Annotated in this window: 54 protein-coding genes and 1 riboswitch (2 of these 55 running past the window's edge); of the genes, 31 read left to right on the top strand and 23 right to left on the bottom strand. The window is 62.4% G+C overall.

The window, feature by feature from the left end:
• Positions 1-247, bottom strand: the 5' end (the start) of a protein-coding gene (locus tag ACR0MM_RS05270; RefSeq protein WP_480694824.1) for a hypothetical protein. 1,508 nt of this gene lie to the left of the window's left edge; 247 of the gene's 1,755 nt are visible here — the first part of the coding sequence; the start codon lies at positions 245-247; its stop codon lies off the left edge, out of view.
• Positions 248-371: 124 nt separating this feature from the next.
• Between ACR0MM_RS05270 and ACR0MM_RS05265 the strand changes: the two genes are divergently transcribed.
• Complete coding sequence (locus ACR0MM_RS05265) at positions 372-1,079, top strand: thiamine diphosphokinase (RefSeq protein WP_170363119.1); 708 nt, start codon at positions 372-374, stop codon at positions 1,077-1,079.
• Here ACR0MM_RS05265 and ACR0MM_RS05260 read toward each other — a convergent pair.
• From ACR0MM_RS05260 to ACR0MM_RS05250, 3 genes are read right to left on the bottom strand one after another with little or no spacing between them, the layout of a single operon-like run.
• Complete coding sequence (locus tag ACR0MM_RS05260) at positions 1,024-1,938, bottom strand: DMT family transporter (RefSeq protein WP_480694822.1); 915 nt, start codon at positions 1,936-1,938, stop codon at positions 1,024-1,026. The two genes, ACR0MM_RS05265 and ACR0MM_RS05260, sit on opposite strands and share 56 nt — an antisense overlap.
• 45 nt (positions 1,939-1,983) lie before the next feature.
• Positions 1,984-2,400: a GFA family protein gene (locus tag ACR0MM_RS05255; protein ID WP_480694820.1), complete on the bottom strand. Its 417-nt coding sequence runs from the start codon at positions 2,398-2,400 to the stop codon at positions 1,984-1,986.
• A gap of 25 nt (positions 2,401-2,425) precedes the next feature.
• The gene (locus ACR0MM_RS05250; protein WP_480694818.1) at positions 2,426-3,799 is read right to left on the bottom strand and encodes an L-serine ammonia-lyase; all 1,374 of its coding nucleotides are present in this window, start codon (positions 3,797-3,799) and stop codon (positions 2,426-2,428) included.
• Between the two features lie 242 nt (positions 3,800-4,041).
• Here ACR0MM_RS05250 and rpiA point away from each other — a divergent pair, with 242 nt between their 5' ends.
• The 6 genes from rpiA to ACR0MM_RS05220 all read left to right on the top strand — a co-directional run bounded on the left by rpiA (position 4,042) and on the right by ACR0MM_RS05220 (position 10,244).
• Positions 4,042-4,827, top strand: coding sequence for a ribose-5-phosphate isomerase RpiA (gene rpiA, locus ACR0MM_RS05245; protein ID WP_170438000.1), 786 nt, complete (start codon positions 4,042-4,044; stop codon positions 4,825-4,827).
• 119 nt (positions 4,828-4,946) lie between these two features.
• A complete protein-coding gene (gene gor, locus ACR0MM_RS05240) occupies positions 4,947-6,305 on the top strand; it encodes a glutathione-disulfide reductase (protein WP_480694816.1) in 1,359 nt (452 codons plus the stop codon).
• A 72-nt stretch (positions 6,306-6,377) separates the two neighbouring features.
• Entirely contained in the window at positions 6,378-7,526 is a 1,149-nt protein-coding gene (gene hflK, locus ACR0MM_RS05235; RefSeq protein ID WP_170338334.1) for an FtsH protease activity modulator HflK, read from the top strand.
• A 3-nt stretch (positions 7,527-7,529) separates the two neighbouring features.
• Positions 7,530-8,426, top strand: a complete 897-nt coding sequence (hflC, locus tag ACR0MM_RS05230) for a protease modulator HflC (protein ID WP_170338336.1) — start codon at positions 7,530-7,532, stop codon at positions 8,424-8,426.
• A complete protein-coding gene (locus tag ACR0MM_RS05225) occupies positions 8,426-8,620 on the top strand; it encodes a DUF2065 domain-containing protein (protein ID WP_093962522.1) in 195 nt (64 codons plus the stop codon). Before hflC ends, ACR0MM_RS05225 begins: the two co-directional genes overlap by 1 nt.
• Before the next feature lie 130 nt (positions 8,621-8,750).
• On the top strand, positions 8,751-10,244 hold the full coding sequence (locus tag ACR0MM_RS05220) for a Do family serine endopeptidase (protein WP_480694815.1): 1,494 nt from the start codon (positions 8,751-8,753) through the stop codon (positions 10,242-10,244).
• 241 nt (positions 10,245-10,485) lie between these two features.
• Here the strand turns inward: ACR0MM_RS05220 and ACR0MM_RS05215 are convergent, their stop codons facing one another.
• From ACR0MM_RS05215 to ACR0MM_RS05195, 5 genes are all read right to left on the bottom strand, one after another.
• Positions 10,486-11,154, bottom strand: coding sequence for a Crp/Fnr family transcriptional regulator (locus ACR0MM_RS05215; protein ID WP_170337872.1), 669 nt, complete (start codon positions 11,152-11,154; stop codon positions 10,486-10,488).
• Between the two features lie 131 nt (positions 11,155-11,285).
• Positions 11,286-11,891, bottom strand: coding sequence for an inner membrane-spanning protein YciB (locus ACR0MM_RS05210; protein ID WP_170449451.1), 606 nt, complete (start codon positions 11,889-11,891; stop codon positions 11,286-11,288).
• 17 nt (positions 11,892-11,908) lie between these two features.
• Positions 11,909-12,811, bottom strand: a complete 903-nt coding sequence (locus ACR0MM_RS05205; protein ID WP_093963009.1) for an EamA family transporter — start codon at positions 12,809-12,811, stop codon at positions 11,909-11,911.
• 79 nt (positions 12,812-12,890) lie between these two features.
• A complete protein-coding gene (gene ftsY, locus ACR0MM_RS05200; RefSeq protein WP_480694812.1) occupies positions 12,891-14,045 on the bottom strand; it encodes a signal recognition particle-docking protein FtsY in 1,155 nt (384 codons plus the stop codon).
• A gap of 57 nt (positions 14,046-14,102) precedes the next feature.
• On the bottom strand, positions 14,103-14,738 hold the full coding sequence (locus tag ACR0MM_RS05195) for a lysoplasmalogenase (RefSeq protein WP_170437992.1): 636 nt from the start codon (positions 14,736-14,738) through the stop codon (positions 14,103-14,105).
• A 127-nt stretch (positions 14,739-14,865) separates the two neighbouring features.
• On the opposite strand from ACR0MM_RS05195, the gene ACR0MM_RS05190 reads away from it, so the two are divergent.
• Positions 14,866-15,258 (top strand): hypothetical protein, encoded by a 393-nt coding sequence (locus ACR0MM_RS05190; RefSeq protein ID WP_480694810.1) that lies wholly within the window; start codon positions 14,866-14,868, stop codon positions 15,256-15,258.
• 13 nt (positions 15,259-15,271) lie between these two features.
• On the opposite strand, the gene xseA is transcribed toward ACR0MM_RS05190, so the two are convergent.
• Positions 15,272-16,765, bottom strand: a complete 1,494-nt coding sequence (gene xseA / locus ACR0MM_RS05185; protein ID WP_480694808.1) for an exodeoxyribonuclease VII large subunit — start codon at positions 16,763-16,765, stop codon at positions 15,272-15,274.
• Between the two features lie 74 nt (positions 16,766-16,839).
• On the opposite strand from xseA, the gene purD reads away from it, so the two are divergent.
• On the top strand, positions 16,840-18,102 hold the full coding sequence (gene purD / locus ACR0MM_RS05180) for a phosphoribosylamine--glycine ligase (RefSeq protein WP_480694806.1): 1,263 nt from the start codon (positions 16,840-16,842) through the stop codon (positions 18,100-18,102).
• Positions 18,103-18,180: 78 nt separating this feature from the next.
• Here purD and ACR0MM_RS05175 read toward each other — a convergent pair whose 3' ends face one another.
• On the bottom strand, positions 18,181-18,927 hold the full coding sequence (locus ACR0MM_RS05175) for an FG-GAP repeat domain-containing protein (protein ID WP_480695332.1): 747 nt from the start codon (positions 18,925-18,927) through the stop codon (positions 18,181-18,183).
• A 32-nt stretch (positions 18,928-18,959) separates the two neighbouring features.
• Positions 18,960-19,283 (bottom strand): 2Fe-2S iron-sulfur cluster-binding protein, encoded by a 324-nt coding sequence (locus ACR0MM_RS05170; protein ID WP_170338356.1) that lies wholly within the window; start codon positions 19,281-19,283, stop codon positions 18,960-18,962.
• 262 nt (positions 19,284-19,545) lie between these two features.
• Here ACR0MM_RS05170 and ACR0MM_RS05165 point away from each other — a divergent pair, with 262 nt between their 5' ends.
• The 3 genes from ACR0MM_RS05165 to ACR0MM_RS05155 all read left to right on the top strand — a co-directional run bounded on the left by ACR0MM_RS05165 (position 19,546) and on the right by ACR0MM_RS05155 (position 21,249).
• A complete protein-coding gene (locus ACR0MM_RS05165) occupies positions 19,546-19,860 on the top strand; it encodes a hypothetical protein (RefSeq protein WP_170523111.1) in 315 nt (104 codons plus the stop codon).
• 102 nt (positions 19,861-19,962) lie between these two features.
• On the top strand, positions 19,963-20,400 hold the full coding sequence (locus ACR0MM_RS05160; RefSeq protein WP_480694803.1) for an OB-fold nucleic acid binding domain-containing protein: 438 nt from the start codon (positions 19,963-19,965) through the stop codon (positions 20,398-20,400).
• A gap of 36 nt (positions 20,401-20,436) precedes the next feature.
• Positions 20,437-21,249: a class I SAM-dependent methyltransferase gene (locus ACR0MM_RS05155; protein WP_480694801.1), complete on the top strand. Its 813-nt coding sequence runs from the start codon at positions 20,437-20,439 to the stop codon at positions 21,247-21,249.
• A gap of 49 nt (positions 21,250-21,298) precedes the next feature.
• Here the strand turns inward: ACR0MM_RS05155 and ACR0MM_RS05150 are convergent, their stop codons facing one another.
• Both ACR0MM_RS05150 and ACR0MM_RS05145 read right to left on the bottom strand, forming a co-directional pair.
• Positions 21,299-22,366 carry a Hint domain-containing protein gene (locus tag ACR0MM_RS05150; protein ID WP_480694799.1) on the bottom strand — a complete coding sequence of 356 codons (1,068 nt, stop codon included), beginning with the start codon at positions 22,364-22,366 and terminating at the stop codon, positions 21,299-21,301.
• 129 nt (positions 22,367-22,495) lie between these two features.
• Entirely contained in the window at positions 22,496-23,194 is a 699-nt protein-coding gene (locus ACR0MM_RS05145) for a glutathione S-transferase N-terminal domain-containing protein (RefSeq protein WP_480694797.1), read from the bottom strand.
• 105 nt (positions 23,195-23,299) lie between these two features.
• Positions 23,300-23,377, top strand: a riboswitch (SAM riboswitch).
• A 67-nt stretch (positions 23,378-23,444) separates the two neighbouring features.
• Here ACR0MM_RS05145 and metZ point away from each other — a divergent pair.
• The 5 genes from metZ to ACR0MM_RS05120 all read left to right on the top strand — a co-directional run bounded on the left by metZ (position 23,445) and on the right by ACR0MM_RS05120 (position 29,898).
• Positions 23,445-24,635: an O-succinylhomoserine sulfhydrylase gene (gene metZ, locus ACR0MM_RS05140; protein ID WP_480694795.1), complete on the top strand. Its 1,191-nt coding sequence runs from the start codon at positions 23,445-23,447 to the stop codon at positions 24,633-24,635.
• 192 nt (positions 24,636-24,827) lie between these two features.
• Positions 24,828-25,931 (top strand): GTP cyclohydrolase FolE2, encoded by a 1,104-nt coding sequence (gene folE2 / locus ACR0MM_RS05135; protein WP_170358571.1) that lies wholly within the window; start codon positions 24,828-24,830, stop codon positions 25,929-25,931.
• Positions 25,932-26,208: 277 nt separating this feature from the next.
• Positions 26,209-26,817: a hypothetical protein gene (locus ACR0MM_RS05130; protein WP_480694793.1), complete on the top strand. Its 609-nt coding sequence runs from the start codon at positions 26,209-26,211 to the stop codon at positions 26,815-26,817.
• A gap of 52 nt (positions 26,818-26,869) precedes the next feature.
• Positions 26,870-28,318 (top strand): TrkH family potassium uptake protein, encoded by a 1,449-nt coding sequence (locus tag ACR0MM_RS05125; RefSeq protein ID WP_170418083.1) that lies wholly within the window; start codon positions 26,870-26,872, stop codon positions 28,316-28,318.
• Complete coding sequence (locus ACR0MM_RS05120) at positions 28,318-29,898, top strand: thiamine pyrophosphate-binding protein (protein WP_480694791.1); 1,581 nt, start codon at positions 28,318-28,320, stop codon at positions 29,896-29,898. Before ACR0MM_RS05125 ends, ACR0MM_RS05120 begins: the two co-directional genes overlap by 1 nt.
• A 52-nt stretch (positions 29,899-29,950) precedes the next feature.
• Here the strand turns inward: ACR0MM_RS05120 and ACR0MM_RS05115 are convergent, their stop codons facing one another.
• Positions 29,951-31,696 (bottom strand): serine protease, encoded by a 1,746-nt coding sequence (locus tag ACR0MM_RS05115; RefSeq protein WP_480694789.1) that lies wholly within the window; start codon positions 31,694-31,696, stop codon positions 29,951-29,953.
• Between the two features lie 206 nt (positions 31,697-31,902).
• On the opposite strand from ACR0MM_RS05115, the gene ACR0MM_RS05110 reads away from it, so the two are divergent.
• The 10 genes from ACR0MM_RS05110 (at position 31,903) to glmM (ending at position 45,195) form a co-directional block, all read left to right on the top strand.
• A complete protein-coding gene (locus ACR0MM_RS05110; RefSeq protein ID WP_480694787.1) occupies positions 31,903-32,832 on the top strand; it encodes a glycine--tRNA ligase subunit alpha in 930 nt (309 codons plus the stop codon).
• Between the two features lie 31 nt (positions 32,833-32,863).
• Complete coding sequence (locus ACR0MM_RS05105) at positions 32,864-33,388, top strand: DUF6446 family protein (protein ID WP_480694785.1); 525 nt, start codon at positions 32,864-32,866, stop codon at positions 33,386-33,388.
• Positions 33,389-33,397: 9 nt separating this feature from the next.
• Positions 33,398-34,609, top strand: coding sequence for a sodium/glutamate symporter (gltS, locus tag ACR0MM_RS05100; RefSeq protein ID WP_170509198.1), 1,212 nt, complete (start codon positions 33,398-33,400; stop codon positions 34,607-34,609).
• 9 nt (positions 34,610-34,618) lie between these two features.
• Positions 34,619-36,883, top strand: coding sequence for a glycine--tRNA ligase subunit beta (gene glyS, locus ACR0MM_RS05095; RefSeq protein WP_480694783.1), 2,265 nt, complete (start codon positions 34,619-34,621; stop codon positions 36,881-36,883).
• A gap of 66 nt (positions 36,884-36,949) precedes the next feature.
• Complete coding sequence (locus ACR0MM_RS05090) at positions 36,950-39,511, top strand: putative PEP-binding protein (protein ID WP_480694781.1); 2,562 nt, start codon at positions 36,950-36,952, stop codon at positions 39,509-39,511.
• A gap of 186 nt (positions 39,512-39,697) precedes the next feature.
• Complete coding sequence (locus ACR0MM_RS05085) at positions 39,698-40,339, top strand: cell wall hydrolase (RefSeq protein ID WP_170337909.1); 642 nt, start codon at positions 39,698-39,700, stop codon at positions 40,337-40,339.
• A 79-nt stretch (positions 40,340-40,418) separates the two neighbouring features.
• Positions 40,419-41,795 carry a multicopper oxidase family protein gene (locus ACR0MM_RS05080; protein WP_480694779.1) on the top strand — a complete coding sequence of 459 codons (1,377 nt, stop codon included), beginning with the start codon at positions 40,419-40,421 and terminating at the stop codon, positions 41,793-41,795.
• Between the two features lie 102 nt (positions 41,796-41,897).
• The gene (locus ACR0MM_RS05075) at positions 41,898-42,818 is read left to right on the top strand and encodes a dihydroneopterin aldolase (protein WP_480694777.1); all 921 of its coding nucleotides are present in this window, start codon (positions 41,898-41,900) and stop codon (positions 42,816-42,818) included.
• Positions 42,815-43,813, top strand: coding sequence for a dihydropteroate synthase (gene folP, locus ACR0MM_RS05070; RefSeq protein ID WP_480694775.1), 999 nt, complete (start codon positions 42,815-42,817; stop codon positions 43,811-43,813). The genes ACR0MM_RS05075 and folP overlap by 4 nt, the downstream gene beginning before the upstream one ends.
• Before the next feature lie 35 nt (positions 43,814-43,848).
• A complete protein-coding gene (gene glmM, locus ACR0MM_RS05065) occupies positions 43,849-45,195 on the top strand; it encodes a phosphoglucosamine mutase (protein ID WP_475144400.1) in 1,347 nt (448 codons plus the stop codon).
• Here glmM and ACR0MM_RS05060 read toward each other — a convergent pair.
• On the bottom strand, positions 45,189-46,091 hold the full coding sequence (locus ACR0MM_RS05060) for a DMT family transporter (protein WP_170372248.1): 903 nt from the start codon (positions 46,089-46,091) through the stop codon (positions 45,189-45,191). The two genes, glmM and ACR0MM_RS05060, sit on opposite strands and share 7 nt — an antisense overlap.
• A 72-nt stretch (positions 46,092-46,163) precedes the next feature.
• Positions 46,164-47,186, bottom strand: a complete 1,023-nt coding sequence (gene ilvC / locus ACR0MM_RS05055) for a ketol-acid reductoisomerase (protein ID WP_093962496.1) — start codon at positions 47,184-47,186, stop codon at positions 46,164-46,166.
• A 131-nt stretch (positions 47,187-47,317) separates the two neighbouring features.
• Here ilvC and ACR0MM_RS05050 point away from each other — a divergent pair, with 131 nt between their 5' ends.
• Together ACR0MM_RS05050 and ACR0MM_RS05045 are read left to right on the top strand one after the other, a co-directional pair.
• Positions 47,318-47,773: an Lrp/AsnC family transcriptional regulator gene (locus ACR0MM_RS05050; protein ID WP_170366436.1), complete on the top strand. Its 456-nt coding sequence runs from the start codon at positions 47,318-47,320 to the stop codon at positions 47,771-47,773.
• A complete protein-coding gene (locus ACR0MM_RS05045; protein WP_170363151.1) occupies positions 47,770-48,228 on the top strand; it encodes an Lrp/AsnC family transcriptional regulator in 459 nt (152 codons plus the stop codon). Before ACR0MM_RS05050 ends, ACR0MM_RS05045 begins: the two co-directional genes overlap by 4 nt.
• A 3-nt stretch (positions 48,229-48,231) precedes the next feature.
• Here ACR0MM_RS05045 and ACR0MM_RS05040 read toward each other — a convergent pair whose 3' ends face one another.
• Complete coding sequence (locus ACR0MM_RS05040) at positions 48,232-48,933, bottom strand: GntR family transcriptional regulator (protein ID WP_170363152.1); 702 nt, start codon at positions 48,931-48,933, stop codon at positions 48,232-48,234.
• 231 nt (positions 48,934-49,164) lie between these two features.
• Here ACR0MM_RS05040 and ACR0MM_RS05035 point away from each other — a divergent pair, with 231 nt between their 5' ends.
• Positions 49,165-50,292 carry an aminotransferase class V-fold PLP-dependent enzyme gene (locus ACR0MM_RS05035; protein ID WP_480694773.1) on the top strand — a complete coding sequence of 376 codons (1,128 nt, stop codon included), beginning with the start codon at positions 49,165-49,167 and terminating at the stop codon, positions 50,290-50,292.
• Positions 50,293-50,304: 12 nt separating this feature from the next.
• Here the strand turns inward: ACR0MM_RS05035 and ACR0MM_RS05030 are convergent, their stop codons facing one another.
• The 3 genes from ACR0MM_RS05030 to ACR0MM_RS05020 form a co-directional block, all read right to left on the bottom strand.
• Entirely contained in the window at positions 50,305-51,501 is a 1,197-nt protein-coding gene (locus ACR0MM_RS05030; protein WP_480694771.1) for a UbiH/UbiF family hydroxylase, read from the bottom strand.
• Between the two features lie 74 nt (positions 51,502-51,575).
• Positions 51,576-51,824 carry a hypothetical protein gene (locus tag ACR0MM_RS05025; RefSeq protein ID WP_093962490.1) on the bottom strand — a complete coding sequence of 83 codons (249 nt, stop codon included), beginning with the start codon at positions 51,822-51,824 and terminating at the stop codon, positions 51,576-51,578.
• Between the two features lie 122 nt (positions 51,825-51,946).
• Complete coding sequence (locus tag ACR0MM_RS05020) at positions 51,947-52,591, bottom strand: pyrimidine 5'-nucleotidase (protein WP_480694769.1); 645 nt, start codon at positions 52,589-52,591, stop codon at positions 51,947-51,949.
• Between the two features lie 101 nt (positions 52,592-52,692).
• On the opposite strand from ACR0MM_RS05020, the gene ACR0MM_RS05015 reads away from it, so the two are divergent.
• Positions 52,693-53,340, top strand: coding sequence for a GntR family transcriptional regulator (locus ACR0MM_RS05015; RefSeq protein ID WP_093962488.1), 648 nt, complete (start codon positions 52,693-52,695; stop codon positions 53,338-53,340).
• Here ACR0MM_RS05015 and ACR0MM_RS05010 read toward each other — a convergent pair.
• On the bottom strand, positions 53,297-55,216 hold the full coding sequence (locus tag ACR0MM_RS05010) for a glycosyltransferase family 2 protein (RefSeq protein ID WP_480694767.1): 1,920 nt from the start codon (positions 55,214-55,216) through the stop codon (positions 53,297-53,299). The two genes, ACR0MM_RS05015 and ACR0MM_RS05010, sit on opposite strands and share 44 nt — an antisense overlap.
• Positions 55,217-55,305: 89 nt before the next feature.
• Positions 55,306-56,322: the 3' portion of a glutamine-hydrolyzing carbamoyl-phosphate synthase small subunit gene (gene carA, locus ACR0MM_RS05005; RefSeq protein ID WP_170358610.1), read on the bottom strand. It continues 150 nt past the right edge of the window; only the last 1,017 of its 1,167 coding nucleotides appear in the window; the start codon falls outside the window, past its right edge; the stop codon is at positions 55,306-55,308.

Genomic DNA, 56,322 nt, shown 5'->3' with positions numbered 1-56,322 from the left:
CGCGCAGCAGCAGTCCGGTGTCGTTCTGCTTGGCTTCCACACGGCGCGAAGCGTCACGCTGAGCGATGCGGGTCAACATTTCTGCGTCTGGTTGAGGAGGCTCGGAGCCGAAATACCTGTCATCCGCGGCAAGATCGCGGAAGTATTCGGCAATCGCCTTCATCGTCTCAAAGGAATCGTCAAAGCCTTCCAAAGTGCATGAGAAGGTTCCGTAGGAAACGGTCAATACCTTGTTGTTCTGTACCATCAGACGCACGTCCTCTACAAACTACACAGAGCCAACCCGCGCGACGCTGGGCGCGTCTGTCAGCTCGAACCTGTTCTAAAGAACCTATCATTTTGTGGTCTCAATGTGTCCAAAAGCGGGAAAAATGGTCAATCTTGGAAAAAACGGCGAAATTGTTCATTCCAAAAGACCAATTGCCCTGTTCGGAGGAGGGGAAACCGGCCCCGATGACCTGAATCTGGCGCTGAATCGCGTCAATGGCGCTGTAGCCGCGGATGGCGGGGCCGCCGCATTGATCGATTCGGGGCGCGTTCCGGATGCGGTGATCGGCGACTTCGATTCGTTGGCACACGCCTATCTTGCACGGATACCAGAGGACCGTTTGTTTCCAATCCGGGAACAGGACAGCACTGATTTCGACAAGGCCCTACGCAATATCCGCGCGCCGCTGGTCTTGGGTGTCGGGTTTCTCGGAGGTCGGCTGGACCACCAACTGGCGGTGCTCAATACGCTGGTTTGCCACAAAGACAGGCCGTGCGTCCTTCTGGGAGCACGCGAAGTGGTCTTTCACGCCCCGCCTAGGATATCACTGTCGCTCACGCCGGGCGACACAGTGTCATTGTTTCCATTTCAGCGGGTAACCGGACGCAGTTCGGGGTTGGAGTGGCCAATCGACGGACTGGTGCTTGAGCCGGACGGGCGAGTCGGAACATCGAACCGTGCGCTGGCTCAGGTTACCCTCGAGGTTGACGGACCCGGGTTGCTGGTCATGGTGCCGCGCGATGCTCTTGATGCTGTCATGCGGGCGTTTGCGTCGGAGCAGACCGTGCGCTGGCCCGCTCGCGCAGGATGACATAAAGCCCGGCCGCGATCGTGATGGCGATCCCCAGGGCCGCCAGACCGTTTGGCAGATCGTGAAAGATGAGCCGGCCGATCAACGTCGCCACCGGAATCTCCAGATACTGCATCGGCGCCAGCGTTGCCGAAGGCGCGAACCGCAGCGCCCATGTCATCAGCAGATGTGCCACGGTTCCCAGAACACCGATCGCCAACAGCAACCAATGGGCGTTGCCTTGCGGCAGGGTCAGTGCCAGATCTGGAAGACCTGTCAGGGCCCCGATCGCGAGCAATGGAGCCAGGACCGCGGTGGCCAGCAGCCCGGACACGGCCTGCAGTGCAATTGGATCGGTTTCTTTGGCAATCTGCCGGGTCACCAGCATGAACAGGGCAAAGACGACGGCCACGATCAGCGGCAAAAGGGCCGGAGCACCAACCTCGGCAAAGCTGGGCTGGATGACCAGCAACGTGCCAGCAAAGCCGACAATGCAGGCGATCAGACGACGATGCCCGACTTCTTCACCCAGCACATACTTGCCCAGCAGCAGCATGATGAACGGCATGACAAAGGCGATGGCGACGGCATCGGCCAAAGGCAGATACTGCAGCGCACTGAACATCGCGGCTATTCCGACAATGTGCAGCAGAGTGCGCAGCACGGTCAGCCGCAGCACGCGCCCGCGCATCCGCCAGGTCCGACCCGTCAGCGCCACCAGCGGGATCAGGATGGCCGCCTGCACCGCAAAACGCACCAGCACAAGAACGCCAAGCGGAGTGGTTTCTCCCAACAGCTTGGCCAAGGCATCGCCCAGCGGTGCAAGCACGCAGAAACCAAGCATCAAAACGATGCCGAAGACGGGACGATCCTGTGTCATGGGCGCGACGCTAGACGTTTCCCGCAGAATGGGAAAGGCCCGTCGTCAGTCCTCGGGCAAGGGCTGAACCTTTGTGTAGTCCGGACCGATGCAAGTGGGCAGCTCGTCACCCAGTTCGAGCCACGTCAGTTTCTCTTCATAGGCGACATGCAGCGTTGGCCGCAGGGCTTCGGGGTTCTCCAGTGTCGCTACATAAAGGTGCAAAACGTCGGACATCGTAGTGGATCGGAACGAGATCGGCGTTCCGCAATGCGGGCAAAAGCTGCGCTCGACACCGGGGGACGAGTTGAACCGCTTCGGTTCCTCTCCGGTCCAACGCCACTGACCGTCGCGCACCCCAAAATATGTGGTCATCGGCGCGGCACACTGGCGGCGGCAGCTGTCACAATGGCAGGAAACACAAGGCAGGACCGGAGGGTCGACCTCGAACCCGATTCTGCCGCACAGGCAATGTCCGCGCATTGAGCTGCCCTCCCGGTTTGATCCCTCAGCAGTTTGGCACGTTGACGGCCAGACCGCCCAGCGAGGTTTCCTTATACTTCTCGTGCATGTCATGACCGGTCTGGCGCATGGTCTCGATCACCGCGTCCAGTGGCACGAAATGCTGCCCGTCCCCGCGCAGGGCCAGCGACGCCGCCGAAACCGCCTTGATCGCGCCCAGCCCGTTGCGCTCGATGCAGGGAACCTGCACCAGCCCGGCGACCGGGTCGCAGGTCATGCCCAAATGATGTTCCAGCGCGATCTCGGCGGCGTTTTCCACTTGTTCCGGTGTGCCGCCCATCACTGCGCAAAGACCCGCCGCGGCCATTGCGGCGGCGCTGCCGACCTCGGCCTGACAGCCGGCTTCGGCGCCTGAGATCGAGGCGTTGTACTTCACCAACCCACCAATCGCGGCGGCGGTCAGCAGGAAATCCTCGATATGGCTTTCCGATGCGCCGGGAACGTGGTCGAGGTAATAGCGCAGCACCGCCGGCAGTACGCCCGCAGCGCCGTTGGTGGGGGCGGTGACGACCTGACCGCCGGCGGCGTTTTCCTCGTTCACCGCCATCGCATAGACGCTCATCCAGTCGTTGATCGTGTGCGGCGCGTTCAGGTTCATGCCGCGCTCGGCCATCAGTGCATCGTGGATCGCCTTGGCCCGGCGCCGCACCTTGAGGCCGCCGGGCAGGATGCCTTCGGTGGTCAGCCCGCGCTCGATACAGGCGTTCATCACCTCCCACAGGCGGGCGGTGCCTTTTGCGAAACTGTCCGCGCAGCCCCGCGCGATCTCGTTGGCGCGTTTCATCTCGGCGATGGTCTTGCCGCTGCTGCGCGCCATTTCCAGCATTTCGGCGGCGGTCTTGAACGGGAAGGGCACGGGCGGGCCGTCAATGGTGTCCTTGCCTTCGGCCAGCTCCTCTTCGGTCAGGACAAAGCCGCCGCCGACCGAGTAATAGACCTGCCGCAAGATCACGTCGCCCTGTGCGTCGGTGGCCATCAGGATCATGCCGTTGGCATGGCCGGGCAGGGTGTTGTCGTAGTCGAAGACCAGATCGGCCTTTGGGTCGAACCGCAGGGTCGGCAAACCCTCGGGTGTGACAGTTCCGGTTTCGGCAATTGCAGCCAGTGCCGCTTCGGCACGGTCGTGGTCATAGCTGTCGGGGACAAACCCAGCCAGCCCAAGGATCGTGGCGCGGTCCGTGGCGTGGCCGACGCCGGTGAAAGCCAAAGATCCATGCAGCGAAGCGCGCAAGCCAGCAAATTCGAACGGCGAGGCGCGCATCAGATCAAGGAACCGCGCGGCCGCTACCATCGGCCCCATCGTGTGGGACGAGGATGGGCCAACACCCACTTTGAACATATCGAAGACGGATAGAAACATGTCTGGTCGTTGAGCCTTGTGGCGAGTTGGCGGCCGGGCCGGCTTGAGCCGCCCGAACCGGTGGGAAACTGTATGCGCTTTATTTACACAACCGAGCCGAGCACTGAAGATTTGATTGCGACGTTTCCGATGGGAAACGCGTATTCGTGTATCGATTATTGCGCCGGTCCCGCGGATTTTGGGCCTCGCAGTCGGGCAGGGCTTTCCGTATAAGTTCCGCAAAGAACTGAGGGGAAGCCGCAATGACAGCAGAGTTGTCACCCATCGACCGGGCCAAGAGTGTCGCCGCCTATCGCGCGGCCGAGATGGTCGAAGACGGGATGCGCGTGGGTCTGGGTACCGGATCGACCGCGGCATGGTTGGTGCGTCGTCTGGGAGAGCGGGTGCGGGACGAAGGTCTGCGGATCAAAGGCGTCCCGACGTCGACGGCTACGGCACAGTTGGCGCGCGAGGTCGGGATCGAGGTTGTTTCGCTGGATCAGGCGGGTTGGCTGGACGTGACGATCGATGGCGCCGACGAGTTCGACGGTGAATTGAACCTGATCAAGGGCGGCGGCGCGGCGTTGCTGCAGGAAAAGATCGTGGCCACGGCCAGCGACCAGATGATCGTGATCGCCGATGCGGGCAAAGAGGTAGAGGCGCTGGGCGCGTTCCCGCTGCCGGTCGAGGTCATTCCCTTTGGCTGGCAGACCACGCGTACGCTGATCGAGGAGTTGCTGGACACGATGGACGTGCTGGGCACGTCGGCGACCCTGCGGATGAACAGCGAGGCGCCGACCGTGACGGATGAGGGCAATCACATACTCGACCTGCACCTGCAACGCATCGGCAACCCGAGGCAACTTGCACTGGTGCTGAACCAGATACCGGGTGTGGTCGAAAACGGGCTGTTCATCGACATCTGCGACAAGGTCGTGATCGGCCACGGCGACGGCCGGGTCGAGCTGCGCGATTTCAACAGCGGTACGATCGAGCTGGATCGGTTGGGCGACGAACACGACAACCTGTTTTCGGACCTGGCCGACTGAGCCAACCGCGCACCCGCCTTCACAGCGGTGTGCGATTTCCGGGCCAAGGGGTTGGCACGATCATTCACGCCCCCAAATACTCAGGGCAATTTCAGGCAGGCTGACAAAAGGAACGCGGCATGAGCTTTGACTATGATCTTTTCGTCATTGGAGGCGGCTCGGGCGGTGTCCGCGCGGCGCGTGTGGCGGCGGGCGAAAACGGCGCCAAGGTCGCGCTGGCCGAAGAGGACCGCTATGGCGGAACCTGCGTGATCCGTGGCTGCGTTCCCAAAAAGCTGATGGTGTTTGCCAGCGAATACGCGGGAATGGTCGAGGACGCTCGTGCCTATGGTTGGGATATTCAGCCGGGCGCTTTCGACTGGCAGCAGTTCCGCGGCAAGCTGCATGCCGAACTCGACCGGTTGGAAGGCATCTATCGCAATATCCTCAAGAACAACGGTGTCGAAACTTTTGACCAGCGCGCGAAACTGGTCGATCCGCATACGGTTGAACTGGCCGACGGCACTCGCAAAACGGCCAAGCACATCCTGATCGCCACCGGCGGGCGACCGGTGGTGCCGGAATTCCCCGGTTCAGATCTGGCCATCACATCGAATGAAATCTTCCACCTTGAGAAGCTGCCCGAGACCATGCTGATCGTGGGCGGCGGCTATATCGCCTGTGAATTCGCCGGGATCATGAACGGCCTGGGCGTCAAGACCACGCAGTTCTATCGCGGCGCGCAAATCCTGCGGGGGTTCGACGACGAGGCGCGCGGGCTGATCTGCGAAGAGATGTGCCAAAACGGGGTCGACGTGCATCTGGGCACCAATGTGCTCGAGATGAAAAAGCAGGGCGACAAGATCTGGGTCAAGGCGACCAACGGGTCTGAACAGCTGTTCGATGTGGTGATGTATGCCACGGGCCGGGCGCCAAATGCGGATGATCTGGGCCTTGAGGCGCTGGGCGTCGAACGTGGCCGCAAAGGGCAGATTGTCGTGGACGAATACAGCCAGACCGCGGTGCCTTCGATCTATGCCATCGGGGACGTGACCGACCGGGTAAACCTGACGCCGGTCGCCATCCGCGAGGGCATGGCTTTTGTCGAGACCGTATTCAAGGGCAACCCCACCCCGGTGGATCATGAGCTGATCCCGACCGCGATCTTCACCCAGCCCGAGATGGGAACCGTGGGCCTGAGCGAGGAGCAGGCCGCCGAGCAGGAGCCGATCGAGGTCTACGCGACCTCGTTCAAACCGATGCAGAAGGCGTTCGCGGGCGGCACGCAACGGGTGTTGATGAAGCTGATCGTCAGCCAGGCCACCCGCAAGGTGCTGGGCTGTCACATTGTCGCCCCCGGCGCGGGCGAAATGATCCAGTTGGCGGGCATCGCGGTCAAAATGGGCGCGACAAAGGAAGATTTCGATCGCACGGTTGCGGTTCATCCGGTGATGGCCGAAGAACTGGTAACCATGCGGCAACCCGTGCGTACCGCTTGATTTGCAAGCGCGCGCACACAGGTTACAAGTGATCCCGTAAGCACACGGGCCAAAACAAGGGAAATGAAACACATGGCGGGCAACAGCGGAGGCCCCTGGGGGGGCGGAGGCTCATCCGGTGGCGGAGGAAACCGGGGAAACAATGGGGACGGGCGACGCCCGCCCGAAGGCGACGGGCCGCAGATCCCCGAAATCGACGAGTTGATGAAAAAAGGCCAGGAGCAGCTGCGCGTGCTGATGGGCGGGCGCGGCGGCGGTGGCCGAGGCGGCAACGGATCCGGCCAGGGCGGCGGTGGCGGCCCGGCGATTACCAAGGGCACCATCCTGCTGGGCGGGGTTGCCGCTCTGGTTCTGTGGGGCTTTGCCAGCGCCTATACGGTCAAGCCCGAAGAGCAGTCGGTTGAGCTGCTGTTCGGTCGCTTTACCGGAATCGGCACCGAAGGTCTGAACTTTGCACCGTGGCCTGTCGTCACGGCCGAAGTCATCCCGGTGAAGGTCGAACAGACCGAAACCATCGGATCGGGCGGGCGCGGTTCGGACGCCGGTCTGATGCTGACGGGAGACGAAAATATCGTCGATATCGATTTCCAGGTGGTCTGGAATATCTCGAATCCTGCGGACTACCTGTTCAACCTGCGCGACCCGAAACAAACTATCCAGGCCGTGTCTGAGTCGGCCATGCGCGAGATCATCGCGCAGTCGGACCTCGCGCCGATCCTGAACCGCGACCGTGCTATCATCGCCGAACGGCTTGAGGAACTGATCCAGTCGACTCTGGACAGCTACAACTCGGGTATCAACATCGTCCGTGTGAACTTTGACGGCGCCGACCCACCGGAACCGGTAAAGGATGCCTTCCGCGAGGTTCAGTCGGCTGGACAGGAACGCGACCGGCTGGAGAAGCAGGCCGATGCCTATGCGAACCGGGTTTTGGCCGGCGCGCGTGGTGAAGCCGCGCAGGTGCTGGAAGAGGCCGAAGGCTATCGGGCACAGGTCGTGAACGAAGCTCAGGGTGAGGCCAGCCGGTTTGGCGCGGTTCTCGAAGAATACTCGAAAGCTCCGGATGTGACCCGCAAACGTCTGTACCTTGAACGGATGGAGCAGGTTCTGGGCGACGTGGACAAGATCATCTTGGATGACAGCGCAACAGGCCAGGGGCAGGGCGTCGTGCCTTATCTGCCGCTGAACGAACTGCGCCGCAACTCGGGTGAGGGGAACTAAGACATGCGTAAATCAACCTTTCTCCTACCTGCCATTTTCGTGGTTATTGTGATCGCCCTCTCAGCGATCTTCATCGTGGACGAGCGTGAAAAAGCGCTGGTTCTGCAATTCGGTCGCGTGATCGACGTCAAGGAAGACCCGGGCCTGGCCTTCAAGATTCCGGTCATTCAGGAGGTCGTGCGCTACGATGACCGTATTCTAAGCCGCGAGGTCGGGCCGCTGGAAGTCACGCCGCTGGATGACCGCCGCCTGGTGGTCGACGCCTTCGCGCGCTATCGGATCACCGATGTGCGGCAGTTCCGTGAGGCCGTGGGTGCCGGTGGCATCGACACAGCGGAGCAGCGTCTGGATTCGATCCTGCGCGCCAAAACCCGCGAGGTTCTGGGTTCGGTAAGCTCGAATGACATTCTCAGCTCGGACCGGGCGGCGCTGATGCTGCGCATTCGCAACGGCGCGATCGCCGAGGCCCGCGATCTGGGCCTTGAGGTGATCGACGTTCGCCTGAAACGTACCGACCTGCCGCAGGCCAACCTCGAAGCGACCTTTGCCCGGATGCGCGCCGAGCGCGAACGTGAGGCGGCCGACGAAGTGGCGCGCGGTGAAGAAGCTGCACAGCGGATCCGTGCCCAGGCTGACCGGACCGTGGTCGAACTGGTCTCCGAGGCCCGCCGTGAGGCGGAGATCGTTCGCGGTGAGGCTGATGCCGAACGGAACGCGATCTTTGCGGAAGCTTATGGCAAGGACCCGGAGTTCTTCGAGTTCTACCGCTCGCTTTCGGCCTATGAGAACGCTCTGAAAGGCGGCAACAGCTCGCTGGTGCTCAGCCCGGATTCCGAGTTCTTCAACTACCTCGGATCTCCACAAGGCCGTTCGGCGCCCGCCGCGCCGGCCTCCCAGTAATGGGTATGATCCTGCTGGCCTTCGGGCTGGTGTTGATTGTCGAGGGGCTGGCCTATGCGCTGGCCCCTTCGCTTGTCGAGCGGATGCTTGAGGCGTTGCGCAGCATCCCCGAACCGGCCCGCAGACTGGTCGGACTTCTGTGTGTGGTCAGTGGCTTCGTCCTGTTGTGGACGGCCAATCGGCTGGGGTTTTGATCGGTTGAAGTAAACTGGCAGTGAATTCCTCAACTTCCCGAGTTGCGGGCGGTCACAAACTGACTACATTGTTTCCCAGCAAGCTGCTCAGGCAGCCACCAACAGAACAATGTCGACAAGGAGAGACCAAGTGCAGGCAGTAGCACGCAGTGTATCCGTCCGCCGGGACGATGTGGTGACGATGGCGCGGCTTTTGTGGCTGGCCTTTGCCGCGGTTTCCCTTTTGTTGCTCCAGACGCTGGCTGCGCAGGCCCGTCAGGAAAGCCTGGCGCCGCTGGTCAACCGGATCAGCCCGGCCGTGGTCAACATCACCACGACGACCCTGATCGAGGGGCAGTCGGGCGCGCAGGGGATCGTTCCCGAGGGTTCCCCGTTCGAGGACTTTTTCCGCGAGTTCCAGGACCGCAATGGCGACCAGGACAATCGCCCGCGCCGCAGCAATGCCTTGGGATCGGGGTTCGTGATTTCCGAGGATGGCTACATCGTCACCAACAATCACGTCATCGCAGAGGCGGATGAAATTCTGATCGAGTTCTTCCCCGGCGATGGTCAGCCGGTAAAAGAGCTGCCGGCCAAGGTCATCGGAACGGATGAGAAAACGGACATTGCGTTGCTCAAGGTCGAGGCGTCGGGTCCGCTGAAATACGTCACTTTCGGCGACAGCGACACAGCGCTTGTAGGGGACTGGGTGGTTGCCATGGGCAACCCGCTGGGCCAGGGGTTCTCGGTATCTGCCGGGATCGTGTCGGCGCGCAATCGCGAGCTCAGCGGTTCCTATGACGACTATATCCAGACGGATGCGGCCATCAACCGGGGCAACTCGGGCGGTCCTCTGTTCAACATGGACGGTCAGGTCATCGGTGTGAACACCGCGATCTTGTCGCCGAATGGCGGGTCGATCGGTATCGGGTTCTCGATGGCGTCGAACGTGGTGTCCAAGGTTGTCGATCAGTTGCGGGAATTCGGCGAAACCCGCCGCGGCTGGCTGGGTGTCCGCATTCAGGACGTGACCGAGGATATGGCCGAGGCGATGGGCCTGGACAAGCCGGGCGGTGCTCTGATCAGCGATGTGCCGGACGGCCCTGCCAAAGAGGCGGGTCTGCTCGCAGGCGATGTGATTCTCAGCTTTGATGGTGTTGAGGTGAAGGACACGCGCGGATTGGTGCGGCAGGTCGGTGAGACGCCGGTCGGCAAGTCCGTGCGCGTGGTCGTTCAGCGGGACGGCAGCACTCAGACCGTGCTTGTCACTCTGGGGCGTCGCGAGGATGCCGAGCGTGCGGAAACCGGCGATGATGATGGTGCGGAAGAGGCGCCGCTGGACGAGAATGCCGACATCCTTGGCCTGACGATTTCGCCTCTGACCGACGCGTTGCGCGAGGATCTGGGTCTGGACGCGGACGCGGATGGTCTGGTTGTGACGGATGTGGATGAAGCCTCCGAAGCCTACGCCAAGGGCCTGCGGGCAGGCGACCTGATAACCGAGGCTGGTCAGCAGAAAGTGTCGTCGATCTCCGATCTCGAGGATCGTATGGACGAGGCTCGGGAGGCGGGGCGCAAGTCGCTGCTGCTGCTGGTGCGCCGTGGTGGCGATCCGCGCTTCGTTGCGCTGAGCCTTGAAGAGTAGGACAGCCAGTTTGGTCAAAATGATCGGCCGGGGCAGATGCTCCGGCCGATTTTCGTTTTGGCTGCAGAAATCAAAAGAGCCACACGCCGGGGAGGCGCGTGGCTCTGGTGCAGGGAGATGCCAGTGGACAGATATCGGGGATGATACTCTGGCACCCTACGGTAACAATTCATTACCTAATGGAAGCGAATCCCGTTGTATGTGAAGCGGATCACATCCGGGCCATTTTCCGGGCAGCAGGTCAGATCAGATCGGATTCGGCGAGTTGGCGCAGGGCGTCAAAGTCGTGGATCTGCAACCCACCGCGCGAAGCCTCGACCACGTTCGAGCGTTTCCACGTCGAGATCGTCTTGGATACCGCCTCGCGCGTCGCGCCGACGAATTCCGCTAGCTCGCTCTGCGACAGGGCTATGCGTTCGGATGGCGCGTCCTGCTGGTTGGCCAGAAGCAGAAGCTTTCGCGCAAGTCGCACAGGCATCGGCAGGAAAACCTGCTCGTTCAACTGCGCCCCCATCCAGCGCATGCGCAGTCCGGCCAGCCGGATCATGTCCTCGGCCAGTTCGGGGTGCTTGCGGATTTGTTCCATCAGATCCTTGCGGCGCACGCGCAGTACACGCGACGGCTCGGCTGCGGTGATCGTGGCGGTGCGCGGGCCGCTGTCGAAGAGGGCGATTTCGCCGAACACTTCGCCCGGGCGCATCAGGCTGAGCGCCAACTTGCGCCCGCTCATGGCTAGGAAGGACACCTCCAAAGCGCCTTCCAGCAAGGCATAGAGGGCGTCCCCCTCGTCGCCTTGTTCGAACAAGACCTCGCCGCGGTCCAGCGAGACAGAAGTGGCTAGCGCAGAGAGCATATCACGAAGCCGGTCTGAAGCTTCGGACAGGAACCCGCTGTTCGGAAAGGCGGTCATGGAAGACACGGTTCTCCGGATGAGTGGTGTGGGTGGTTTCTCAGCTTTCCACAGCTTTGGAGCTAAGCCAAGGATTTTATCCGGTTTTCCGAAGGTTTCCCCAAGGTTCGCCGGCCCGTGTCAGGGACGCATTACTGTTTGTCCGGATCGTCCATATAGCTTTGCAGGATGCTGAATTGCAGCATCAGGAACCCCATCAAAGCGATCGGAAAGCCAAAGGTTTCGATCTTGACCCACAGATCAGTGGACAGGGTGCGCCAGACCAGTTCATTGGCCACGGCCAGCACGGCGAAACAGGCGCACAGGCGGCGCGTCAGGATCATCCAGCCCTCGTGGCGCATGGGCAGCATCTCGTCCAGCACATAGGCGAGGTAGGACTTGCCCTGCAGCAGACCGATGCCCAGCATCAGCGAGAAGAACCCGTAGACCAGCGTGGTCTTCATCTTGAAGAACCGCTCGTCGTTGAACCAGGCGGTCAGGCCACCGAAGAAGATGACCATGATGGCCGTGAAGATCTGCATCCGGCTGAGTTTGCCGGTCAGGACCCACAGGATGCCCATCGCCCCCAGCATCAGCGGAACGAAAATGATGGTGGCCACGATGAAGCCGGAATACTCGGTGCCGCCGATCAGAAAGCTGTCGTCGCGCAGGCGCAGGTAGATGAAGAAGAAGGCCAGCGGTGGTCCCAGTTCCAGCACCTGTTTCAGAAACGGATTGATCTCTTTCTTGTCTGCCATGCCTGTCGTCCTGCTGTTCACCCGCCCATTTCAACTATTACCGCGCCCAATGCAATCAATGCCATCAGGATTATGCGCCGAGGCCCCACGGTCTCTTTCAGGGCCAGCCAGCCGATCAGGGCGGCAAAGACGGTCGAGGTTTCGCGCAGCACCGCGGCTTCGCCGACCTTGTCCAGCCGGGTGGCCAGCATGATCGCTCCGAAAGACATGGGGGCGATCAGCCCGCCTGCAAGCCCCCGCAGCATCAACGGCCCGATTGCCGGACGGTGAACCATCGCCCGCCAGCGCAGGAAGGCGTAGATCGGCATTGTCGCCCCGTCGATCATGAAGAACCAGGCCAGAAAGGTGAACGGATCGGCCGTGGCGCGGATGCCGTAGGCGTCATACGTGGTGTAGAGCGCCACGAAGAGGCCGGTTGCAACCGCAAGGGCCAATGCGATGCCTAAAGTCTCGCGGTTGGTTTCCAGGAAGCGGAAATTGTAGGCGGCCAGCCCGAAGATGCCGGTCAGCAGCACGGCAACGCCCAGCCATTGGGTGGGCGAGAAGGTTTCGTTGAACAGAAGATAGGCGCCGATGACGGTGAACAGCGGGCCGGTGCCACGCACCACCGGGTAGACCACGGTGTAGGACCCCTTGGTATAGGCCATCGCCTGCAGCGTCTTGTAGGCGACATGGATCAGCCAGACCACGGCGAATATCGGCCACATGAAAGGTTCGGGCCAGGGCACGACGAAGAACGCAAAGGGTGCGGCCATCAGGCAATAGCAGGCGTCGATCGCGCCGCGCGACAGCCAGGGGTCGTGCCGACCCTTCTGCAGCGCGCCGAACACCGCATGCAGAAAGGCCGCCATCAGGGCGAGGCCAAGGGCCAGCCTGTGCCCGGCCTCGGTGCCTTCGAGGGAGATCAGCCAGTCGCTCACGCTGCGGGTCTTTCGCTGGTGGAGAAGCTGGGGGTTTTCCACCCCCAGACCCCTGAGGATATTTGGGGCCCGATGAAGGTCAGTTGCTGTCGAGCCCGGTCAGGGCGGCGGCGAATTCCTCGGGGTCGAAGGGGGCCAGATCGTCGATCTGTTCGCCGACGCCGATGGCGTGGATCGGCAGGCCGAACTTGTCGGCCAGCGCCACAAGCACGCCGCCCTTGGCCGTGCCGTCGAGCTTGGTCATCACCAGGCCCGAGACATCGGCCAGCTTGCGGAAGGTTTCCACTTGGCTGAGCGCGTTCTGGCCGGTGGTGGCGTCGAGCACCAGCAGGGTGTTGTGCGGGGCGGTTTCGTCGATCTTGCGGATGACGCGGACGATCTTGGCCAATTCCTCCATCAGGTCGGCGCGGTTCTGCAGGCGGCCGGCTGTGTCGATCATCAGCAGGTCGGCGCCTTCAGCTTGCGCCTTGGTCAGGGCGTCGAAAGCCAGCGAGGCGGGGTCGGAGCCTTCGGGCGCGGTCAGGACTGGAACTCCGGCGCGGTCGCCCCAGACCTGCAGCTGTTCCACGGCGGCGGCGCGGAAAGTGTCGCCCGCGGCGATGACCACCTTTTTGCCGGCGGCCTTGAACTGGCTGGCCAGCTTGCCGATCGTCGTGGTCTTGCCCGAGCCGTTGACGCCCACCACCAGCACCACCTGCGGGCGCTTGGGGTAGAGGGGCATCGGTTTTGCGACCGGCTCCATCACGCGGGCGATTTCCTGCGCCAGCAGTTGCTTGATTTCCTGGGTCGAGAGTTTGCGGCCATAGCGCCCCTCGGCCATGTTGGCGGTGACGCGCAGGGCGGTGTCGACGCCCATGTCCGAGGCGATCAGCAATTCCTCGAGCTGTTCGAGCATGTCGTCGTCCAGTGTGCGGCGCACCACAGGCCCGGCATCGCCGCGACCGAAGAGACGCCCGATCAGGCCTTTGGATTGCGCCTGTTCCGGCAGTTCCGGCGGAGGCGGGGCGGGCGTTGGGTCGGCCGGCTCGGGTGACGGTGTCTCGACCGGCTGCGGTGTAGGTGAGGGTTCGGGGATTTCCGGGACCGGTTGCGGCTCGGGCTCAGGCTGGGGGATGACCGGGTCGGGGGTGGGGGCGGTTTCTTCGCCGCCGTCCTCGACGATTGCCTCAAGCCCCTGTTCGAGGCGGGACGAGGATTTGAACAGCCGGTCCTTGAGCTTGGTAAAAAACGCCATCTTGGTCTCCGCAGGTGTCCCCTTCACCTAATGCGGAATGGCGGCAGTTGCAAAGGGTCAGGTGAAAGCCAGGAAAAAGCCGAACTGCGCGCCCCAGTAGAGCGGCCAGACCAGGTAGGGCGTCAGCCGCAGGGCCGGGTGGCCGGACGGCAGCAGGAACCTTTCGGTTGCCAGGATCAGGTCCGAGGCGATGAAGGCCATCGCGGCCGGCAGCGCCCATCGCAGCGCTCCGGCCTCGGGCAGGGCCAGAACGGTGATGCCCATGCCCAGAATGATCGGGATATAGGCCAGGACCGGTCCGCGCAGATCACCGGCCCGCTGGGCCAGCAGCGTGGCCATCACGATGCCCAGAATGACCAGCGTCCAGGCGTATCCGGGTTTGTCCAGGATCAGGTCGGTGTCGCTTGACGGATGGGTCAGGAACAGGGCGATGTATACCAGATGCCCGGCGGCGAACGCTCCGATGCCGGCCATGAAGGTGCCTTCGGTCTCACGCGATAGAAGGGCGTCGCCCAAGGCGCAGAGAGACAGCGCGAGGATCAGAAGCAGAGGGCCGGACTGCACCGCCGCCTCGACCGCCAACAGGGCGACGCTTGCGGTTTTCAACGCCGTGCGTAGCAGGCTGGCCGGACGGGCCGTCAGGGCCAGGTAGGCCAGGGCACAGGCCAGCGCCGCGAGTACGAGTATCGTCATGTCCTGCCTTCCGATGGCTCCGATGCAATGCAGTGTCGCCGCGGAGTGAGTTTGCGCTCAACCCATAACGTTGGGGCAGTGCGTTCCAAGATTGGCGCGCGGCCGTGGCATCTGCCAGAATGCAACGATGTGGATACGTTCGTTGATTCTCGGATCTTTGCTGGCCCAGCCGGTCGTCGCGCAGTCTCTGTCAGGGGCGGAATTCGATGCCTACACGCGCGGTAAAACCCTGTTCTACGGCTTTGGTGGAACGACCTATGGCGTCGAACGGTATTTGCCCAACCGGCGCGTGGTCTGGTCGTTTCTGGATGGCGACTGCAAGGAGGGCATCTGGTACGAACAGAACGGACAGATTTGCTTTGTTTACGAAGACCGCCCCGATCCGCAATGTTGGGTCTTTACCCGCTCGTCCCAGGGACTAATCGCGCAGTTCGAGGGCAACGCCGAAGCCACCGAACTTTACGAAGCAGCCGACGTCGACGAAGATATGATCTGTTACGGGCCCGAGGTCGGCGTCTGAACGTGGGCTTTCGTCAGAACAACGATCCTTGATCCGGGGCTGGTGGCTTGGACGGTTTCTTGGCGGTCGGGGTCGTCCCGGACAGCGGTGCGGTCTTCAATTCTCCATCGGCAAACTCGATGGTCAGTGCAGCGTGCTTGCTGGCTTGCGCCTTTGTGGTGACCACGCCGCTTTCGGAATGCACCACGGCGTAGCCGCGTTGAATCGTGGCTTTGTAGCTGAGCGTCTCGCGCAACCGGTCGGTCGCATCCAGTTGCTGGCGGAGCCGGTCCACCCGCAGGGTCTGCGCGGCCGTCATGCGCTGGGCCAGTTGGTTGACTCGGTCGCGCTGCTGCTGGATGTCGCGTTGGATCGGGCGGATCGAGAGACGCGCGGACAGGTTGTGCAGCGTGTCCCGCCGCGCGGCCACGAGGTTGCGCAGCGTTGACGGGCGCAGGTGCCCGGACAGTTCCACCACCTGCAGGCGGCGGTTTTGCACACCGCGTTGCAACGCTGGGGCTAGACGATCGGCAATCAGGTCCAGTCGCTGGCGCGGACCATCCAGTAGGGTCTCGGGGCGCGGCAGGGCGCGCGACAGATCGCGCAGGCGTTGGGCCCGGCGCTGCACGGCGTCGGTGGCTGCGCGGGACAGACGCGCGCCCTGTTCGCCGGTCCAGGCCAGCAGTTCCATCCGCACGGGAACCGCCAGTTCGGCGGCGGCGGTGGGGGTGGGCGCACGGCGGTCCGAGACATAGTCGATCAATGTGGTGTCGGTTTCGTGCCCCACGGCCGAGATCAACGGAATCTCGGACTCGGCGGCGGCGCGGGCGACGATTTCCTCATTGAATCCCCACAGATCCTCGATCGAGCCGCCACCGCGGGCGACGATGATCAGATCGGGGCGGGGCAGCGCGCCGCCGGGTGTCAGGCGGTTGAAGCCCTGAATGGCGTTGGCGACCTCGGACGCGCAATTGGCGCCCTGCACGGCCACGGGCCAGATCAGCACCTTGCGCGGGAAACGGTCGCGCAGGCGGTGCAGGATGTCGCGGATCACCGCGCCCGAGGGCGAGGTGACGACGCCGATGATCTGAGGCAGGAAGGGCAGGGGTTTCTTGCGCTCGGGCGCGAACAGGCCCTCGGATTCGAGCTGTTTCTTGCGCTTTTCCAGCAGCGCCATCAGCGCGCCTTGCCCGGCTACGGCCACCTCGTCGACGTTCAGGTTGTATTTCGACTGCGCGCCAAAAGCGGTGAGGCGGCCCGTGACGACGACTTCGAGCCCCTCTTCCGGCACCACCGACAGGCCCGCGATCTGGCCTTTCCACGTGGTGCAGGCCAGCACGTTCCGGTCGTCCTTGATGTCATAGTACAAATGCCCCGAGCGCGCCTTGAACACGCGCCCGACCTCGCCCCGCACGCGGATTCGGCCAAATGTGCCTTCCAGCGTGCGTTTCACCTCGCCCGAGATCTCGGACACGGTGTATTCGGGGGTATTCTGGCCGGGAATCGGATCGTCAAGCAGGTCGGACATTTCAGCGCCTTGTTTCGATTGCCCGCGCAGCTTAGAACGCCGCGCAGGCAAGGCCAAGCAGATCGGAGACTTTCATGAACATCCTCATTCTCGGCAGCGGCGGGCGCGAACACAGCCTGGCCTGGGCGGTGATGCAGAACCCCAAATGCGACCGCCTGATCGTGGCGCCGGGCAATGCCGGGATCGCGCAGATCGCCGATTGCGCGGCGCTGGATATAGAGAATGGCGGCGCGGTGGTCAGTTTCGCCGAGGAAAACGCGATTGATTTCGTGATCATCGGCCCCGAGGCGCCCTTGGCCGCCGGGGTGGCCGACCGGCTGCGCGAGGCGGACATTCTGGTGTTCGGCCCCTCTGCCGAGGCGGCGCGGCTGGAAGCCTCGAAAAGTTTCACCAAGGAAATCTGCGATGCGGCCGGTGCACCGACCGCCGCCTATGCCCGGTTTACCGAGGCCGAGCCAGCCAAGGCCTATATCCGTCAGCAGGGTGCGCCGATCGTGGTAAAGGCCGACGGTCTGGCCGCGGGCAAGGGCGTGATCGTAGCGATGGACGAGGCGACCGCGCTGGAGGCCGTGGACGACATGTTCGGCGGCGCCTTCGGTGGGGCCGGGGCCGAGGTGGTGATCGAGGAGTTCATGGACGGCGAAGAAGCCTCGCTGTTCGTGCTGTGCGACGGCGAGAACATCCTGTCGGTCGGCACCGCGCAGGACCACAAGCGCGTGGGCGAGGGCGATACCGGCCTGAACACCGGCGGCATGGGCGCCTATTCTCCGGCCCCGGTACTAAGTCCTGAGATTGAGGAGCGGGCGATGGATGAGATCGTGCGCCCGACGATGGCCGAGATGGCCCGGCGCGGCACGCCGTTCCAGGGGGTGCTGTATGCCGGTCTGATGATCAAGGACGGGCAGCCGCGGCTGGTGGAATACAACGTCCGCTTTGGCGACCCGGAATGTCAGGTGCTGATGATGCGGCTGGGGGCACAGGCGCTGGACTTGATGCACGCGGCGGCCGAGGGACGGCTGGGCGAGGTGCGGGTCAACTGGGCCGACGATCACGCCTTGACCGTGGTGATGGCCGCGCAGGGCTATCCCGGGGCATATGAAAAAGGCAGCGTGATCAACGGGCTGGGTGACTTGCCCGAGGACAGCAGCCATATGGTTTTTCACGCAGGCACCAAGGCGCAGGACGGGCAGGTTGTAGCCTCAGGGGGCCGGGTTCTGAACGTGACGGCGCGCGGAGCAACACTGCAAGAGGCGCGTGACAATGCTTATGCGATGGTCGAGGCCATCGATTGGCCGGGCGGCTTCTATCGCCGCGATATCGGTTGGCGGGCGCTTTGACGTTTGAGGGCCTGCAGGTAAGAGGGGCCTCGGCCGACGGCCTCACCTCGGGATTTCTTGACCAGATGAATCCCCGGATCAGCAGTTCAGCGCGCTCACAAGGGATTGTCGGTTTTTCAACGGGCCAAGATCCTGGGTTTGCCAGCCGCCATCGTAGCGGACAGCAATGATCCGGCGCCAATCGCCGCTGGCGACGATCAGCTCGGGTTGGCCGTTGCAGGTACGAAGGCCGCCTGAAATGAAATCCTCTCCGATCCGGTGATTGGTCAGGCCGGGGAGCGCGGCGATTTCCGTCAGTCGACCGTCTGAGAAGCTCCAGATGCGCAAGGTCTTGGCCAGGTGGGGGCGGTCGACATAGGCAATTTCAATATGCCCGTCGCCATTCAGGTCTGCCGCTCCGACGGGAGCCAGCCAGCGGAAACGGGTGCCGATATGCGGTGTCGCCGTCATGCGGCCGTGCGGGCCGTAGATGGCAAGGCGCGCGCCGTGCTGCGCGTCACTCTCCACCGCGATGACTTCTGGAAGACCGTCGCCCGTGACGTCGATCACGCGGGGCGCGAGGTCTTCGAAGACCAGATGATCGGGCAGCGTGAAGCTGCGGCGTTTGCCATCTGAAAGCGTGAGTTCAATCGAACCCCATTCGATCTGGTCACCCAGAACGCCGTGGGGATAGCGGGCGGTCGGATCCGTGTAGCGGGCGGTCGCTATGGTTTCGGCAGCCAAGGCAGGGCCCGCCAACCAAAGGCACACAGCCATCAGCGCGCCGCGCACGCGGCATGGCCAAAAGCGCACCGCCGGACGCGGCGCTTTGAAGCCGCAGCGCATGCCGCCGGACGAGCGGGGCATGCGCCGTCGCATCAGATCTGCTTTTCCGGCATCTGGACGACCAGCCCGTCCAGTTCGTCCGTCACCTTGATCTGGCAGGTCAGGCGCGAACGGGCCGGGTCGGGCTCGTAGGCGAAGTCCAGCATGTCTTCTTCCATGTCGTCCTTGGCAGGCAGTTTCTCGACCCAATCGGGATGGATGTAGACGTGACAGGTCGAGCAGGCGCAGGCGCCGCCGCAATCGGCCTCGATGCCGGGAATGTTGTTGTCACGGGCGCCTTCCATGACGGTCAGGCCGTTGGCGACCTCGACTGTGTGTTCGTTGCCGCCATGCTCGACATAGGTGATCTTTGCCATTGCTCGCGTCTTCCTTCTGCGGTGTTCAGGTTCCTCATTAGTCAAGGGATTTAGGTCTTTCCAGTGCCATTTGCGACCAATCGGGGCGTGATCGGGCAAACGGTCCGTCATTGTCGCCCAAATTCCACGCGTTCGCGCCGCAACCGAATGGTTTGGCCGGTTTGTTCCATCAAAGGTTGAGGCGCGGGTAACGGTTTCGATTGTTGCGTGCATGGATTTATGTTCAGGTCGTGAGACCGTGATTTGATAAGGGAGTGAGCAGATGCCGTTGACGGTTCAGGACGCAAAGATTGTGGTTGGGATGAACGAGCGGGGCGATGCCGAGCATGACATTGCCGCGTGGTTTGGCGAAAGTCAGGCGAAAATCGTGGAGGTGATCGACGGGATCAGCCATGGTTCTTTGGCAGCAGCGAATGACGATGAGCTTCATCCGGTCGGAGCACCGGGCCCCAAGGCTCTGCGGTTGCGCAGTGACGTTTTGCGGGCGCTGGATGCGTTGGACGGGGATGACTTGGCCAAGGCCAAGGCGGTTCTGCGGGAAGGTTTGGCCACGTTCAACGCGCATGACGCCAAGTGACCCTTGTCTGTGCTGCGGTCGCGCGCAGCGCATGACCTTTCTGGCTGTGGTTTCGGTCCCCTGCATCTAGACATTCAGGGCATTTGTTCTATTTTTGTTCTTATGCGTATCGCATCGACACCACAGCACAGTTCGGGTCGCCCATGGCCCAGGCCACCGGCCTGCCTTCCAGCCGACCGACTGGACGACCCGCCCGAGGGCGCGCGGGTTGCTGTGGCGGGATTGGTGATCCTGCGGCAGCGGCCTGGTACGGCCAAAGGGGTGATCTTCATCACGCTCGAAGACGAGACCGGCATCGTGAACGTGATTGTCTGGCGCAAGATCTATGAGCGGTTCCGCCGGGCGGTGATCTCGGGACGGTTGCTGCGGGTGACCGGGCGGATGCAGCGGGCCCATGCGGTGACCCATGTGATCGCGGAAGAGATCGAGGACATCTCGGGCATGCTGGACCTGCTGGTGCGGGGTGACGGGGCGGATGCCTACCGGCCCCAGCCGACTGCAGAGCACAATGAGTTCGCCAAAACGCGCAATTTCGGCTAGTCTTTTGCATCATGCGGTTGCCGGGGGGGGGCGCAGATGTCGACGAATTCGGCTGGCTTCGTGGGCAATATTCCAAGTCACTACGACGCGGGGTTGGGCCCGAATATCTTCACTGACTACGCAGACAGACTTGCCGCCCGTTGCGCCGAAGAGCCGGTGGCCAAGGCCATTGAACTGGCCGCAGGTACGGGGATCCTGAGCCGCAAGCTGTGCGATGTGCTGCCGACGGAGGCCCAAGTTCTGATCTCGGACCTGAACGCGCCCATGCTGGAGGTTGCAAAGGCCAAGTTCACGGCGGCGGACAACGTCGAGTTCGCGGTCGTCAACGCAATGGATCTACCGTTCGAAGACGGCGCGTTCGACCTGATTACCTGCCAGTTCGGGGTCATGTTCTTTCCCGACAAACCCGCTTCGTTCCTCGAGGCGGCGCGGGCGCTCAGACCGGGTGGGCGCTATGTTTTCAACGTGTGGAGCCCGATGTCCGAAAACCCGTTCTCGCAAGTCGCGCACGATGTGGGGGCGCATTTCTTTCCGCTGGATCCGCCGGGATTCTACAAGGTACCGTTTCACTATGGTGACCCTGAGGCTGTCTGGGTCGATCTGAGGGCCGCAGGCTGGACGAATATCGAACACGAAACGATCCGGTTGACGAAGACCATCGTCAACCCGGAAGCCTTTGCCCACGCTCTGGTTTTCGGCAACCCGTTGGTCGATGAAATACGAGAGCGCGGCGGCGTGGAACCCGCGGACGTGGCGGCGCGGATGTTCTCTGAATTGAAGCGCGTCTTTGGTCCGCAGGGCATGGCGATGCCACTGTCAGCGACCACGTTCGTCTGCCGAAAGACCTGACGGTAGGTCGCGCACACTCCGACCCGGATCAGAAAAAACCCAATGACGATCAGGCCAACAACGCCTGACCGTTCTTAAGGTGACGCGAAATCAGACCGCGCTGCTTGTGACCCTTTGGGATCAGGGCGGCTGGCAGCGGTTCAAAGCCGGGGTCCTCAAGCTCGGGGAACAGGGCCAATATCTCGGCGCGAGCCGCCTCGGGGATGGATTTCAGCGCTTGGGGACCGGCGAAGAGGCTTTCGCTTGGGGTGTCGTTGGCAAAGATGACCTGATGCGCGTCGAAAAGAAGGTGGAAATAGCAAACGGATTCCGTGGCACAGACCCGGTCAATGCCGTCCAGCGGCAGCAGCGACTTGGCCGAAACCAGCACCTCGTTGGTGTTGAACATGCGCTGCGCGATCTTTGACCGCACCAGAATGCGGTGCTGGGGTGAAACGATCAGGTCCTGTGTTGGCAGCCCTGCGCAGAGCGCGCCGGCGGAAATCCGGATGGGAACCAGTTTCGGATTGGCGGAGAAGTCGACGCTGTCCAGCTCACGGCGCCCGATCCAGCGGATCGGTTCATAGCTGCCGGCGTAGGTCAGAACCAGATCTCCGACCGACAGGTCTTCGATCTTTTTTGTCCCGTTCTTGGTAGTGATCAGTGTGCCGGCGGTAAAGCATGGGACATTCGAAATCGGCGATGCCTGACCATCACTGCTGCCGGCAACCTCATAGGTCGTACCGGGCGTTGGCAGGACAGGACCGCTGATGCCGACATTCACACCGTCGATGCGAATGACCCAGAACGTGTCGCCGGAAGTTGTCGTAAAACCGAACTCAAGCTCGACCTGATCGCCGGGCTGAAAGGTCTGTCCGTTGATCGTCACCGCCTGGCTCAATACCTGGTCGTTGTTGGCCGTACTGGGCGACGACCCGTCTCCGGGCGTGTCGATGTAACCGTCCGAAAACAGCTGGCTGGCCGTGCCGTCGTCATCCTGAACGTTGATCACGGTCAGTGCGGCACCGGCATTCAAGGAAAAGGTCGTTCCGACAGGATAGCCGACTGTGTTGTTCGTCGATGCGCCGGTCCATTGGTCGAACCCGTAAATCGGAACCGTGAAATTGAATGTCGCCAAACCTTAACTCCTTGTTACCGCTTGTAGTTACAGAACGGCCAACGCGCAATTCAACTGTCGTCAGGGTCTTGATGCAGAAAGAGGTGCGATTCGCACCTAATTGCCTGAAATTTCAGCATTTGGTGAACTCTACCGTTTGAACAAAACGTTCTGCGCGTCTTTGCTGCGATGATCTCCGCGCAGCTCGGCATGCAGGGCACGTCCCGCCTGAACTCCGGGGCGGGCTCCCACGGTTTCCAGCCACCGGGCAAAGTGGGGCTTGTCCTCCAGCGTCTGCTGCTGACCCTCCCACAGGCTCGCCCAGCCCCAAATCGACATATCGGCGATCGAATAGAAGTCGCCGGCAACATACTCGTTGTCGGCAAGGCGCCGGTCCAGAACGCCGTACAGGCGCGCAACCTCGGTGCGATAGCGGTCCTTGGCATAGGGCAGGTCTTGCGGCGGGTCCAACTGGGGGGCATATTTCAGAAAGTGGTGTGCCTGTCCGGCCATCGGTCCGACGCCACCCATCTGCCACATCAGCCATTCCTCGACCGCGATCCGGTCACGCTCGGTCGACCCGTAGAACCGGCCGGTCTTGCGGGCCAGATACATCAGGATCGCGCCGCTTTCGAAAACCGAGATTGGTGCGCCATCCGGGCCGTCTGGGTCGACGATCGCCGGCATCCGGTTGTTGGGCGAAATCTTCAGAAACTCGGGCGCGAACTGATCGCCCTTGCCGATGTTTATGAGGTGGGTCTGGTAGGGCAGCCCCATCTCCTCAAGGGCAATGGATACTTTCCAGCCATTTGGCGTGGGCCAGAAATACAGGTCGATCGGGTGTGTCATGGGGCCTCCGTGTTGTGGGACGATCATGAGCCATTCGCCGCAAAGGGCAAGTGCGCGGTGGATGTCGCGGCTTGACGCCCGCGCGCCCGAGGCGTATGCGCAATCCAGAAACCACGTGGCGATTTGTTACCGGATTGCGGGCCACGCTAAACAACACCGCTAAAAGGTCAGGATGAAAGACCCCTTTCGCTTGACCGCGTCTGGGGTTTTTTTGATTTGCCCTCGGGTTTCGGGGCCGAAAGGTAAAGACATGAGCGAAAGCTGGAACAAACGCACCCAAGCCGTCCACGGCGGTATCCGTCGCAGCCAGTACAACGAAGTCAGCGAGGCGATTTTCCTGACGCAGGGGTTCGTCTACGACACCGCCGAGCAGGCCGAAGCTCGGTTCATCGAGACTGGCCCGGACGAGTTCATCTATGCCCGTTATGGCAACCCGACGGTTGCGATGTTCGAACAGCGCATCGCTGCGCTTGAGGGGGCCGAGGATGGTTTTGCGACGGCGTCCGGTATGGCGGCCGTGAACGGGGCGCTGACCTCGATGCTGAAGGCGGGCGATCACGTGGTTTCGGCCAAGGCCCTGTTCGGGTCGTGCCTGTACATTCTGGAGAATATCCTGACCCGCTATGGTGTCGAGGTGACCTTTGTCGACGGTACGGACATGGACCAATGGAAGGCCGCGATCCGGCCCGACACCAAGGCCGTGTTCTTCGAATCCATGTCGAACCCCACGCTCGAAGTCATCGACATTCGCGCGGTGGCAGAACTGGCCCATGCGGTGGGGGCCACCGTGATCGTCGACAACGTGTTCTCGACGCCGGTGTTCTCGCAAGCGATCGCGCAGGGCGCGGATGTGGTGGTTTACTCGGGCACCAAGCATATCGACGGGCAGGGACGCGCGCTGGGCGGCGTGATCCTGGGCGCCAAGGAGTTCATTCGCGGAACGGTCGAGCCGTACCTCAAACACACGGGCGGCGCACTCAGCCCGTTCAACGCCTGGATCATGCTCAAGGGGCTGGAAACGTTGGCCCTGCGAGTCAATGCCCAGGCCGAGACGGCGCAGAAACTGGCCGACGCGCTGGAAGGCCATGAGACGCTGGAGCGGATCATGTATCCGGGCCTGAAATCTCATGCTCAGAACGCTCTGGTGCAGAGCCAACTGGGGGGCAAGGGCGGTACGGTCCTGTCGCTGGACATCAAGGGAGGCAAGGACGCGGCCTTCCGGTTCCTTAACGCGCTGACGATCCCGGTGATTTCGAACAATCTGGGCGATGCCAAGTCCATCGCAACCCATCCGGCAACGACCACGCACCAGCGGTTGAGCGATGCGCAGAAATACGAATTGGGGATCACGCCCGGTTTGATCCGCTTTTCTGTCGGGCTCGAGGATGCCGACGATCTGCTGGAAGATATCCGGCAGGCATTGTCGGCTGCCGCGGTGTGACGGCGGACACGCGCCGTTGAACACATCGGCAACCGCGCATTGTCGCCCGGGTAAAAGGGCGCAATCCGTTCGGAAATGGCGGTTTTGCGATGGTTTTTTCGATCCGGGCTGCTATCTCAACCGTATTGGGTTACACTGCGGTTTCCGCCGCAGTCAGAGATGGCCTGACGACACACCGAGGATACGCAGCCAATGAACATTCATTCGCGCGACATTGACGAAAAACCTGATCGGGACGAGGCCGCTGCGGCTCTCAAGGTCCTGCGGAAATGGGCAAAGGGCGCCAGCGAGGCCGAGATCAGCCAGCTTGATCCAGCCGTGGCGCGCTTGGTGCCCGGGTTGATGCCGGACAACTACCCTTCGATGTCACGTGAATACCCCGAAGACTTCAAAGTCGATGAAGCCTACAAATCTGCGTTGCCCGATCTCCAGAACGGCCCGTCCAGCCTGATCCGCGGTGCGAAACAGCAGATCCAGCATGTGGGCATCTCGAATTTCCGCCTGCCGATCCGGTTTCACAGCAAGAACGGTCCGGACCTGACGCTGGAAACCTCGGTCACGGGCACCGTCAGCCTCGAGGCCGAGAAAAAGGGCATCAACATGTCCCGGATCATGCGGTCCTTTTACAAGCATGCCGAGCGTACGTTCAGTTTCGAGGTGATGGAATCCGCCCTGAGCGATTATCTGACCGACCTCGACAGTTTCGATGCAAGGCTTCAGATGCGCTTCTCCTATCCCGATCGGGTCAAAAGCCTGCGTTCGGGGCTTGAGGGATATCAGTATTACGACATCGCGCTTGAACTGGTCGAACAAGGCGGCGTGCGTCAGAAGATCATGCATCTCGACTATGTCTATTCTTCGACCTGCCCATGCTCGCTGGAACTCAGCGAACACGCCCGGTCGGTGCGCGGACAGCTTGCGACGCCGCATTCGCAGCGTTCCGTGGCGCGCATTTCGGTCGTGGTCGATTGTGACGCCGATTGCCTGTGGTTCGAGGATCTGATCGCCCTGTGCCGCCGTGCCGTCCCCACCGAAACCCAGGTGATGGTCAAGCGCGAGGACGAACAGGCCTTTGCTGAGCTGAACGCCGCCAACCCCATCTTTGTCGAAGACGCCGCGCGTCTGTTCTGTGCCGAGCTGCTGGCCGATCATCACGTGGGTGACTTCCGCGTCATCGCCAGCCATCAGGAAAGTCTGCACAGCCACGATGCGGTATCGATTCTGACCGAGGGGCCGACTTTTGCATCCACCAGCCTGGACCCGCGCCTGTTCACGACGCTGTTCCACGTCGGCTGACCCGAAAAGCGCCGCGAAAACCGGCGTATATTGGGCGATAGGCGCCTTTTTGCCGCAATGCAGCAGAAAATGCTGCGTGTGCGCGATTATTTGCATACATTGAAGGTGAATGCAGCTGTGGCGCGCCATGTCAGTTGTGGCGCACCACCCCGAAAGGAAGCCGGGACGTGTTACGCCTTGGACTGCAATACACCTTCGTCCGTCCGCGCGATCGGAACGGCAAGGGCTTTTCTACCTCGGAAATCGGGCTGCTTCATTGCTACAGGAGAGACTTGGAATGAATCCCATTGCCCAACAGCTTGAGCTGCAGGCCGCCGCCGTTCGTCTGGCCGGCTATGCCGTGACCAGCCAGATGAAAATGATGCAGGCATTTGCTCAAACCGTGTTCCCCATGCCGGTTGCGTCGGTCACCGAACCAACGAAGCCGGCCGTGAAGTCGGCCAAGAAACCGGTGGCGCGAACCACGGCCAAACCCGCTGCAAAGAAGGCGAAACCTGTGGTCCGGGTCAAGGCCAAGACGGTCGCAAAGCCGGCTCCGAAGCCGAAGGCACCCGCAAAAGCCGCACCGAAACCGGTCACGAAGGCCACAGCCAAGCCCAAAACGCCGCCTGCAACGGCTCAAAAACCGTCGCAGCCCGTCGCAACGGCCACCCCTGCACAGCGCGTCACTCCGGTCGCATCGGAGAAACCCGCAACGGCCGTGACGCCCAAGGCCAAGCCCACCGAGGCAAAACCTGCGGCTTCAACCGAAGAAGCCAAGGCCAAAAAGCCCGTAGCGGCTGCAACAACCAAACCCGCCGAGGCACCGAAACCGGCCACGCGCCGCACGCGTGCGCCGTCCAAGCCACCGGCCATGCCGCCCGTGGCTGAAAAAATGGACGACTGATCACAGATCATCTGCTTGACACTTTCGGGCCGGCGCGCCAACGCTGCCCGTCATGATGGATCTTCGCCCGGTCGGATATGTGATTGGCTTGCTGGTCGCCATACTTGGGGCGACCATGCTGTTGCCGATGCTTGCGGACATCATCGAGGGTCGGGGCGAGTGGAACGTTTTCTTTGAAAGCGGCGTCATCACGATCCTGACCGGCGTGGTTCTGGCCATGAGCTGCTCGAACGGTGTGGGCGAGGGGCTGACCATCCGTCAGACCTTTTTGCTGACCACCGGCGTCTGGGTCGCGCTGCCGCTCTTCGGGGCAATCCCCTTCGTGTTCGGTGAGACCGAGCTTCGATTTGTCGATGCCTATTTCGAAGCCATGTCCGGGTTAACCACCACCGGGTCGACAGTCATTTCCGGGTTGGATGATTTGCCGCGTGGCCTGCTTTTGTGGCGCGGTTTGCTGCAATGGCTGGGCGGGATCGGCATCATTGTCGTGGCCATGGTTTTCCTACCCGAGCTCAAGGTCGGCGGTATGCAGATCTTCCGCTCGGAAGGATTTGAAACCATGGGGAAAATCCTTCCTCGCGCGCAAGAGATCGCGGGCCAGATTTCGCTGATCTATGTTTTCCTGACCGTAGCCTGCGCCCTGGTTTACGCCGGTTTGGGCATGAACTTTTTCGACGCGGTTGTTCACGCGTTCACAACCATGTCCACCGGCGGGTTCTCGAACTATGACGCTTCGTTCGGTACGTTCTCGGGGCCCGCGGAATACGCCGCGTCCGTATTCATGATCCTCGCTGCTCTGCCGTTCGTGCGGTATGTGCAGTTCGTCAACGGCCGGACAGGCTCGATCCTGGAAGATAGCCAGATCAGGGCCTTTCTGGCCACGATTGCCGTTCTGGTGGTGATCATGGCGGTCTTTCTGACATCGGTCTTTCCGCACCACTGGGAACAGGCGGTGCGCGAGTCGCTGTTCAACATCACCTCGATCATTTCCGGCACCGGCTACGCCAGTGTCGATTACATGACCTGGGGGAGTTTTCCGATCATGATGTTTTTCATGATCGGCCTGATCGGTGGTTGCGCCGGTTCTACGGCCTGCTCCATCAAGATCTTCCGCTATCAGTTGCTGATTGCGTCCATCAAGGCTCAGATCAGTCGGATCCGGTCGCCGCACGGGGTGTTCGTGCCCAAATATGATGGCCGCGCCATCAGCCGCGATGTCCTGACATCGGTCATGAGCTTTTTCATGTTCTTCGCGCTTTCGCTGGGGGCGTTGTCCTGGGCGCTGGCGCTGACTGGTCTGGATTTCATCACAGCGGTATCCGGTGCAGCGACGGCCCTTGCCAATGTCGGCCCCGGTTTGGGTGATCAGATCGGCCCCGCAGGGAATTTCGCAGGGCTGAACGACACGGCCAAGTGGTTGCTGACCTTCGGAATGCTAACCGGCCGGCTGGAGCTGATGGCCGTGTATGTCCTGTTCACCATTCGGTTCTGGAGAGGCTGATGAAAAGACCATTGGGCGCCCAAATCTCGCACATGCTCAAGGATCGGGGGGTCGAAGTCATTTTCGGCATTCCCGGTGTGCACAATCAGGAAATGTACCGTGGAATCGAAGAAGCGGGCATTACTCATGTGCTGGCGCGGCATGAGCAGGGCGCGGGCTTCATGGCTGACGGTTATGCAAGGGCGACGGGCAAGCCCGGCGTGGCCTACGTGATCACTGGTCCTGGCCTATGCAACGTCATGACGCCGATGGGGCAGGGCTATACCGACTCGGTTCCGATGCTGGTTCTGTCGTCCTGTCTGAGCGAAACGCAGGCACAGCGCGGCCAGTTGCACCAGATGAAAGACCAGCGCGCGGCCGCTGAATGCGTGACCGACTGGTCCTGCCAGGCAAACGACGCACAATCGGCCTATGGCCTGATCGAACGCGCCTTTGAGGAGTTCGCGCTGAAACGCCCGCGTCCCAAGCATATCCAGGTCCCGATCGCGCAGTTGGAGGCCGAGGCCGACCCCGCTCCTTTTCCGAACCAGGACGCGGTGCGGGTCAAGGCTCTGGCGCCGGACATTGCGCCGGTTCTGTCGCTGCTGAACATCGCACGGCGGCCGCTGTTCATACTGGGTGGTGGGTCGCGGTCGAACCTGTGGCGCCAGATTCTGTCCCAGCTTGGTGCGGCCTGTTTCACCACTTACGCGGGGCGTGGGTTGGTCGGCACCGGCTATGCCCTTGATTTCGGAGCGACCTTGCCGCGACCCGGCAGTGCCGAGGTGATTGGGTCGGCCGATCTGGTCATCGCGGTCGGTGCCGAATTGGGTGAGGTCGACCTTTGGCGCGACCGGTTGGGCCACAAGGCGACCTTGGTGCGGGTTGACCTCGACCCCGAGGTGCTGGCCGACCGGCACCGGGCGACGGTCAAGCTGCAGGCCGACGGCGAAAGTTTTGCCCATGCACTGTGGTCCGCGACCCAAGACTGCAAACCGGCCACCGGCTGGTCGCCGGAAGAGGTGGCCGAAGCCCGAGCGCGCTGGCGCGCCGAGGTCGACGCGGAAAGACCGGGTATCGTGCCGGTTGCCGACGCCTTGCGTGCAGCGATGCCCGCCGACACCATGATCTATTCCGACATGACCCAGTTCGCCTATGTCGCGAAAGAGGTCTGGGACATGGCGCGCCCATACCACTGGCACCACCCGACCGGGTTCGGCACCCTGGGCTATGCACTGCCGGCCGGGATCGGCGGCGCGGTTGCGCGGCGCGGAAAGCCAACTGCCGTGATCGCGGGTGACTACGGGTTCCACTATACGATGCAGGAACTGGGTGCGGCGGTCGAGCTGGGGTTGTCGCTGCCCATCATCCTTTGGGACAACGGCAAGCTGAAAGAGATCGAGGACAGCATGGTCGGCAGCCAGATTGCTCCGAACGCGGTTGTCGCGCGCAACCCTGATTTCTGCAAGCTGGCCGAGGCTTTCGGTGCGCGGTCGGCCGCTCCGAACTCGCTACCTGAAATGCAGGCTGCCGTTCGCGCAGCCTTTGACGCGCCCGTGCCGACCCTTGTGCACGTCACGCCCGATATCTTGAAGGGCTAAAAAGGCGCCGCAATGTCCTGCGGCGCCCTCAAATTCTATTCGTGACTTTCGGTCAACCCCAGCAATTCACCAGCACGGTCATGCCAGTCGCGCGGCGGTTCAACTCGTCAGGCGAAACTTGCCCGGTCTCCTGCGCGGTCTGAGCCGTTGCCCCGGCCTTTGACAGGATCTCGTGAAGGCGATCGGCCGCGGCAGCCAGGCTGACATCGCGGGGCAGGGTTCGCCCCTCGGTCTGCGCAGGCAGCAACATTCCGACCACGTTGCCGTGATCATCGAATACCGGGCCGCCAGCGTCTCCTGGTTGTGCGGTCAGGCTCAGGCGGGTCACGCCGGCCTCTCCGTTCAGCCCGCGGATATCGGCGATCTTGCCGTAGGTCAGCGTCGGAGCCCCCAAAGCGCCCTCATATGAGTACCCCGCGACGGCCACTTCGGATTGCAGGCGAGGCTGGGCTTCATTCAAGGCCGCAACGGCCATCGGTGCCAGCGTCTTGTTGGGGCGCAGGACCGCCACGCCCAGTTCGGGATCGCTCCACGCGGTTTGCAGTTCCTGACCGTCCTCAAGGGTGACGCGGGTGCAGTTCTGCACCGCCTCGGCCACGGTCAGGACCAGACCGTCGGGATCGGCAAAAAAGCCCGACCGCGACAACCGTGGTTTTCTGAGTTGGAGACCGGACATCAAGTCGATGCTTTGCTCGGCATTGGCACCAGCCGCAGCATCAAGAACACCATCGGTGGTTTCAAAGCTGGCGATCATTGCCGCCAGAACCCGGGCGCGGCGTGCGTCATCGCCTTCGGGCCAGACAAGGGTGAAGCCTTTGATCTTGCCGTCGCTCAGATTGGCCTGTGTATAGGATACGATCCCGTTGCCACGGCCTTCGATGGTAAACCTGTCGCCACGCAGCTCACGCGGGCCGTTCAGCGGCACGATCTCGAGCGATTGCATCGCCTCGAACAGCGCGCGCAAAGTGGTTTTGCTGCCCTCCTGGCTGATCAAAACGACCCGTGCGTCCAGATCACCGCTGGAATTGAAATGCGCGAACGGCGCCTCGTATCGGTCGAAGGCAACTACCCCAAGCGGCAGGTCGACGGAAATCCCAGCGCGATCATCGACGTGACGGGCCATGCCGACGCTGATCAGCGGGGCATTGTAGTCATCCATCAAAGCCTTGCGCTGTGCCGTCGTCAGGACTCCGGTCGGTTCAAAGCCATTGAATCGCTGCCATTCCGCCATCGACCGACGTGTGCCCTGGCCGAATGCCCCGTCGATGGTCGAACTGTAAAACCCGGCAGCCTGCAATGCGGTTTGCAGGTCTTTTCGTTCCTGTCCGCTCAGCAGCCGCTCGGACTGCAGGGCCTGTGATCTCGTCTCGTCCGAAGGTTGCGGCGTCAGACCGGCCTGTGGCTGCTCTGGCTGCGGCTCGGGCTGAACGGGCGCTGTGATCGCCCCGCGGTTTAGGACATTTGCGCCAATTGGCCAGAACTGCTGCCCAAGGGCGCCTGAAAAGGTGATGAAACTGTCTGAGGGGATCTGCCGTTCGGCCCGGTAGACGCGCAGCACCTGCTCGGCGTCGGCCCGCAAATAGGGGCCGATCACGATGGCGTACCAGCCGCTGTTAAGGCGGAACCCGTTCACGTCGGGCAGGGCATTGGCATAGACTTGCGCCCGGTCCTGCGCCTCGCGCAGCGACGGCTGCGCTTCCACCTGAACCCAGACGCCTGCGTCAGCCCCCTGTTGAGCGTACGCAGCGCGCAGGCCGACTGTAATCAGTAAAAGAATTGCAACGAATATGCGTGTCATTTTCTGCCCGTTTTATGCAGTGTTTTGGCTTTGCCCCAACTTACGCGATTCAGGGGTGAAAACGCTATGCCCACGATACGGGGAATTTCTGGTGTGGCGGCACAGTGACAGCAGGCGGGCATTGGCCCGTTGACGCCCCTTTGCCCCTTGCATAGGAAGGGCAAAACCGACCGGAACCGGGCAAATCCGCGCCCAAAGGGAATGTCATGACCGAACCGTCCAGCGCACCACGTTCATTTCAGGAAATCATCCTGCGGCTTCAGAACTACTGGGCCTCGAAGGGCTGTGCCATCCTGCAGCCATACGACATGGAGGTCGGTGCCGGTACATTCCACCCTGCAACCACCCTGCGGGCTCTGGGGTCCAAACCCTGGGCTGCGGCCTACGTTCAGCCGTCGCGCCGTCCGACCGATGGGCGCTATGGTGAAAACCCCAACCGCTTGCAGCATTACTATCAGTACCAGGTGCTGATCAAACCCAGCCCTCCGGACCTGCAGGAGCTGTATCTGGGCAGCCTTCAGGCCATAGGCATCGACATGGATCTGCACGACATCCGGTTCGTCGAGGACGACTGGGAAAGCCCCACCCTTGGCGCATGGGGCCTCGGATGGGAGGTCTGGTGCGATGGCATGGAAGTCAGCCAGTTTACCTATTTCCAGCAGGTCGGCGGCCATGACTGCGCGCCGGTCTCGGGCGAGCTGACATATGGTCTGGAACGGCTGGCGATGTATGTGCTGGGCATCGACCACGTAATGGACATGCCCTTCAACGACCCGCAATCACCCAGCCCGCTGACATATGGCGACATCTTTAAGCAAACCGAAGAGGAATACGCCCGTTGGAACTTTGATGTGGCCAACACCGAGGTTCTGCTGCGCCATTTCGAAGAGGCCGAGGAAGAATGCGCCGCGATCCTGAGCCAGGAAAACGTTGACCCCAAAACGGGCAGGCGCATCATCATGGCGCATCCTGCTTATGACCAGTGCATCAAGGCCAGCCATATCTTCAACCTCCTGGACGCGCGCGGCGTGATTTCGGTGACCGAGCGGCAGGCCTATATCGGGCGGGTGCGCGCGCTAGCGAAGCAATGCGCCGATGCTTTCGTGCAGACCGAGGCCGCAGGTTTCGAGGCCTGATGGCTCGTCGCACCCCACAGGAGGATCGCGCATGACCGGGAAAATGCTGGCAATTCTGTTGGTCGCTTGCGCCGTCATTGCTGGCGTCAGCATGTATTACCTGCAGGTCTACGGCTACTACTACGAGGTCGAACCCTCACCCGGTCAGGATGTTGTTCTGACCGAAACCGCGACCGGCCAACCGGTGCCAATTGCCTACAGCGCGTTTCAGGCGATCGACGCCGACAGCTCTCCGATCCGGTATCGGGCTTGTTTCCAGACAGATCTGAAGCCGGAACAGCTGGCCGTCCGCTACATGAGCGCCGAAAAGGCCGAGCCGCTGACGGCCCCGGGTTGGTTCGACTGCTATGATGCGGCTACTCTGGCCGAGGCGTTGGCGAACGGATCCGCCCGCGCGTTCGTAGGGGTCAAGAACATCCACTACGGCGTTGATCGGATCGTAGCTGTAACGCAGGACGGTTCGGGCTTTGCCTGGCATGCCCTGAACAACTGCGGCGAAAAGGCCTATGACGGAACGGTTGTCGGCGAAGAATGCCCGCCCCAACCGGAAAACTGAGTGGTCGGGATGGGGTTCATCGTTGAAATCCCCGGATTTCTGACGGCAACGCTGGGCTTTGCCGTCTATCTGATGGGCGCCGAGATCAACGCCCGCGCCGAGATCCTGCGACGGTTCAACATCCCCGAACCCGTGACCGGCGGTCTGTTGGCCTCGCTGGTGGTTCTGACGCTTTATCTGTTGTTCGGGATGGAACTGGAGTTCGACCTGACCGCGCGGGATTTCCTGCTGGTGCTGTTCTTTGCCGGGATCGGCCTGAATGCCCGGCTGTCCGATCTGATCGCGGGTGGAAAGCCTCTGGTGCTGCTGCTGATCCTGACGTTGCTGACGATCGTGGCGCAGAACCTGATCGGCGCGGCGGGGGCGGCGGCCTTCGGCTATCCGGCGCAGTCCGGCGTTCTGTTCGGCTCGGCTGCCCTGATCGGCGGCCACGGCACCGCCATCGCCTGGGCACCCGAGGTGGCGCAGGTCACCGGGCTTGAGGGCGCGACCGAGCTGGGCGTTGCAGTTGCGACCCTGGGCTTGGTCCTGGCCGCGCTGGTCGGTGGCCCTATCGCGCGCCTGTTGATCGAAGGACGCGACCTGTCGCCAAACCGCCCGGACGAGGAACACACGATCGGCGTGCCCGACGAGCCGTCAGACGCGGCCGCGAAGATCGACCACCTGACGGTGATGCGGGTGCTGCTGTACCTGAACATGGCCATCATCGCGGGCTATGCTCTGTCCGAGGTGATCCTGGCCGCGGGTTTGAAACTGCCGCTGTTCGTGCCCTGCCTGATCATGGGTATCGTGATCGGCAACCTGCGCCCGCTGCTGGCCCCGCGCGCCGCGCCGGTGTCGCGCACGCCGTCGCTGGCGCTGATCTCGGAATTCGCGCTGGGCGCGTTTCTGGCCATGTCGCTGATGAGCCTGCAACTGTGGACCATCGCCGATCTGGGCCTGTCGATCGTGGTGATCATGACGGCGCAGACTTTGTTTGCGGTGGCTTTCGTGATCTGGGTTCTGTTCCCGGTCATGGGCGCGAACTACCGCGCGGCGGTGCTGGCGGCGGGGTTCGGCGGCTTCGCGTTGGGCGCAACACCGACCGCAATTGCCAATATGACCGCCGTAACCAAGCGATACGGGCCTTCGCCTATTGCCTTTATCGTGCTCCCCCTTGTATCCGCATTCTTCGTGGATATCGCCAATGCCATCGTCATCCAGACGATCGTCAATTTCTAAGGATCGAAAATGCCCGACCTGCTGATCGAACTGTTTTCCGAGGAAATCCCCGCGCGCATGCAGACCCGCGCCGGCGAGGATCTGAAAAAACGGATCGCCGACGGTCTGGTCGAGGCCGGTCTGACCTATTCTCATGCCCACGCCCTGACCACGCCGCGCCGCCTGACGCTGGCGGTCGAGGGGCTGCTGGCGGAAAGCCCCACCATCCGCGAGGAGCGCAAGGGCCCCAAGGTCGGCGCGCCCGAAAAGGCGATCGAAGGCTTCCTGCGGGGCGCAGGGATCAGCCGCGACCAGCTCGAGGAACGGGACACGCCCAAAGGCGCGGTCTATTTCGCCACCATCGAGAAACCGGGTCGCCCGGCGGCCGAGATCGTGGCCGAAGTGCTGGAATCCACCATTCGCAACTTCCCCTGGCCCAAGTCGATGCGCTGGGGCAGTTCCTCGCTGCGCTGGGTGCGGCCGCTGCATTCGATCCTGTGCATCCTCAGCGATGAAGCCGGCGCGCAGGTCGTGCCGATGGAGGTCGACGGGATCACCGCCGGTGACACCACCGAGGGCCACCGCTTCATGGCGCCGGGCCGGTTTGCCGTGACCGGGTTCGAGGATTACGCCGCCAAGCTGAAGCGCGCCTTTGTCGTGCTGTCGCCCGAGGAACGGGCGGAGCACATCTGGAACGACGCACAGAACATGGCCTTTGCCGCCGGTCTGGAGGTGGTCGAGGATAAGAGCTTGCTGGCCGAGGTGGCCGGGCTGGTCGAATGGCCGGTTGTGCTGATGGGGCAGATCGACGATGAATTCCTCGACCTGCCGCCCGAGGTACTGCAGACCTCGATGAAAGAGCACCAGAAATTCTTCTCGGTCCGCAATCCCAAGACGGGGCGGATCGAGCGGTTCATCACCGTGGCCAACCGCGAGACCACCGACAATGGCGCGACCATTCTGGCCGGCAACCAGAAGGTGCTGTCGGCGCGTCTGGCCGATGCGAAATTCTTCTGGGAGAATGACCTGCGCGTCGCCAAGGCCGACATCACGCAATGGACCCGCGCGCTTGAGAACGTGACCTTCCACAACAAGCTGGGCACCCAGGCGCAGCGGATCGACCGCATTGCCGCACTGGCCCGCGAACTGGCCCCGGTGACGGGCGCCGACCAGGATCAGGCCGAGAAGGCCGCGCGGCTGGCCAAGGCCGATCTGAGTTCGGAAATGGTCTATGAATTCCCGGAACTTCAGGGGCTTATGGGGCGGTATTACATCGAAGCCGCCGGCGAAGACGCCGCCGTGGCCGCCGTGGCGCAGGAGCATTACTCGCCTCTGGGCCCGTCGGATGACGTGCCCACCGCGCCGCTCTCGGTGGCCGTGGCGCTGGCCGACAAGCTGGACACGCTGACCGGGTTCTGGGCGATAGACGAAAAGCCCACCGGCTCGAAAGACCCGTTTGCGCTGCGACGGGCGGCGTTGGGGGTTATTCAGTTGATTCTGGAGAACGGTATCAGATTGAATATTGCTGAATATGTCATTCCCTCTGCGCTTATCCGGAACCGAATTGGGGCAATTCGTTCGAATAGAGCTTATTCTCTGAAAGTAATTCGCGCCTCAATGCAGCATATGTCAGAGAAATTTGTATCTCGGTACAGAGGGGATTTGGATAATCAGCGTTTTTCGGGCGAGCGTTACTTGGCGATGTTAGAAGATGCTCTGACGGAGGAAGGGCTAAAACAGCTCAACGCAAAAGAACTGCGGCCTGTTGGTGCCAACCTCCTCTCCTTCTTCCACGACCGCCTCAAGGTCTTCCTGCGTGACGAGGGCATTCGCCACGACGTGATCGACGCCTGTATCGCGATGGACGGCAATGACGACCTGAACCTGCTGGTCAAACGCGCCCGCGCGTTGAATGTGGTGATCGCGACCGAAGATGGCGAGAATCTGGTGCAGGGCTTCAAGCGCGCCAACAACATACTGACCCAGGCCGAGGAGAAGGACGGGGTCGAGTACTCGTTCGGTGCCGATCTGAAATTCGCCGAGACCGACAGCGAAAAGGCCCTGTTCGCCGCGCTGGATCAGGCACAAGCCAAGATTGCTCCGGCACTCAAGGCCGAGGATTTCCCGGCGGCGATGGCTGCCATGGCCGCGCTGCGCGGGCCGATCGACGCGTTCTTCGAGGACGTCCAGGTCAATTCCGACAATGCCGTGCTGCGCCGCAACCGCCTGAATCTGCTGAGCCAGATCCGCCAGATCTGCTCCAGCGTCGCGGACCTGTCCAAGATCGAAGGCTGACCCAAAGGGCGCGCTCTGGCGCGCCCACAAGGCCCTTGCGCGGAAGGCTGGGGCGCTTATGCTGCGGTGAAACCAAAAGGTGCCGCAGTGCAGAATAATCCGCATACCACGCTCATCACTCCTGATGCTCCTGTCGCCGCCGACACCCATGGCGGCCGGGCGAAATGTCTGCAGCGCCTCGTGCGGTTGGACCTTCCCGTACCGCGTACGGTGGCCCTGTCCTTCGATCAGGTGCGGCGGATCGCTGACGGCGATATCCCGGCAATCGAAGCCATACTTGAACAGTTCGACGCATCGGCGTTGCTGTGCGTGCGCCCCAGTTCCGAGGACCCTGACTGGGGTGGCCCCGGCGCGGTTCTGAACATCGGGATGAACGATGCCCGTTTCGTGGAATTGTCCGACAGGATGGGCCCCGAGGCCGCCGCCGCATTGTATCTGCGGTTCGTCCAAAGCTATGCGATCCACGTTGCGCGTCTGGACGCGGATGTTTTCGACGACATCGAAGCCGATGGCCGCGAAGGCCTGCGCCAGACCCTGCGCGCGTATGAGGACGAAACCGACGAAGCGTTCCCCCAGGACCGGGGCGAGCAGTTGCTGGCGGTCCTGCGCTCGATGGCGCGGGCGTGGGACGGTACATCCGCCCGTCTGCTGCGGCAGGCCAAGGGCGCTCCGGCGGATGCCGGACTGGGCCTTGTCATTCAGGAGATGATCCCGGGCGTCGGTCAGGGCGAATGCGGATCGGGGGTGTTGCAGCTGGTGGATTCCTCGACCGGCATGCCGCAGATCACAGGCCGCTACCTGAGCCAAAGCCAGGGCCGTGATGCGCTGGGCGAGGGGGTTGCCGCCCTCTACCTTGAGAAAGACCCGCGCGGGCAAGCGCTCGAGGATGTTGCGCCTCAGGCCTTTGCCGACCTCAAGGCCCATGCGGCGTTGATGCGGCGAAAATTGCGCGAAGAGATGCAGGTCGAATTCGTGATCGAAAACGGCAAGGTGCATATTCTGGACGGGGTCCGCGTTCAGCGCAGCGCCCGCGCCGCCATGCGGATCGCTGTTCGATTGGCCGAGGATGGCATCATCACCCCGCAGGAAGCCGTCATGCGGATCGACCCGCATTCGCTGAATGAGTTGCTGCACCGTCAGGTCCATCCCGAGGCCAAGCGTGACATGCTGACCACGGGCATCGGGGCCAGTCCGGGGGCGGCCACCGGCCGGATCGTGTTCACTTCGGCCGAGGCACAGGCCAGCGCCGCGCGCGGCGAGCCTTGCATTCTGGTGCGCCGTGAAACCTCGCCCGAGGATGTGCGCGGCATGCACGCCGCGGTCGCCGTACTGACCGAAAAGGGTGGCATGACCAGCCATGCGGCCGTGATCGGGCGTGGGCTGGGGCTGCCCTGTATCGTCGGCGCGTCCGAGATGCGGTTCCAGACCAAGAAAAAGCAGCTTACCGTTCCGGACGGCCGCGTTTTCACCACAGGCGACATTCTGACGATTGACGGAAGCTCGGGCCAGGTGTTGGCGGGCGAGCCGGCGATGCTCGAAGCTGCACTGGATGACTGTTTTCAGACCTTGATGAGCTGGGCCGACGCCGAGCGAGACATATCAATTCGTGCCAATGCCGACACTCCTGCCGACGCGCAGGCTGCGCGAAACTTCCAGGCGCAGGGGATTGGGTTGTGCCGAACCGAGCATATGTTTTTCGACCCCGGTCGTCTGATCGTGATGCGCGAGATGATTTTCGCTCAGACTTCATCGGGACGCGCGGCGGTTTTGGAGCGGTTGCTTCCGATGCAACGCGATGATTTTGTGCAGCTTTTCCGGATCATGGAAGGGCAGCCCGTCTGCATCCGACTGTTCGATCCGCCTCTGCACGAGTTTCTGCCGACCACGCGCAGCGGGCAGCGCGAACTGGCCGAAGCGCTGGATCTTCCGGTTTCGGATGTGGAGCGTCGGGTGGACGAAATGAGCGAATACAATCCCATGCTGGGGTTGCGGGGCGTACGCCTTGGTATCACGGTGCCCGAGATCTATGATATGCAAGCCCGCGCGATCTTCGAGGCGACGCTCGAAGCCAGCAAAAATGGCGCGCCGGTGGTGCCCGAGGTCATGATTCCGCTGGTTTCGGCCAAGCGCGAGGTCGAACTGATCAAGGCGCGGGTGGACACGGTTGCCGCAGCCGTTGCGGCCGAGCGTGGTCAGGAGTTCGAATACCGGTTGGGTGTGATGGTCGAAACGCCCCGGGCCTGTTTGCGAGCCGAGGAAATCGCTCCTCATGCCTCGTTCCTGAGTTTCGGCACCAATGACCTGACGCAGATGACCTATGGTCTGTCGCGCGACGACGCGGGACGCTTCATGTCAGCCTATGTTCGGCAGGGGGTGTTCACCGAGGATCCGTTCCATGTTCTGGACGCCGATGGGGTCGGCGAACTGCTCAAGCTGGGCTCGGAGCGGGGGCGTACAGCTCGGCCCGATGTCACGCTTTCGGTCTGTGGTGAACATGGCGGCAACCCCGAATCAATCGCCCTTTGTCGGGATTTGGGGTTCGATTATGTGTCCTGTTCACCCTTCCGAGTCCCGGTCGCTCGGCTGGCTGCCGCTCAGTTGGCGATTTCGTCAAAACTTGGGGGTTGACAGGCCGTCAAAGCCCTAGGAATAGTGGTTTCGGGATGGACCTGTGGCTGATTAATTTTGGCCCCGCGGGCAAGATTTTTCTTGCTTTTTCCTCACAACTGGACCTTTCGCGCCTTCTGCGTTATGACCCCGTCGCGCCCGCCGGGGGAGGGTATGGCGCGTGAAGTGCCTGTGCGAGGTTATCTGATGCTACGATATATACTGGCTGTTGCCATTGCGGCGGCAACCGTGATGCCGAGTGCGTCCGTTGCCGAGAGGGAAGCCACCGAGACTGCCAAGCGCGAACTGGTGTCGCGCAACGAGGTGCCGGGACAAAGCTTTCGCGACTATCTGAAGCTGTTCCAACCTAGGAAAGAGGTCCAACCGGTTGAGATTTCCTACACCAAGGCCTGGCTGGACCAACAGCCCAAAGCCAGCGGTGGCGAAGATCTGAAATGCTTGGCCGAGGCCCTGTATTTCGAGGCGCGCGGAGAGAGCGTGCGCGGCCAATTCGCGGTTGCCGAGGTGATTTTGAACCGGGTGGAAAGCACCCGTTTCCCGAACACCGTCTGCGGCGTGATCCGTCAGGGAACAGGCAAGAAATATCAGTGCCAGTTCACCTATACCTGTGACGGCCGCAAGGAAGTCATTCACGAGAAGAAAGCCTATGAGCGCGTGGCCAAAGTTGCCAAGGCGGCGATCGAGGGGGTCAGCGACCCGCTGACGTCGGGGGCCACGCATTACCACACCAAGGCGGTGCGCCCGTCGTGGTCGCGCGTTTACAAGGAAACTGCGCGCATCGGTGTGCATATCTTCTACCGCCACAACTACCGCACTGCGAGCAACTAGCGCGCATTGACGCACCCGCGCTGGAACGTTGATGGCGCGGGTGAAACCAAGGGCTATATTGCGGTCAAGGAGATCCGCAATGAATCTGAGCCGCCGAAGCCTTTTGAAATCTGCCGCCGCGCTTGCGGTGTTTCCAACGCTGGCGCGCTCCGCGCCGCTGACCCTGACTGCGCGAGAGGGCGCTCAGTTGATTGCCCCTCCGGGGTTTCCGGAAACCGCTATTTGGGGCTTTGATGCGCAAGTGCCGGGCAGCCCAATCCATCTGCAGCAAGGCGAGCGGGTTCAACGCCGCCTGGTGAACGAATTACCGCAAGCCACCTCGGTTCATTGGCATGGTATCCGCATCGACAACGCTATGGATGGCGTGCCGGGTCTTACTCAGGAAGCGGTTCCAGGCGGCGCGACCTTCGACTATGAATTCATCGTGCCGGACGCCGGAACCTATTGGTATCATGCGCATAACAAGTCAGTCGAACAGGTGGCCCGTGGCCTGTATGGCCCTTTGATCGTGCACGAGTCCGAAGCGCCGGATGTGGAGCAGGATCTGGTGCTGATGCTCGATGACTGGCGACTTGATCCGGAAACGGCCCAGATTACCCAAGACTTCGACAACGGTCATGACCTCAGCCATGCTGGTCGGCTGGGAAACCTCATTACCGTCAATGGAGCATTCGACCCATCCTTTCCTGTTCAACAAAACCAACGCCTGCGTCTGAGGTTGGTCAACGCCGCGAATGCGCGTGTCTTCACCGTGGGCCTCGACGGAATGTCCGGATGGATCGTCGCGCTGGATGGAATGCCTTTGGCCGAGCCGATCCCGATTGAGGACACGTTCCCTCTTGCCCCGGCACAACGAGCGGATTTGTTGGTGGATGTGCTGGCTGCGGATGCAGAAACGGCCAGCCTGTTCAGTCAGGAACGTGACGGCGCCTTTGGTTTGGCCCGATTTTCAGTGGCAGGGCAGGCGGCTTCGACTCCCCGGTCGGGAGTTCGGCCATTGCCGCCGAACCCGCTTCCGGAATTGACGGACCTCAACAACGCACCGCGGCACGAGATGAGGCTGCAGGGCGGTGCCATGCGCTGGCTTGAAAGCGCGCGGATTGGCGAGACCGAGCTCTCGGGTCGGGAACTGGCTCAGCTGGGGAGGTTCTGGGCGCTGAATGGCTACGCCGAGCGACCCGATGACCCGTTTCTCGACGCGCCCTTGGGAAGCGTTCAGCGGATCGCCTTCGTGAACGAAACGGTATTCCCGCACGCGATGCACCTGCATGGCCACCACTTTCGGCTGATCTTGCCGGACGGAAGTCTTGGCCCGTGGCGCGACACGGTTCTGGTCGAACGCGGCGAAACCCGCGAGATCGCGCTGGTCACCGACAACCCGGGCAACTGGCTGCTGCATTGCCATATGCTTGGACACGCCGCATCGGGTATGATGAGTTGGTACCGCGTCACCTGACGCCGCATTCGGCGGCTGGAATGGCGTTTGCTTGAATGCTATAGCCGCGCGGAACCACTAAATTGGGCAAACCTGTCCAAGCTGCCCGAAAAGGCCCGTGCCATGAGTACTGAAATCCGCCTTGCCTTTGCGCACCCGTCCGAACGGTCCGAGGCGACTGCGCCACACGGGCCGCTGGATCGTATCTCGTTGCGCGACCACATTGTCGAGGTCGAGATCGGCGCCTTTCAGGCCGAACGGGGCACCACCCAGCGCATCTGTTTCAACATCGTAGTCGAAGTGCGGCCGCTGACCGAAAACATCGACGATGATGTCGATCGCATCCTGTCCTATGACCGGGTGACCGAGGCCATCGCCTATGAACTGGCGGCCGAGCGTCTGAACTTGCTCGAAACGCTGGCGGATCGAATAGCCGAGCGGATCCTGTTTGAACCTCAGGCGGTAAGGGCTTTTGTCCGCATTGAAAAACTGGATCGCGGTCCGGGCGCTTTGGGGGTCGAGATCGTTCGTGGCAAGGATGCGGTCCATCACGATGTCATCGAGGAAGAGCGCCCACATCCCCGGCTGGTCTTTCTGTCGAACGCAGCGATTGAGTCCGAAAATTTGTCGGGCTGGATCGACCAGCTGGAAAACCGACAGCGGCCGCTGATACTGTGCGTGGGCGCCTCCGATCTGCCGGTGCCGCAGACCGGCCATGCCATGACCCAGCGCCGGATCGACCTGCTGGCGATCGAGCAGAACGCCTGGGTGCTGGCCGCGCGTGATCATCGCTGTGTCGTCGTCTCGACCCGGACCGAACTGGACTGGGCCATGAAGAACGGCCAGATCTGTGTCTGGGCACCGTCCAAGATCGTGCTGGACGCGGTCGACGGACCTTCGGCGGCACCGTCCGATGCGGTGGCCTTGGCGGCCTGGTTCGCCGCCACCTTTGAGGCCAGCGAAATGCTGGTCATTGGCGGGGAATTGCCCGAGGCGCCCAAGACACCGCTGCGTGCGGTCCCGGTGGAGCAGGCGCAACTGTGACAAGTTACTATCGCCCATTGGTGCAACACGGGCCTGTGCGCCCGGACGGGGCCTTGCCGCTCGCGGGTCAGAGCCTGTGGTTCACCCATGCCGAATGTCTGCAACGTGACGCGGCACCCCGGATCGTTGCGGCTGCCGATATCCCTGAAACGTGGCTGGACCGGCTGACGCAACCGCGCACTGCGATTGCCGGGCTGGAGATGACGCAGCCGCAGATCATGGGCATCCTGAACGCCACGCCCGACAGCTTTTCCGACGGTGGCAAGCACAACACCCCCGACGCCGCGCGCGCAGCGGCCCGGGAAATGGTCGCGCACGGTGCGACCATTCTGGACATCGGCGGTGAATCCACGCGCCCCGGTGCGGATTTCGTGCCCGAGGACGAAGAGATCGCCCGCACCCAGCCCTTGATCCGCGCGATCCGGGCCGAGACACCAGCGCTGATCTCGATCGACACGCGCAAATCCGCCGTGGCAAAGGCCGCGGTCGAGGCCGGGGCGGGGCTGATCAACGACGTTTCGGGCTTTACCTTTGATCCCGCGCTTGGGGCTTTCTGCGCCGAGATCGGTGCGCCGGTCTGCGTGATGCACATGCAGGGCGACCCGGCCACGATGCAGGACAACCCGACCTATGACGACGTTCTGCTGGACGTCTACGATTTCCTGTCCGGGCAGGTGGCCCGGCTGGAAGGCCTCGGGCTGGATCGGGGCCGGATCATCGTTGATCCAGGCATCGGTTTCGGCAAGACCGAGGACCACAATCTGACCTTGCTGCGCAATCTCAGCCTGTTTCACGGGTTGGGCTGCCCGATCCTGCTGGGCGTGTCACGCAAGGGCTTCATCGGCCGGATCGGCGCGGAACCGCGCAAGGATGCTCGCGCGCCGGGATCAATCGCCGTTGCGTTGGCAGGATTGTCGCAAGGTGTGCAGATCATCCGGGTGCATGACGTGGCCGAGACCGCTCAGGCCTTGCGCCTGTGGGCCGCTGTCCGGTAATCGGGTCGCAGGCAGGACTTTGTGGAGTAGCAGGTATGCGCAAGCTGTTCGGAACCGACGGGGTGCGGGGCACCGCCAACACCTATCCGATGACGGCCGAGATGGCGTTGCGGATCGGCGCGGCGGTGGGGCGGTACTTCCGCCGGGATGGCTCGGGCGTTCACCGGGTGGTGATCGGCAAGGATACCCGCCTGTCGGGCTATATGCTGGAAAACGCGCTGACGGCGGGTCTGACGTCGACCGGCATGAACGTGCTGCTGCTGGGGCCGGTGCCGACACCGGCGGTCGGGCTGATGACCCGGTCGATGCGGGCCGATCTGGGTGTAATGATCTCGGCCAGCCACAACCCGGCCGAAGACAATGGGATCAAGTTCTTTGGCCCCGATGGGTTCAAGCTGTCCGACCAGGCCGAGCTGGAGATCGAACAACTGATCGAAGAGGGGGTCAAACCCGCGCAGGCGCAGAATATCGGGCGTGCCCGGCGTGTCGATGACGCGCGGTTCCGCTATGGCGAGCGGGTCAAGTCATCTCTGCCGCGCGAGCTGCGTCTGGATGGCCTCAAGGTGGTGATCGACTGCGCCAACGGCGCCGCGCACCGCACCGCGCCCGAGGTGCTGTGGGAACTGGGGGCCGAGGTGATCCCGGTGGGAACCGCGCCCAACGGCAAGAACATCAACCTGGGCTGCGGCTCGACCCAGCCGCGCGTGGCGGCCGAGGCCGTCGTGGCGCATGGGGCGGATGTGGGCATCTGCCTCGACGGCGATGCCGACCGGGTCGTGATCGTGGATGAAACCGGACAGGTCGCCGATGGCGATCAACTCATGGCCCTTCTGGCTACCGCCTGGGCCACTTCCGAACGGCTGAAAGGCGGCGCGCTTGTTGCGACCGTCATGTCAAACCTGGGGCTGGAACGGTTTCTGGGCGCGCGCGGGCTGCGGCTGGAACGGACGGCGGTCGGAGACCGCTATGTGGTCGAGCGTATGCGGGAAGGCGGGTTCAACCTTGGCGGTGAGCAATCCGGCCACATCGTCATGAGCGACTATGCCACCACGGGTGATGGCCTGATGGCGGGGCTGCATTTCCTGGCCGAGATGGTGAATTCGGGGCGCAAGGCCTCGGATCTGGCGCAGCAGTTCGAGACGGTGCCGCAACTGTTGAAGAACGTGCGCTATGGTGAGGGGCAGGCCCCGCTGGAAGCGGACACGGTAAAGGCCGCGATTGCCGATGCCGAGGCGCGGCTGAACGGGCAGGGGCGGTTGCTGATCCGCAAGTCGGGCACCGAGCCCTTGATCCGCGTGATGGCGGAATGCGAGGACGACGTCCTTCTGGCGCAGGTGGTCGACGGGATCGTGGCCGAGGTCGAAGCCGCCGCGCGTCAGTAGCCCAACAGCATCCTGCGCAAACTGAACCATTGGCTAATCGCCATTCCGGTCAGGATCAGCGCCAGCGCGATGTAGAACCGCAGCGGCAGCGCCTCGGACAGGATCCATGCGCCGAAGATCATCGACCAGACCGGCACCTGATAGTTCACCAGCGTCATGAAGACCGACCCGGCGCTGCGAATGATCGACACCCGCAGCAACGTCGCAAAGGCCGTTGGCACAAGTCCCAGCACGATCAAGGCAAGGGTTGGGCGCAGACCCTGCGGGGCGGGCACGCCCTCGGTCGTCAACATGATCGGCAGCAGGATCACCGCGCCCACCACCAATGTCAGTGCGGCCAGTACCACCGGGTCGATCGGCGGGCAGCGCCGGGTCAGGATCGACGCCACCGAATAGCAGAACGCCGCCCCGATGCAGGCCAGTTGGGCCAGCGGCTCGGCCCCGCTGCCCAGTTGCGCAAGCCCCGGGCCGATAAGCACCAGCGCTCCGGTGAAGCCCAACGATACCCCCACGAAACGACGTGCGTTCAGGGGTTCATCCGAGAAGAAATGCGCCAGCGGAAGAACCATCAGCGGAATTGCGGCCATGGACAGTCCGGCAAAGGCCGAGGGTACATATTGCTGCCCCCAGCTGAGCAGCACGAAAGGCAGCGCGGTGGACAGGATGCCGATCAGGATCACCGACCACGCCAGACTTGGTGTCAGGCTGGGGATACGCCGCCCGGTCAGCCCCATCAAGGCCAACAGCATCACCGCGCCCAGCGTCGTCCGCGCAGTGGCCACCGTGATCGGGCCATAGTCTTCCAACGCCATCGCGACGACCATGAAGGTGCCGCCCCAGATCAGGCCCAGGGCAATGACGCCGCTCCAGTCGCGTATGTCGGGTTGAGGCACCATCGCTGCCTGTTCATCCGTTCTGCATGAAAAGGGCGGCCTCCGGGGCCGCCCTTGGGTTCAAGCCGTTCGGGCTTAGTTCTTTTCCTGATCGACCAGCTTGCCGGCCGAAATCCAGGGCATCATGCCCCGCAGCTTTTTGCCGACTTCTTCGATCTGGTGTTCGTCATTGGCACGGCGCGAGGCCTTGATCGTGGGCTGACCGACCTGGTTTTCCAGCATGAAGTCGCGCACGAACTTGCCCTGCTGGATGTCGTTCAGAACCTCTTTCATCGCCTTCTTGGTCTGCTCATAGGGCAGGATGCGGGGGCCAGTGACGTATTGACCGTATTCCGCGGTGTTCGAGATCGAGTAGTCCATGTTGGCGATGCCGCCTTCATAGATCAGGTCCACGATCAGCTTCACCTCGTGCAGACACTCGAAATAGGCCATCTCGGGCGCATAGCCGGCCTCAACCAAGGTTTCAAAGCCGCAGCGGATCAGTTCGACCAGACCGCCGCACAGAACGGCCTGCTCACCGAACAGGTCGGTTTCGCATTCCTCGCGGAAGTTGGTCTCGATGATGCCCGAACGGCCGCCGCCGATGGCCGAGCAATAGGACAGGCCGATTTCCAGCGCCTTGCCGGTCGCGTCGGTGTGGACCGCCACGAGGCAGGGTACGCCGCCGCCTTTGACATATTCGCCGCGCACCGTGTGGCCGGGGCCTTTGGGGGCCATCATGATGACGTCCACGCCCTCTTTCGGCTCGATCAGGCCGAAATGCACGTTCAGGCCGTGGGCAAAGGCGATGGCCGCGCCGGGCTTGATGTTGTCATGCACATATTTTTTGTAGGTCTCGGCCTGAAGCTCGTCGGGCATGGTGAACATGATGACGTCGCACCAGGCCGCGGCCTCGGCGATGCCCATCACCTGCAGGCCTTCGGCTTCGGCTTTCTTGGCCGAGGGCGAGCCTTCGCGCAGGGCGACGACCAGGTTCTTGGCGCCCGAGTCGCGCAGGTTCAGCGCGTGGGCGTGACCTTGGGAGCCATAGCCCAGAATGGCCACTTTCTTGTCCTTGATCAGGTTGATGTCGCAATCGCGATCGTAATAGACGCGCATTTTGCCGGTCCTTTCTGTTTCGATTGCTGCGGTTCTATCTGCAGTGATTGCTATTGGCGAGAGCGATGGCATTGGATATTGACGACAGAAGCGAAGAATAATTCTTAGAAACCGGAAAACTTGAAAAAGTCATGCTTGACGACATCGACCGCCGTATCCTGCGCCATTTTCAGGCTGACCCAAGCCTGAGCACCGCCGAGCTGGCCGAGCGGTGCCGGATCAGCAATGGCGTGTGCTGGCGCCGGATCGAGAAGATGCAGGCCGCCGGGATCATTCAGGGACAGGAGGCCGTGATCGACTGGTCCGCCATGGGCTATGCGGTCGAGGTGTCGTTGCGGGTGACCCTGGACAAGACCCAGCCGCGCGCCTTCGACGAATTCACCGAAGCCGCCCGCAAGGTGCCCGAGGTGATCGAGATCCAGACCTTTCTGGGGCGGGTGGATGTCCGCCTGTCCGTCATCGCGCGGGACATGGCGCATTATCAGCAGGTTTATCGCGACCGTATCCTGACCCTGCCGCATATCGCCGATATCGAGGCCCTGATGCACATCGCGCGGGTCAAGCGGGACGAGGTGCTGCCGGTATGATCGAACTGGATGAACTGGACCGCAAACTGCTGCGCGCTTTGGCTCAGGACGCGACGCAGAGTGCAGGTGCGCTGGGGCGGCGTTTCGGTCTGTCGCAGCCTGCCACCTGGCGCCGGATCCGGCGGCTGGAGCAGGCGGGCATCATCAAGGGGCGCAGGCTGCGCTTGAACGCCGAGGCACTGGGGTTCGGTGTCACAGTATTTCTGGGCGTCAAGCTGGCGCGCAAAGGCCAGGTCAGCCTCGAGGATTTCGAACGCGCCGTTAGCGCCATTCCCGAAGTCCAAACCGTGGAACACGTACTGGGCCTGTATGACTACCGACTGCGGGTGGTGGCACGCGATCTGGCAGATTTCGAGCGTGTTCTGCGTCGGCGTATCATGACCCTGCCGGGGGCCGGGGACGTCGAAGCAAATGTACTGCTGAGCGAAGAACGCCTGCCCGGGCCGATAGGCTAGCGGTCAGTAGCGGGTACGGATGCAATAGCCAGGATGGTGGGTCAGGCGGGCAAACGAAACCGGCTGTCCGTCTTTCCATGTCGTGCGTTCAAGCTGAATCATCGCGGCCCCGGTCGTCGTTCCCATATAATCTGCCAAGTGGCTGTCGGCGGAAATGGCGTAGAGTGCAAGCTCGGCGTCAATGAAGGGGTTCGCATTCAACAGCCATTCATGCGGCCCGACCTCTTCCAGATTGGCATCTTCAACCTCGGGGACGGCCGAAATGTTGATCCAGCGTTCTTCGTGCTGAAACGGGCGGTTGTCGGCATAGTGCATGCACACCAGATGCAGGATCTGCGATTGCGGCGGCAGACCCAGTTGCGAGCTGAGCCAGCCCGGGCTCTTGTCGATGCTGCGCTCGACCAGGGCATAGCGGTAGGTCTGGTTCTGGTCTTCGACGATCTGACGGGCCAGCGACAGTTCCAGCTTGGCCTGTTTGCTGGGTGATTTCTTGACCCGCGTTCCGCTCTTGCGCTTGCGCTCGACGAACCCTTGCTCTGCCAGTTCGCGCAGCGCACGGTTGACGGTTGCACGCGCGCAGTTGAACTCTTCGGCAAGCTGGGTTTCGGTCGGCAGCAAGGAACCTTGGGGCCAGACCCGTGTCTCGATCCGCCGCTTCACTTCGTCCCGAACGAATTGAAAACTGATCCGCTTTTGAACGTTCACGGTCTAAAATATCCTTTCAAGCTCAAGATGTGCGTATCTGTTCAGAAACACGTCAAGGTGTAAAGAGAGAGGTGACACTAATTGGCGTCAATTCGGCCTATCAGGCTGCTGAGACGGGTGTGCAGCCGAGCTTCTGACCGTTGACTTAAGGGAAGCGCATGAAGGTCAATGAGCACTTTACCAACAGATGCAAAGCCTTCAGAAAGTGAGCAACCCAGAAAAGGAGACAGCATGCCTGCATTGTTGAATACAGTCGATCCGGACGGGCTCGAAGAATTCTCGGTCGTGTTCACCGACCGCTCGCTCAACCACATGTCGCAGGCGTTCCAGCAGGTGATGCGCGACATCTCAGGGATGCTGCGTGAGGTCTATGGCGCGGACGGCGTGGCCGTGGTGCCGGGTGGCGGAACCTACGCGATGGAGGCCGTGGCCCGCCAGTTCGCCCGCGGCGCCGACGTGCTGGTGGTGCGCAACGGCTGGTTTTCGTATCGCTGGAGCCAGATCATCGAAACCGGAGGGCTGACGGCCTCGGCCACCGTGTTGAAGGCCCGTCAAACAGGGAACTCCAGCCCGTCGCCCTTTGCGCCCGCGCCGATCGACGAGGTGGTCGAAACCATTCGCAGCCAACGACCCAGCGTGGTGTTCGCGCCACATGTGGAAACCTCGGCCGGGGTCATTCTGCCGGATGATTATGTCACCGCGATGGCTGCCGCAGCGCATGAGGTTGGCGCGTTAATGGTGCTCGACTGCATCGCCTCGGGCTGTGCCTGGATCGACATGAAGGCCACCGGCGTGGACGTTCTGATCTCGGCCCCGCAAAAAGGTTGGAGCGCCTCGCCCAGTGCCGGTCTGGTCATGCTGTCCGACCGCGCCGAAGCGCGGCTGGCCGAGACCACCTCGGACAGTTTCGCGCTGGACCTGAAGAAATGGCGCCAGATCATGCAGGCCTATGAGGGCGGCGGCCATGCCTATCACGCCACCATGCCCACCGATGCGCTGCGGGCGTTCCGTGATACGATGCAGGAGACCCGTGACTATGGGTTCGACAAGCTGCGCTTAGCGCAATGGCGGCTGGGAAATGCGGTGCGGGCGATGCTGCGCGACAAGGGGGTCGTTTCAGTTGCTGCCGAAGGCTTTGGCGCGCCGGGGGTTGTGGTCAGCTATACCGACGACCCCGAGGTGCAGAACGGCAAGAAATTCGCCGCGCTAGGCATGCAGATTGCCGCCGGCGTGCCGCTGCAATGTGACGAGCCCGAAGGGTTCAGCACCTTCCGCCTGGGCCTGTTCGGGCTGGACAAGCTGTATGATGTCGATGGCACGGTGGCCCGGCTGAAGCGGGTGCTGGATCAGGTGCTGTAGCCGGAACGGGCCTCAGCGCACGCCGAGGCCCATCTGCATCAGCGTCTTGCGCACCACCGGCATCGAATAAAGCGCGTTCAGCCCGGCAGCGCGCGCATCGCGCAGCGGCCGTGCCTCGACCATCGAGGCGCGGTTCAGCAGGTCGATCCCCTTGACGCGCAGTTCGATCTCGGCATGGCGGGCCTTGTGATAGGCGTCGAGCATCTGGGTATCTCCCAAACCCTCGGGCCGGGCCCGGGCCAGGTCCAGCAGGCTGCGCAGATCCCCCAGTGACATGTTCAGCCCCTGCGCGCCGATCGGGGGGACCACATGGGCGGCCTCGGCCATCAGGGCCACGCGCTGGGCCGACAGGCGCTCCGCCGATTGGCTGATGATCGGCCAGATCGTCCGGCGCGAGGCCAGTTTCAGCGGTCCGAACAGGCCGCAGGACCGCTCGGTCATTGCGGCCTCGAACTCGGCCTCGGGCAGGTTCAGCAGTTCGACTGCGCGCGGGCCGCGCTCCATCCAAACGATCGCCGACGAGGGCTGGCCCTGCCAGTCGGGCAGGGGGACCAGAGTGAACGGCCCGCCGGACCGGTGGATCTCGGTCGACACGTTTTCATGGGCGATTGGATGCGTCACCGCAAAGGCCAGTGCCTTTTGCCCGTAACGCGTGGTGTGGCCCTTGATCCCCGCAGCCTCGCGCATGGGCGAGTTGCGGCCATCGGCGGCGATCACCAGCTTCGTGCGGATGCGCGTGCCGTCGGACAGGCCCACCCGCGCCTCGGCGGTGCGCGTGAACAGGCTGACGGTGCCGGTGCCGGGGCGGAAATCGACATTCGGCAGTTCGTGCAGCCGGGCCACCATCTCGCGCCGCAGCAGCCAGTTGGGAAGGTTCCAGCCAAAGGGCTGATCCGAGATATCGGCGGCGTTGAAATCGCGCACCACGCGCGGCTCGGGGGTGTCGCCGCCCGCGTCCACGATGCGCATGATCTGCAGCGGCGCGGCGTGCGGTTCCAGCCGGTCCCACAACCCGTAGTGCTGCAGCAGGCCGTGGGCCGGTTGCAGAAACGCGGTGGTGCGCAGGTCGGACCCGTCGGCGTCGCGGTCGGTGACGGGCGGGGTCGGGTCCACGCAGATCACGTCGAACCCCGCGGCGCCGAATACGGCCGCCGCAGTCAGCCCGGCGATGCCGCCGCCGGAAATCAGGATGTCACAACTGTCGGTCATCGCGTCACTCTCCGTTGCTTGCGGACCCTAGTGCGGTTCTGGGGCCTGCGCCAAGTGACATCCTGTCCCGTGGTCTAGCCGCGTGAAATCAGGACCAGAATCAGGAACATCACCGGCACCATCGCCAGGGCCGGCAGATACAGGCCCGGCAGGCCGAACAACAGGGCGGAACAGCCCCACATGCTGACCAGCGCCGCAACGGTATAGCCCAGATCCTCGGGCTTGCCATTGGCCGCATCGCGGGCCAGCCAGCCAAACAGGGGAATTGCAAAAAGCAGGCGCTGCCAAAAGGGCAGGCGGCCGGGCATCTCGATCGCGGTCATCGGGGTCTCCAGTTCTGTTCGTCGCTGAGCCTGATGTAGGAACGACTTTGCACCCGCAGAATGCGCGGATCGTCGCAGTTTCAGGCTGCGCGCAGGCGCATTTCGTCGCAGTCTCGGGTGGTTCAGATCAGGCGGGCGAGAAAGGCGGTCAGGTCATCGGTGTGGTGGTGGATGTGATCCGCCTCATGAGGATCGGGGGCAACATGCACCGTACGCATGCCCATGTCATGCGGGGCCTTCAGGTTGCGAGGCTCGTCTTCGAACATCGAGGCGCGGTCGGGGTGGATGCCGTCGCGGGAAAAGACCGTTTCAAACGCGGCCTTGTCCGGTTTGGGCCGATACCCCGCATGTTCGACCCCATAGATCGCGTCGAACAGCCCGTCCAATCCGCGTGAGGCCAGAACCCGCTCGGCATAGGGCGCGCTGCCGTTGGTGTAGACGATGCGCCGCCCCGGCAGAGCCCGGATATGCGCGGCCAGCGCAGGGTCGGGCTCCATGTGGCTCAGGTCGACCTGATGAACCGCGTGCAGATAGGGCTCGGGGTCCAGGTCATGTTCGGCCATCAGTCCGGCCAACGTGGTGCCGTGTTCGCGCCAATAGTGCTGGCGCAGCCGGTCGGCCTCGGCCCGGTCGACGCGCAGGGCTTCGACCACGTATTCGGTCATCAGCACCTCGATCTGGTCGAACAGGCGCATCTGTGGCGGATAAAGGGTATTGTCCAGATCGAACACCCATTGGGTGACGTGTGAAAATGCAGGCTTGACCATAGGATTGGGTTTAGGACGCGGCCACCGGGTTTTCAATGGCGCACTTGATTGCAGGCCCATGGCCCGGATAGACAGGTCCGAACGAGGAGAGACCCGACCCAATGAACCAGTCCCGACAGCCCCAGACCGATGCCTACAGCCTGATCCTCGAAGCGATCGACGTGGGGGTGTACAAACCCGGCGACCGGCTGGTGGAAAGCGAACTGGCCGAGCGGTTCGGCGTGTCGCGCACCCCGATCCGCGAGGCGCTGCAGCGCCTCGAGACGCAATCGCTGTTGGAACGTGACGGGCGGTCGCTGATCGTGGCCTCGCTGGACCACAACCAGATGGCCGAGCTCTATGTCGTTCGACGTGAATTGGAAGGGCTGGCGGCCCGACTGGCCGCGCGCCATGCCACGGATGAGGAAATCAAAGTCCTGCAGGATATGGTCGAAGCCGATGACGCGCTTGTGGATGATCCCGTGGCGCTGTCCCGGGCCAACCGACGGTTCCACGAGCAGATCCACCTTGCGTCGCACAACCGCTACCTTGTGCAGCAATTGGACCTTGTCCATCGCACCATGGCTCTGATGGCAACGACTTCATTGGCCGCGCAGGGCCGCGGTGAGATCGCTCAGAGTGAGCATAAGGGGATCGTCGAGGCAATCGCGGCTCATGACGAAGAAGCCGCCGACCGAGCTCTGAAGGAACATATCTCGGTCGCGTTCATGACCCGGCTGAAGCAGGATGCAATCCGGCGCGAGAAATAGCTTCCTCGTCTGGCTGCACTTCTTCGCTGGCCTGTCCGTGCTGGGTCTTGTCCCAGAAGAACGGTCTGACCGCCAGCTCCCACAGCGCCTTGTAGGCTGCTGCCACACCCAAGGGGTAGTAGAGTGCCATGGTCGGGACCCACGGCAGCAGGAAACGGCGCCCTCCGGCTACCACGCCCAAGCCTCCAACAAGGATGTTCGCGGCCTCGGCGGTCAGGAACAGGTAGACACAGGCGTGTAAGATTTGCGGTGCCAATACAGCTTCGAAAGTGTTCGTCAGCCCCCAAAAGGTCAGCCAGAAGACCCACAGCACCGGGGCAAGCAGGAATTGTCCGACCGTCCCCAGGAAAAAGGCTTGGACTCCCAAAAAGCGCCACATCCCCAGATCGCGCATCAATGCCAGGGGCGAGCGCATGTGGACAAGGTACGTGACCATGAACCCTTTGAGCCAGCGCGAGCGTTGCTTCACCCAAGGCAAGGCGCGGAAATTGGCCTCTTCATACGTGGCGGTATTCACGATTTCGGTGCGATAGCCCGCGCGGCTGAGCCGAACCCCCAAATCCGCGTCCTCGGTCACATTGTGAGCGTCCCAGCCCCCCAATTCCAACAGCTTGTCCCTGCGGAAGAAGAACGTCGTTCCGCCCAGTGGCACCACAAGACCCAACCGTGCGATTCCGGGCAGGATTACGCGGAACCAACCGCTGTACTCGATGGTGAAGCAACGCGAGCGCCAGTTGGTGCGCGGGTTGTAGTAGTCCAGAACACCCTGCAGGCAGACCACATCATCGGGCGCGCGGGCAAATTGCTCTACCACGGTCTCGATTTGGTCTGGCAGAGGCGCATCCTCAGCATCCCAGACGCCCAAAATCTCTCCTCGGCAGAAATCCAGCGCATAGTTCATCGCCCGTGGTTTGGTGGTCAGGTTGCCAAGATCGGGCACCTCCAGCGTTCGGATCCAGCTGGGCAGGGTGGTCTGCGCAAGCGCTGACCGGGTGACGTCATCATGCTCTTCCAAGACCAAAATCACGTCCAACAGCGCCTTTGGATAGGTCAGGCGTTTCAGCCTTTGGATCAGCGCACCAGCGATTTCCCGTTCCTTGTGCAGCGGTACCAGAATGGACACGCAGGGCAGGCGGTGTTGCGCAAGCAGACCGTCTGGTTTCTCTGCCTTTTTGGGGAAGAGATACGATATCAATCCGGCCAGCCGAAGAATCAGGAACAGGATCAGGGTTGAAACTGCTGCCCAGAACAGCAGGGATAGCCCGGCATTCGGTTGCAGACTCAGGCCCACAAGCGCAACCAGCGCCAAGAGGGTCGGCAGGAGACGTGAACTCGCAGTCCATGAGCGGCAGCTTTGCGATAGCGGCGCCCGTGTTTCCGCCGCCTCAGCCAAAGATTTTGCGTAGTGTCGGGCAATGGCTTGGTCGATGTCATCGGGTGCGGCCAAAACCGGCAGGACGGTCTGGGCGCAATCTGCCAACCCGGGCCTTATTTCATCAAAGCGGTCTGGGTAGGCTGTCGCGACCAAGAGCACGGGCCCGACTCGCAGCCACGGAATGGCATTGTGCGTCAGCCAGAACTGCATCGGGCGCAGCGCGCAAAGGTCAGCGGGTGGCGGCGTGTTTTCCAGATCGGCGATCTGCAGCCCATGTTGTTGGCCCAGCGCCAACAACACATCGCCGCGCGCGGCCATATGCTCGCCAACCATAATTTCGCCCAGAGGGGCGTTCTGCCGCTCCTGCAGTTTCAGGGCGTGATCCAGTTGAACGGGGGTGATCACCCCCAAGTCGATCAGACAGGTGCCCAAAGGTTTGCGGGGGCCAATGCCGGAAACCGGGGTCGCAGGCCCGTGACCCAGAAAATTCAATTCAACCATAAGAGAACCCTGCCCGAAGTGTCGGGTCAGAGTTGCTCAATCAAGGTTAATTCCGGGTTAACGTTGACGGGGTCCGCAAACCTGCGGGATCAAGCGCGCACTTTTCGGTCGGCCATGGCCGCGGCAAACCGTTCAAACAGGTAAAAGCTGTCTTGCGGGCCGGGCGAGGCTTCGGGGTGATACTGAACCGAATACACCGGGCGATCGGACATGCGGATCCCGCAGTTCGAGCCATCGAACAGCGACCGGTGGGTTTCAACCACCCCCGCAGGCAACGATTGGGCGTCGACCGCGAATCCGTGGTTCATCGAGGTGATCTCGACCTTGCCGGTTTCCAGGTCCTTGACCGGATGGTTCGCGCCGTGGTGTCCGTGGTTCATCTTGATGGTCTTGCCGCCCAACGCCAGTGCCAGCATCTGGTGACCAAGGCAGATCCCGAAAATCGGCAGATCCGTGGTTTCAAGTATTTCCTTGATCATCGGCACAGCATAAGTGCCTGTCGCCGCCGGGTCTCCCGGGCCGTTGGACAGGAACACGCCGTCGGGGTCGTGCGCCAGCACCTCAGCCGCGGTTGCGGTTGCAGGCAGGACCGTCACGTCGCAACCGGCCGAGGCCAGGCAGCGCAGGATGTTCCGTTTTGCGCCGTAGTCCAGCGCGACGACCTTGTGCACGGGCGCTTCCTGACGCTGGTATCCGTCCGGCCAGGCCCAACGCATCTCGTCCCAGCGGTAGCTTTGGGCACAGGTCACGTCCTTGGCCAGATCCATGCCCTCCAGCCCGGCGAAACCACGCGCCGCTGCAACCAGGGCTTCAATGTCGAAGTTGCCCTGCGGGTCATGGGCCAGCGCGACATGCGGAGCGCCTTGCTGGCGGATCGCGCGGGTCAGCCGGCGGGTATCGACCCCACCGATGGCGATCCGGCCACGGCGTGCCAGCCAGTCGGTCAGCCGCTCGGCCGAGCGCCAGTTCGACGGCTCGGTCGGGTCCCACTTGACCACCATGCCCGCGGCGACAGGATCGGCGGTTTCGTCATCCTCGGGATTGACGCCGACATTGCCGATATGTGGGAAAGTGAAGGTCACGATCTGCCCGGCATAGGACGGGTC

Source organism: Ruegeria sp. BC6 (assembly GCF_056539185.1).
Note: the sequence above shows the minus strand (reverse complement) of the source record. Positions and strands in the feature narration are given on the sequence as shown.

Coding starts and splice junctions, on each gene's coding strand:
- ACR0MM_RS05265 (WP_170363119.1), top strand. CDS start 372: ATGGTCAATCTTGGAAAAAACGGCGAAATTGTTCATTCCAAAAGACCA.
- ACR0MM_RS05260 (WP_480694822.1), bottom strand. CDS start 1,938: ATGACACAGGATCGTCCCGTCTTCGGCATCGTTTTGATGCTTGGTTTC.
- ACR0MM_RS05255 (WP_480694820.1), bottom strand. CDS start 2,400: ATGCGCGGACATTGCCTGTGCGGCAGAATCGGGTTCGAGGTCGACCCT.
- ACR0MM_RS05250 (WP_480694818.1), bottom strand. CDS start 3,799: ATGTTTCTATCCGTCTTCGATATGTTCAAAGTGGGTGTTGGCCCATCC.
- rpiA (WP_170438000.1), top strand. CDS start 4,042: ATGACAGCAGAGTTGTCACCCATCGACCGGGCCAAGAGTGTCGCCGCC.
- gor (WP_480694816.1), top strand. CDS start 4,947: ATGAGCTTTGACTATGATCTTTTCGTCATTGGAGGCGGCTCGGGCGGT.
- hflK (WP_170338334.1), top strand. CDS start 6,378: ATGGCGGGCAACAGCGGAGGCCCCTGGGGGGGCGGAGGCTCATCCGGT.
- hflC (WP_170338336.1), top strand. CDS start 7,530: ATGCGTAAATCAACCTTTCTCCTACCTGCCATTTTCGTGGTTATTGTG.
- ACR0MM_RS05225 (WP_093962522.1), top strand. CDS start 8,426: ATGGGTATGATCCTGCTGGCCTTCGGGCTGGTGTTGATTGTCGAGGGG.
- ACR0MM_RS05215 (WP_170337872.1), bottom strand. CDS start 11,154: ATGACCGCCTTTCCGAACAGCGGGTTCCTGTCCGAAGCTTCAGACCGG.
- ACR0MM_RS05210 (WP_170449451.1), bottom strand. CDS start 11,891: ATGGCAGACAAGAAAGAGATCAATCCGTTTCTGAAACAGGTGCTGGAA.
- ftsY (WP_480694812.1), bottom strand. CDS start 14,045: ATGGCGTTTTTTACCAAGCTCAAGGACCGGCTGTTCAAATCCTCGTCC.
- ACR0MM_RS05195 (WP_170437992.1), bottom strand. CDS start 14,738: ATGACGATACTCGTACTCGCGGCGCTGGCCTGTGCCCTGGCCTACCTG.
- ACR0MM_RS05190 (WP_480694810.1), top strand. CDS start 14,866: ATGTGGATACGTTCGTTGATTCTCGGATCTTTGCTGGCCCAGCCGGTC.
- xseA (WP_480694808.1), bottom strand. CDS start 16,765: ATGTCCGACCTGCTTGACGATCCGATTCCCGGCCAGAATACCCCCGAA.
- purD (WP_480694806.1), top strand. CDS start 16,840: ATGAACATCCTCATTCTCGGCAGCGGCGGGCGCGAACACAGCCTGGCC.
- ACR0MM_RS05175 (WP_480695332.1), bottom strand. CDS start 18,927: ATGCGCTGCGGCTTCAAAGCGCCGCGTCCGGCGGTGCGCTTTTGGCCA.
- ACR0MM_RS05170 (WP_170338356.1), bottom strand. CDS start 19,283: ATGGCAAAGATCACCTATGTCGAGCATGGCGGCAACGAACACACAGTC.
- ACR0MM_RS05165 (WP_170523111.1), top strand. CDS start 19,546: ATGCCGTTGACGGTTCAGGACGCAAAGATTGTGGTTGGGATGAACGAG.
- ACR0MM_RS05160 (WP_480694803.1), top strand. CDS start 19,963: ATGCGTATCGCATCGACACCACAGCACAGTTCGGGTCGCCCATGGCCC.
- ACR0MM_RS05155 (WP_480694801.1), top strand. CDS start 20,437: ATGTCGACGAATTCGGCTGGCTTCGTGGGCAATATTCCAAGTCACTAC.
- ACR0MM_RS05145 (WP_480694797.1), bottom strand. CDS start 23,194: ATGACACACCCGATCGACCTGTATTTCTGGCCCACGCCAAATGGCTGG.
- metZ (WP_480694795.1), top strand. CDS start 23,445: ATGAGCGAAAGCTGGAACAAACGCACCCAAGCCGTCCACGGCGGTATC.
- folE2 (WP_170358571.1), top strand. CDS start 24,828: ATGAACATTCATTCGCGCGACATTGACGAAAAACCTGATCGGGACGAG.
- ACR0MM_RS05130 (WP_480694793.1), top strand. CDS start 26,209: ATGAATCCCATTGCCCAACAGCTTGAGCTGCAGGCCGCCGCCGTTCGT.
- ACR0MM_RS05125 (WP_170418083.1), top strand. CDS start 26,870: ATGATGGATCTTCGCCCGGTCGGATATGTGATTGGCTTGCTGGTCGCC.
- ACR0MM_RS05120 (WP_480694791.1), top strand. CDS start 28,318: ATGAAAAGACCATTGGGCGCCCAAATCTCGCACATGCTCAAGGATCGG.
- ACR0MM_RS05115 (WP_480694789.1), bottom strand. CDS start 31,696: ATGACACGCATATTCGTTGCAATTCTTTTACTGATTACAGTCGGCCTG.
- ACR0MM_RS05110 (WP_480694787.1), top strand. CDS start 31,903: ATGACCGAACCGTCCAGCGCACCACGTTCATTTCAGGAAATCATCCTG.
- ACR0MM_RS05105 (WP_480694785.1), top strand. CDS start 32,864: ATGACCGGGAAAATGCTGGCAATTCTGTTGGTCGCTTGCGCCGTCATT.
- gltS (WP_170509198.1), top strand. CDS start 33,398: ATGGGGTTCATCGTTGAAATCCCCGGATTTCTGACGGCAACGCTGGGC.
- glyS (WP_480694783.1), top strand. CDS start 34,619: ATGCCCGACCTGCTGATCGAACTGTTTTCCGAGGAAATCCCCGCGCGC.
- ACR0MM_RS05085 (WP_170337909.1), top strand. CDS start 39,698: ATGCTACGATATATACTGGCTGTTGCCATTGCGGCGGCAACCGTGATG.
- ACR0MM_RS05080 (WP_480694779.1), top strand. CDS start 40,419: ATGAATCTGAGCCGCCGAAGCCTTTTGAAATCTGCCGCCGCGCTTGCG.
- ACR0MM_RS05075 (WP_480694777.1), top strand. CDS start 41,898: ATGAGTACTGAAATCCGCCTTGCCTTTGCGCACCCGTCCGAACGGTCC.
- glmM (WP_475144400.1), top strand. CDS start 43,849: ATGCGCAAGCTGTTCGGAACCGACGGGGTGCGGGGCACCGCCAACACC.
- ACR0MM_RS05060 (WP_170372248.1), bottom strand. CDS start 46,091: ATGGTGCCTCAACCCGACATACGCGACTGGAGCGGCGTCATTGCCCTG.
- ilvC (WP_093962496.1), bottom strand. CDS start 47,186: ATGCGCGTCTATTACGATCGCGATTGCGACATCAACCTGATCAAGGAC.
- ACR0MM_RS05050 (WP_170366436.1), top strand. CDS start 47,318: ATGCTTGACGACATCGACCGCCGTATCCTGCGCCATTTTCAGGCTGAC.
- ACR0MM_RS05045 (WP_170363151.1), top strand. CDS start 47,770: ATGATCGAACTGGATGAACTGGACCGCAAACTGCTGCGCGCTTTGGCT.
- ACR0MM_RS05035 (WP_480694773.1), top strand. CDS start 49,165: ATGCCTGCATTGTTGAATACAGTCGATCCGGACGGGCTCGAAGAATTC.
- ACR0MM_RS05030 (WP_480694771.1), bottom strand. CDS start 51,501: ATGACCGACAGTTGTGACATCCTGATTTCCGGCGGCGGCATCGCCGGG.
- ACR0MM_RS05025 (WP_093962490.1), bottom strand. CDS start 51,824: ATGACCGCGATCGAGATGCCCGGCCGCCTGCCCTTTTGGCAGCGCCTG.
- ACR0MM_RS05020 (WP_480694769.1), bottom strand. CDS start 52,591: ATGGTCAAGCCTGCATTTTCACACGTCACCCAATGGGTGTTCGATCTG.
- ACR0MM_RS05015 (WP_093962488.1), top strand. CDS start 52,693: ATGAACCAGTCCCGACAGCCCCAGACCGATGCCTACAGCCTGATCCTC.
- ACR0MM_RS05010 (WP_480694767.1), bottom strand. CDS start 55,216: ATGGTTGAATTGAATTTTCTGGGTCACGGGCCTGCGACCCCGGTTTCC.